This is a genomic window from Streptomyces sp. NPDC001502, from assembly GCF_042894785.1.
GTDB lineage: Bacteria > Actinomycetota > Actinomycetes > Streptomycetales > Streptomycetaceae > Streptomyces > Streptomyces kutzneri.
On the sequence record NZ_JBIAVW010000009.1, the window covers coordinates 55,095 to 98,725 of the forward strand.

The 43,631-nt window shown below is 71.3% G+C and carries 45 protein-coding genes and 1 pseudogene (1 of these 46 only partly in view); 31 read left to right on the forward strand and 15 right to left on the reverse strand.

What is annotated here, in order from left to right; genetic code table 11:
- The 5 genes from ACFY0D_RS17465 to glmM all read left to right on the forward strand — a co-directional run.
- Positions 1 to 303: the 3' portion of an ABC-F family ATP-binding cassette domain-containing protein gene (locus ACFY0D_RS17465; RefSeq protein ID WP_390799120.1), read on the forward strand. The gene continues 1,326 nt to the left of window position 1, outside the view; the window shows 303 of its 1,629 coding nt (coding positions 1,327-1,629); its start codon lies beyond the left edge, outside the window; it ends in the stop codon at positions 301 to 303.
- Positions 304 to 372: 69 nt separating this feature from the next.
- Complete coding sequence (locus tag ACFY0D_RS17470; protein WP_390799121.1) at positions 373 to 1,683, forward strand: glycosyltransferase family 87 protein; 1,311 nt, start codon at positions 373 to 375, stop codon at positions 1,681 to 1,683.
- Positions 1,684 to 1,915: 232 nt separating this feature from the next.
- Positions 1,916 to 2,359, forward strand: coding sequence for a 50S ribosomal protein L13 (gene rplM, locus ACFY0D_RS17475; protein ID WP_008739660.1), 444 nt, complete (start codon positions 1,916 to 1,918; stop codon positions 2,357 to 2,359).
- A gap of 42 nt (positions 2,360 to 2,401) precedes the next feature.
- On the forward strand, positions 2,402 to 2,923 hold the full coding sequence (gene rpsI, locus ACFY0D_RS17480; RefSeq protein WP_150258789.1) for a 30S ribosomal protein S9: 522 nt from the start codon (positions 2,402 to 2,404) through the stop codon (positions 2,921 to 2,923).
- A gap of 135 nt (positions 2,924 to 3,058) precedes the next feature.
- Positions 3,059 to 4,417, forward strand: coding sequence for a phosphoglucosamine mutase (glmM, locus tag ACFY0D_RS17485; RefSeq protein ID WP_384828586.1), 1,359 nt, complete (start codon positions 3,059 to 3,061; stop codon positions 4,415 to 4,417).
- Positions 4,418 to 4,431: 14 nt separating this feature from the next.
- On the opposite strand, the gene ACFY0D_RS17490 is transcribed toward glmM, so the two are convergent.
- Positions 4,432 to 5,394: a DUF389 domain-containing protein gene (locus tag ACFY0D_RS17490; RefSeq protein WP_390799122.1), complete on the reverse strand. Its 963-nt coding sequence runs from the start codon at positions 5,392 to 5,394 to the stop codon at positions 4,432 to 4,434.
- A 23-nt stretch (positions 5,395 to 5,417) separates the two neighbouring features.
- Positions 5,418 to 6,467 (reverse strand): type I pantothenate kinase, encoded by a 1,050-nt coding sequence (coaA, locus tag ACFY0D_RS17495; RefSeq protein WP_301367595.1) that lies wholly within the window; start codon positions 6,465 to 6,467, stop codon positions 5,418 to 5,420.
- A gap of 299 nt (positions 6,468 to 6,766) precedes the next feature.
- Here coaA and ACFY0D_RS17500 point away from each other — a divergent pair, with 299 nt between their 5' ends.
- The 8 genes from ACFY0D_RS17500 (at position 6,767) to ACFY0D_RS17535 (ending at position 14,748) form a co-directional block, all read left to right on the forward strand.
- Complete coding sequence (locus tag ACFY0D_RS17500; RefSeq protein ID WP_390799123.1) at positions 6,767 to 7,528, forward strand: hypothetical protein; 762 nt, start codon at positions 6,767 to 6,769, stop codon at positions 7,526 to 7,528.
- Positions 7,529 to 7,636: 108 nt separating this feature from the next.
- Entirely contained in the window at positions 7,637 to 9,484 is a 1,848-nt protein-coding gene (glmS, locus tag ACFY0D_RS17505) for a glutamine--fructose-6-phosphate transaminase (isomerizing) (RefSeq protein WP_390799124.1), read from the forward strand.
- Between the two features lie 29 nt (positions 9,485 to 9,513).
- The gene (locus tag ACFY0D_RS17510; protein ID WP_189733332.1) at positions 9,514 to 9,882 is read left to right on the forward strand and encodes a holo-ACP synthase; all 369 of its coding nucleotides are present in this window, start codon (positions 9,514 to 9,516) and stop codon (positions 9,880 to 9,882) included.
- 9 nt (positions 9,883 to 9,891) lie between these two features.
- Complete coding sequence (locus tag ACFY0D_RS17515; protein ID WP_390799125.1) at positions 9,892 to 11,292, forward strand: NAD(P)H-hydrate dehydratase; 1,401 nt, start codon at positions 9,892 to 9,894, stop codon at positions 11,290 to 11,292.
- Positions 11,293 to 11,589: 297 nt separating this feature from the next.
- The gene (alr, locus tag ACFY0D_RS17520; protein WP_390799126.1) at positions 11,590 to 12,726 is read left to right on the forward strand and encodes an alanine racemase; all 1,137 of its coding nucleotides are present in this window, start codon (positions 11,590 to 11,592) and stop codon (positions 12,724 to 12,726) included.
- On the forward strand, positions 12,671 to 13,930 hold the full coding sequence (locus ACFY0D_RS17525; protein ID WP_390799127.1) for an alpha/beta fold hydrolase: 1,260 nt from the start codon (positions 12,671 to 12,673) through the stop codon (positions 13,928 to 13,930). Before alr ends, ACFY0D_RS17525 begins: the two co-directional genes overlap by 56 nt.
- A complete protein-coding gene (gene tsaE / locus ACFY0D_RS17530) occupies positions 13,881 to 14,447 on the forward strand; it encodes a tRNA (adenosine(37)-N6)-threonylcarbamoyltransferase complex ATPase subunit type 1 TsaE (RefSeq protein WP_351158424.1) in 567 nt (188 codons plus the stop codon). The genes ACFY0D_RS17525 and tsaE overlap by 50 nt, the downstream gene beginning before the upstream one ends.
- A gap of 115 nt (positions 14,448 to 14,562) precedes the next feature.
- Positions 14,563 to 14,748 (forward strand): hypothetical protein, encoded by a 186-nt coding sequence (locus tag ACFY0D_RS17535; RefSeq protein WP_390799128.1) that lies wholly within the window; start codon positions 14,563 to 14,565, stop codon positions 14,746 to 14,748.
- Between the two features lie 44 nt (positions 14,749 to 14,792).
- Here the strand turns inward: ACFY0D_RS17535 and ACFY0D_RS17540 are convergent, their stop codons facing one another.
- A complete protein-coding gene (locus ACFY0D_RS17540; protein ID WP_390799129.1) occupies positions 14,793 to 15,347 on the reverse strand; it encodes a hypothetical protein in 555 nt (184 codons plus the stop codon).
- 119 nt (positions 15,348 to 15,466) lie between these two features.
- Here ACFY0D_RS17540 and tsaB point away from each other — a divergent pair, with 119 nt between their 5' ends.
- Genes tsaB through ACFY0D_RS17560 form a run of 4 tightly spaced genes read left to right on the forward strand, consistent with a single transcriptional unit; the run spans position 15,467 to position 18,012 of the window.
- On the forward strand, positions 15,467 to 16,129 hold the full coding sequence (gene tsaB, locus ACFY0D_RS17545; protein WP_390799130.1) for a tRNA (adenosine(37)-N6)-threonylcarbamoyltransferase complex dimerization subunit type 1 TsaB: 663 nt from the start codon (positions 15,467 to 15,469) through the stop codon (positions 16,127 to 16,129).
- 20 nt (positions 16,130 to 16,149) lie between these two features.
- Complete coding sequence (gene rimI / locus ACFY0D_RS17550) at positions 16,150 to 16,629, forward strand: ribosomal protein S18-alanine N-acetyltransferase (RefSeq protein ID WP_202203724.1); 480 nt, start codon at positions 16,150 to 16,152, stop codon at positions 16,627 to 16,629.
- Positions 16,622 to 17,743 (forward strand): tRNA (adenosine(37)-N6)-threonylcarbamoyltransferase complex transferase subunit TsaD, encoded by a 1,122-nt coding sequence (gene tsaD, locus ACFY0D_RS17555; protein WP_390799131.1) that lies wholly within the window; start codon positions 16,622 to 16,624, stop codon positions 17,741 to 17,743. The genes rimI and tsaD overlap by 8 nt, the downstream gene beginning before the upstream one ends.
- Positions 17,740 to 18,012, forward strand: a complete 273-nt coding sequence (locus ACFY0D_RS17560; RefSeq protein ID WP_390799132.1) for a hypothetical protein — start codon at positions 17,740 to 17,742, stop codon at positions 18,010 to 18,012. The genes tsaD and ACFY0D_RS17560 overlap by 4 nt, the downstream gene beginning before the upstream one ends.
- Here the strand turns inward: ACFY0D_RS17560 and ACFY0D_RS17565 are convergent.
- On the reverse strand, positions 18,009 to 19,199 hold the full coding sequence (locus ACFY0D_RS17565; protein ID WP_390799133.1) for a methyltransferase domain-containing protein: 1,191 nt from the start codon (positions 19,197 to 19,199) through the stop codon (positions 18,009 to 18,011). The two genes, ACFY0D_RS17560 and ACFY0D_RS17565, sit on opposite strands and share 4 nt — an antisense overlap.
- Positions 19,200 to 19,423: 224 nt before the next feature.
- Here ACFY0D_RS17565 and ACFY0D_RS17570 point away from each other — a divergent pair, with 224 nt between their 5' ends.
- The gene (locus ACFY0D_RS17570) at positions 19,424 to 20,284 is read left to right on the forward strand and encodes a polysaccharide deacetylase family protein (RefSeq protein ID WP_390799134.1); all 861 of its coding nucleotides are present in this window, start codon (positions 19,424 to 19,426) and stop codon (positions 20,282 to 20,284) included.
- Positions 20,281 to 21,162, forward strand: coding sequence for a polysaccharide deacetylase family protein (locus ACFY0D_RS17575; protein ID WP_390799135.1), 882 nt, complete (start codon positions 20,281 to 20,283; stop codon positions 21,160 to 21,162). Before ACFY0D_RS17570 ends, ACFY0D_RS17575 begins: the two co-directional genes overlap by 4 nt.
- A gap of 558 nt (positions 21,163 to 21,720) precedes the next feature.
- Here ACFY0D_RS17575 and ACFY0D_RS17580 read toward each other — a convergent pair.
- Complete coding sequence (locus ACFY0D_RS17580) at positions 21,721 to 21,927, reverse strand: hypothetical protein (protein WP_390799136.1); 207 nt, start codon at positions 21,925 to 21,927, stop codon at positions 21,721 to 21,723.
- Entirely contained in the window at positions 21,920 to 22,126 is a 207-nt protein-coding gene (locus tag ACFY0D_RS17585; RefSeq protein ID WP_390799137.1) for a hypothetical protein, read from the reverse strand. The genes ACFY0D_RS17580 and ACFY0D_RS17585 overlap by 8 nt, the downstream gene beginning before the upstream one ends.
- Before the next feature lie 117 nt (positions 22,127 to 22,243).
- On the opposite strand from ACFY0D_RS17585, the gene ACFY0D_RS17590 reads away from it, so the two are divergent.
- Positions 22,244 to 23,002, forward strand: a complete 759-nt coding sequence (locus tag ACFY0D_RS17590; protein WP_390799138.1) for a GntR family transcriptional regulator — start codon at positions 22,244 to 22,246, stop codon at positions 23,000 to 23,002.
- Here the strand turns inward: ACFY0D_RS17590 and ACFY0D_RS17595 are convergent.
- Complete coding sequence (locus ACFY0D_RS17595) at positions 22,999 to 24,351, reverse strand: tetratricopeptide repeat protein (protein ID WP_390799139.1); 1,353 nt, start codon at positions 24,349 to 24,351, stop codon at positions 22,999 to 23,001. The two genes, ACFY0D_RS17590 and ACFY0D_RS17595, sit on opposite strands and share 4 nt — an antisense overlap.
- A 59-nt stretch (positions 24,352 to 24,410) precedes the next feature.
- On the opposite strand from ACFY0D_RS17595, the pseudogene ACFY0D_RS17600 reads away from it, so the two are divergent.
- The 3 genes and pseudogenes from ACFY0D_RS17600 to ACFY0D_RS17610 form a co-directional block, all read left to right on the forward strand.
- Positions 24,411 to 24,569, forward strand: a pseudogene (locus ACFY0D_RS17600) (DUF6924 domain-containing protein); the annotation flags it as partial.
- Positions 24,570 to 24,624: 55 nt separating this feature from the next.
- Positions 24,625 to 24,849: a DUF6924 domain-containing protein gene (locus ACFY0D_RS17605; RefSeq protein WP_390799140.1), complete on the forward strand. Its 225-nt coding sequence runs from the start codon at positions 24,625 to 24,627 to the stop codon at positions 24,847 to 24,849.
- 112 nt (positions 24,850 to 24,961) lie between these two features.
- Entirely contained in the window at positions 24,962 to 25,246 is a 285-nt protein-coding gene (locus tag ACFY0D_RS17610) for a hypothetical protein (RefSeq protein WP_033219443.1), read from the forward strand.
- Between the two features lie 419 nt (positions 25,247 to 25,665).
- Here the strand turns inward: ACFY0D_RS17610 and ACFY0D_RS17615 are convergent, their stop codons facing one another.
- Positions 25,666 to 27,060, reverse strand: coding sequence for an FtsW/RodA/SpoVE family cell cycle protein (locus ACFY0D_RS17615; protein ID WP_390799141.1), 1,395 nt, complete (start codon positions 27,058 to 27,060; stop codon positions 25,666 to 25,668).
- A 300-nt stretch (positions 27,061 to 27,360) separates the two neighbouring features.
- On the reverse strand, positions 27,361 to 27,864 hold the full coding sequence (locus tag ACFY0D_RS17620; RefSeq protein WP_390799142.1) for a hypothetical protein: 504 nt from the start codon (positions 27,862 to 27,864) through the stop codon (positions 27,361 to 27,363).
- A 500-nt stretch (positions 27,865 to 28,364) separates the two neighbouring features.
- Between ACFY0D_RS17620 and groES the strand changes: the two genes are divergently transcribed.
- Both groES and groL read left to right on the forward strand, forming a co-directional pair.
- A complete protein-coding gene (gene groES / locus ACFY0D_RS17625; protein ID WP_030011064.1) occupies positions 28,365 to 28,673 on the forward strand; it encodes a co-chaperone GroES in 309 nt (102 codons plus the stop codon).
- A gap of 112 nt (positions 28,674 to 28,785) precedes the next feature.
- Entirely contained in the window at positions 28,786 to 30,417 is a 1,632-nt protein-coding gene (groL, locus tag ACFY0D_RS17630; protein ID WP_390799143.1) for a chaperonin GroEL, read from the forward strand.
- 78 nt (positions 30,418 to 30,495) lie between these two features.
- Here the strand turns inward: groL and ACFY0D_RS17635 are convergent, their stop codons facing one another.
- The 3 genes from ACFY0D_RS17635 to ACFY0D_RS17645 all read right to left on the reverse strand — a co-directional run bounded on the left by ACFY0D_RS17635 (position 30,496) and on the right by ACFY0D_RS17645 (position 32,794).
- The gene (locus ACFY0D_RS17635) at positions 30,496 to 31,191 is read right to left on the reverse strand and encodes an ester cyclase (RefSeq protein WP_390799144.1); all 696 of its coding nucleotides are present in this window, start codon (positions 31,189 to 31,191) and stop codon (positions 30,496 to 30,498) included.
- 111 nt (positions 31,192 to 31,302) lie between these two features.
- Positions 31,303 to 32,076 carry an SDR family NAD(P)-dependent oxidoreductase gene (locus tag ACFY0D_RS17640; RefSeq protein ID WP_390799145.1) on the reverse strand — a complete coding sequence of 258 codons (774 nt, stop codon included), beginning with the start codon at positions 32,074 to 32,076 and terminating at the stop codon, positions 31,303 to 31,305.
- Between the two features lie 31 nt (positions 32,077 to 32,107).
- Positions 32,108 to 32,794: an MOSC domain-containing protein gene (locus tag ACFY0D_RS17645; protein ID WP_390799146.1), complete on the reverse strand. Its 687-nt coding sequence runs from the start codon at positions 32,792 to 32,794 to the stop codon at positions 32,108 to 32,110.
- Between the two features lie 88 nt (positions 32,795 to 32,882).
- Between ACFY0D_RS17645 and ACFY0D_RS17650 the strand changes: the two genes are divergently transcribed.
- Positions 32,883 to 33,782 (forward strand): LysR family transcriptional regulator, encoded by a 900-nt coding sequence (locus ACFY0D_RS17650; protein WP_351159886.1) that lies wholly within the window; start codon positions 32,883 to 32,885, stop codon positions 33,780 to 33,782.
- Between the two features lie 180 nt (positions 33,783 to 33,962).
- On the opposite strand, the gene ACFY0D_RS17655 is transcribed toward ACFY0D_RS17650, so the two are convergent.
- Positions 33,963 to 34,289 (reverse strand): WhiB family transcriptional regulator, encoded by a 327-nt coding sequence (locus ACFY0D_RS17655; protein WP_030011164.1) that lies wholly within the window; start codon positions 34,287 to 34,289, stop codon positions 33,963 to 33,965.
- A gap of 380 nt (positions 34,290 to 34,669) precedes the next feature.
- Here ACFY0D_RS17655 and ACFY0D_RS17660 point away from each other — a divergent pair, with 380 nt between their 5' ends.
- The 4 genes from ACFY0D_RS17660 (at position 34,670) to ACFY0D_RS17675 (ending at position 39,292) form a co-directional block, all read left to right on the forward strand.
- Positions 34,670 to 35,281: a response regulator transcription factor gene (locus tag ACFY0D_RS17660; RefSeq protein ID WP_003948568.1), complete on the forward strand. Its 612-nt coding sequence runs from the start codon at positions 34,670 to 34,672 to the stop codon at positions 35,279 to 35,281.
- 360 nt (positions 35,282 to 35,641) lie between these two features.
- Positions 35,642 to 36,271, forward strand: coding sequence for a sigma-70 family RNA polymerase sigma factor (locus tag ACFY0D_RS17665; RefSeq protein WP_030389108.1), 630 nt, complete (start codon positions 35,642 to 35,644; stop codon positions 36,269 to 36,271).
- 253 nt (positions 36,272 to 36,524) lie between these two features.
- Positions 36,525 to 38,024, forward strand: a complete 1,500-nt coding sequence (gene guaB / locus ACFY0D_RS17670; protein WP_202200121.1) for an IMP dehydrogenase — start codon at positions 36,525 to 36,527, stop codon at positions 38,022 to 38,024.
- A gap of 143 nt (positions 38,025 to 38,167) precedes the next feature.
- Positions 38,168 to 39,292: a GuaB3 family IMP dehydrogenase-related protein gene (locus ACFY0D_RS17675; RefSeq protein ID WP_189733282.1), complete on the forward strand. Its 1,125-nt coding sequence runs from the start codon at positions 38,168 to 38,170 to the stop codon at positions 39,290 to 39,292.
- A 78-nt stretch (positions 39,293 to 39,370) separates the two neighbouring features.
- Here ACFY0D_RS17675 and ACFY0D_RS17680 read toward each other — a convergent pair whose 3' ends face one another.
- Positions 39,371 to 39,841 (reverse strand): hypothetical protein, encoded by a 471-nt coding sequence (locus tag ACFY0D_RS17680; protein WP_390799147.1) that lies wholly within the window; start codon positions 39,839 to 39,841, stop codon positions 39,371 to 39,373.
- Positions 39,842 to 39,957: 116 nt separating this feature from the next.
- Entirely contained in the window at positions 39,958 to 41,187 is a 1,230-nt protein-coding gene (locus tag ACFY0D_RS17685; protein WP_351159899.1) for a nucleotide sugar dehydrogenase, read from the reverse strand.
- 229 nt (positions 41,188 to 41,416) lie between these two features.
- On the opposite strand from ACFY0D_RS17685, the gene ACFY0D_RS17690 reads away from it, so the two are divergent.
- Complete coding sequence (locus ACFY0D_RS17690) at positions 41,417 to 43,123, forward strand: glycerol-3-phosphate dehydrogenase/oxidase (protein ID WP_390799148.1); 1,707 nt, start codon at positions 41,417 to 41,419, stop codon at positions 43,121 to 43,123.
- Positions 43,124 to 43,631 lie beyond the last annotated feature (508 nt).

A 43,631-nucleotide genomic window follows, 5' to 3' on the forward strand; every position in this document is an offset into this window, starting at 1 on the left:
CAGGGCGACCAGCCGTTCGAGAAGCTCTCGGGCGGGCAGCAGGCGCGCTTCCAGATCCTGCTGCTGGAGCTGGCGGGCACCACGGCGCTGCTGCTGGACGAGCCGACGGACAACCTGGACCTGGAGTCGGCGGAGGCCCTGCAGGACGGACTGGAGGCGTACGACGGCACTGTGCTGTGCGTCACGCACGACCGGTGGTTCGCGCGCACATTTGACCGTTACCTGGTCTTCGGTTCGGACGGTGTTGTGCGGGAGACTCAGGAACCCGTCTGGGACGAACGTAGAGTCGAACGCAAGCGCTAGGGGGAGACCGTGGCCCCCTCGGTCGAGTGAGGGGCAGGCGTCGTGGGGCTGCGGCCTAGCATCTGGCTGATGAAGTGGGAGAACGAGGGCGTCAGGACCCGGGGTGCCGGGGACGGGGGCGCCGGGGACGGGGGAACGGGGGGCGGGGGGACCGGGAACAGGCTGATCGGCTGGCTGCTGCAGCCGGCCGCCCGGTCCTGGCAGGTGGTCTCCCTCGCGGTGCTCCTCGGGATCGCCGTCTCCACGAGCCTGCGGGCGAACTGGGGCTCCGACAACGCGTTCGTGGTCAAGGCCGCGGAGACGCTGCTGGCGGGCGGGTCCCCGTACGAGGACAAGCGCTTCCTCTACCTGCCCAGTGCCGTGATCATGGCGGTTCCCGAGGCGCTGCTGCCGCGTGAGGTGCTGCGGTGGCTGCTGCCGATCGGGATGTCGGGGCTGCTGGGCGCCGGGTGGCTGGCCGCGCTGCGGATATTCGCGGTGCCGCTGCGCTCGCGCTTCGCTGTCGGCGGTTTCGCGGTGTTCGCCCTCGCCTACAAGCCGTACATCAACCTCGTGCTGATCGGCAATTGGACCGCCATCTCGGCGGCCGCCCTGCCGGTGGCGCTGCTGCTCGCGCAGCGGCGCTCGTGGGGGTCGGCCGGGCTGGTGGTGGGGCTCGCGATCGCGTGCAAGCCGATGCTCGTGCCTCTCGGGCTGCTCTTCCTGGTCGCCCGGCGCTGGCGCGGGCTGACCGCGGCCGTGCTGGTGCCGCTGGGGTTCTCGCTGGCCGGTGCGCTGGTGATGCCGAGCCCGTCGCTGTTCTTCACCAAGACCCTGCCCTTCCTGCTCCAGGGGCAGGACTCGTACGCGCTGCCGTGGGACGCCTCGCCGATCGCCGTGCTGCCGCGGCTGGGGGTGCCGGTGCCGCTTGCGGTGCTGGTGGCCTTCGCGGGGGCCGCGGCGGGCCTGTGGGCGGCCTGGGTGCGGTGGCGGCGGGAGGACACCGACGGGGGCGAGCTGCGCCTGGTGGAGACGGCCTGCATGGTGATGCTCGCCGCATTTCTGGTGTCGCGGCCGTCCTTCGACCACTACCTGCTGGTGGTCCTGCCGCTGCTGATGGCGTCGGTGGTGCGGACGGACGCGGCGGCGCGTTCGCCCTGGTTCTGGGCGGCGCTGGGGCCTCAGGTGGCGGGCATTCCGTGGCCGTCCGAGCTGGAGGCCAAGCGGCGCGCCTTCAAGGACTGCGCCACCCTGTGCGGGCTCGTGATCGTGCTGGCGCGTCGTGCACTGCGCTCCGGGCGGGTTACTCTGGAGCCCGTAACAACTGCGGGGTCCCAACCCAGGACCGAACCGGAGTGCGCCGCGACGTCAGCAGAATCGGCATCGCGGACCGCGTTTTGACCCGTACGGGTCTGCTTGGGTATCCTGCTGGTTTGTTATGCGTATTGGCTTTCTCATTCTCACGTGAAAGGGCCTTGCGCCGGTCCACCGGACCGATGACCAGCAGTTCGCGCGGGTTGCGTCCCCGTTGTGAACGAGGGCTGTCGTGATCGTCCGTGGTGACCCTGTCAGGACCTTCCCGTTGGGGCTTGCGCCCTTGGGATACCACCACTGAAGAAGCGAAGGCATACGCGTGCGTACGTTCAGCCCCAAGCCCGGCGACATCTCGCGCCAGTGGCTCGTCATCGACGCCCAGGACGTTGTCCTCGGCCGTCTGGCGACCCAGGCCGCTGCCCTCCTGCGGGGTAAGCACAAGCCGACTTACGCCCCCCACATGGACATGGGCGACTTCGTCATCATCGTCAACGCCGACAAGGTTCACCTGTCCGGCAACAAGGCGTCGCAGAAGATGGCGTACCGCCACTCCGGCTACCCGGGTGGTCTCCGCTCGGTGCGCTACGACGACCTCCTGGCGAACAACCCGGAGAAGGCCGTCGAGAAGGCCATCAAGGGCATGCTCCCCAAGAACACCCTGGGCCGTCAGATGCTCTCGAAGCTGAAGGTCTACTCGGGCGACCAGCACCCCCACGCTGCCCAGCAGCCGGTGCCGTTCGAGATCACCCAGGTCGCGCAGTAGTTCCGGCCACCCCCTAAGACGTAGAAAATTCTGAGGAGCATCGTGGCCGAGACCACCGCCGAGACGACCCCCGTCGACGAGTTCGAGGGCAACGTCGAGGAGTACACCAGCGAGTCTGAGGTCGTCGTCGAGGGCGACTACACCTCCGAGTCCCTTGCCGGTCGCTTCGGCGACCCCCAGCCGGCCGCCGGCCTGGGCCGTCGCAAGAACGCCATCGCCCGCGTCCGGATCGTTCCGGGCACCGGCAAGTGGAAGATCAACGGTCGCACCCTTGAGGACTACTTCCCCAACAAGGTGCACCAGCAGGAAGTCAACGAGCCCTTCAAGCTCCTTGAGCTTGACGGCCGCTACGACGTCATCGCCCGCATCTCGGGTGGCGGCGTCTCCGGCCAGGCCGGCGCCCTGCGCCTCGGTGTGGCCCGTGCGCTGAACGAGGCGGACGTGGACAACAACCGCCCGGCGCTGAAGAAGGCCGGCTTCCTTTCCCGCGACGACCGTGCGGTCGAGCGCAAGAAGGCCGGTCTCAAGAAGGCCCGTAAGGCTCCGCAGTACAGCAAGCGTTAATCTGCGCCTGCTGTTCTGCAACGAAACCGCCCCGGCAGCACTCTCTGTGCTGCCGGGGCGGTTCGTTTACCGCCACAAGCGGCAAATACCTGTCACAAGCGGTCATACGCGAAGCGGAAACTCGGGAGGACAACAGTGGGACGACTCTTCGGGACGGACGGTGTACGCGGCGTTGCCAACGCGGATCTGACGGCGGAGCTCGCGCTCGGCCTCTCCGTGGCGGCTGCCCACGTACTGGCCGAGGCGGGCACCTTTGAGGGCCACCGGGCGACCGCGGTGGTCGGCCGGGACCCCCGCGCCTCCGGCGAATTCCTGGAGGCCGCGGTCGTGGCCGGCCTCGCGAGCGCGGGCGTGGACGTCCTGCGCGTCGGTGTGCTGCCCACCCCGGCGGTGGCGTATCTCACCGGTGCGCTGGGCGCCGACCTCGGCGTGATGCTCTCCGCCAGCCACAACGCCATGCCCGACAACGGCATCAAGTTCTTCGCGCGCGGCGGCCACAAGCTCGCCGACGAGCTGGAGGACCGCATCGAGTCGACCTACGAGCAGCACCGCACCGGCGCTCCCTGGGACCGGCCCACCGGCTCCGGCGTCGGCCGCGTCTCCGACTACACCGAGGGCTTCGACCGGTACGTCGCCCACCTCATCGGTGTCCTCCCGAACCGCCTCGACGGCCTGAAGGTCGTCCTCGACGAGGCCCACGGCGCGGCCGCGTACGTGTCGCCCGAGGCGTTCACCCGGGCCGGCGCGGAGATCGTCACGATCGGCGCGGAGCCCAACGGCCTCAACATCAACGACGGCTGCGGCTCCACCCACCTCGGCCTGCTCAAGGCGGCCGTGGTCGAGCACGGCGCCGACTTCGGCATCGCGCACGACGGCGACGCCGACCGCTGCCTGGCCGTGGACGGCTCCGGCGAGGAGATCGACGGCGACCAGATCCTCGCCGTGCTGGCCCTGGCCATGCGCGAGGCCGGCCAGCTCCGCGAGAACACCGTGGTCGGCACCGTGATGTCCAACCTGGGCTTCAAGCTGGCCATGGAGGCCGAGGGCATCCAGGTCGTGCAGACCGGCGTCGGCGACCGGTACGTGCTGGAGTCGATGAAGGAGCACGGCTACGCGCTCGGCGGCGAGCAGTCCGGCCACGTGATCATCCTCGACCACGCGACGACCGGCGACGGCACGCTGACCGGCCTGCTGCTGGCGGCGCGCGTCGCGGCCACCGGCAAGTCCCTCGCCGAGCTGGCGGGCGTCATGCAGCGGCTGCCGCAGGTGCTCATCAACGTTCCCGACGTGGACAAGTCCCGCGTCACCACCTCCGCCGAGCTGGCCGCGGCGGTCGCCGACGCCGAGCGCGAGCTGGGCACCACCGGGCGGGTGCTGCTGCGTCCCTCCGGTACGGAGCCGCTCGTACGGGTGATGGTCGAGGCCGCCGACATCGAGCAGGCCCGCTCGGTCGCCGGCCGCCTCGCGGACGTCGTGAAGTCCGCGCTGGGCTAGAAATCCGGACGGGCTCAGCCCGGCCCGTGTGGCGCACCCGGCTTCCGGAGCATCCGGCTCTGCTGGGTGCGCCACAGCAGTTTCCAGCAGATGAGGGTGACCGTTCCGGCGAGGATGATGCCGCCCAGGTTCAGCGCCAGCTGCGCGCCCGATCCCCACATCTGGGCGAAGTCGCCGTAGCTGAGGGCCACCGCCGCGTTCGCGCCCGCCGGGACGGTGGTGACGGAGATCGCCACGCCCACCAGCGCACCGGCCTTCGCCGAGGTCAGCGACAGCATGCCGGCCACACCGGCGAGCAGTGCCACGACGAAGGAGAACGGGTCGGGCTGCCAGATGAAGCTGGTGTTCGGCCGGGGGTTCTCCAGCATTCCCTCCTGGAACAGGCCGAGCGCGGTCATCCCCAGACTGAAGACCGTCGTCGCCACGATCGCCGCCGTGAAGCCGACGAACAGCGCGAGGAGCGAGCGCCCGGCGAGCCGGCGCTCGCGCTGCACCAGGCCCGTGCAGATGCCGGCGAGCGGGCCGAACTCCGGGCCGACCGCCATGGCGCCCACGATCAGGATCGCGTTGTCCAGGACCACACCACAGGCCGCGATCATCGTCGCCACGATCATGAAGGCGCAGTAGGTGATGGTGAGGGTGGACTCCTCGTGCGTCGATTCGGCGAGCTGCTCCCAGATCACCGCGTCGGCCGCCTCGCCCGGCGCCTCCTCCTCGGCCTCGTCGGCGCGTCTGGAGATCGACAGGTCGATGTGCTCGACGGCGATCGAGCCGCTCTCGCCGATGCCGAGCGAGCGCATCTCCTGCAGCAGTTCGTCGGCCGCCTCGCGGGCGACGTCGCACAGGACGAGATCGCCCTCGGGGTCGCGGGCGGCGCCGGTCAGCACGACCAGATGGGCGGTCCCGACCGTCCGGTCGATCAGCGCCACCACCCGTTCGGTGAGGTGATGTGGGGTGATCATCCGCAGATGCAGCATTTTCGCACCCTAGCGACTGCCCGCTAGAGCTTGCGGAGGCTCAGCTTCTGCACCTTGTGGTCGGGTCCCTTGCGGACGACGAGGGTGGCCCGGCCGCGGGTGGGCGCCACGTTCTCCAGCAGGTTGGGCCGGTTGATGGTCCGCCACATCGTCTGCGCGTACTCCATGGCCTCCTCCTCGGAGACCTGCGTGTACTTGCGGAAGTAGGAGAAGGGATTCTGGAACGCGGTCGCGCGCAGCTTCCGGAAGCGGTTCAGGTACCAGCGCTCGATGTCCTCGGGGCGTGCGTCCACGTACACGCTGAAGTCGAAGTAGTCGGCGAGCGCGACGCGGGTACGGCCGTCCGTGCCGGGGAGGGCCGGCTGGAGCACGTTGAGGCCCTCGACGATGAGGATGTCCGGGCGGCGGACGACGAGTTCCTCGCCGGGGACGATGTCGTAGATCAGGTGCGAGTAGACCGGGGCCCGCACCTCGTCCTTGCCGGCCTTGATGTCGGCGACGAAGCGGGTGAGCGCGCGGCGGTCGTAGGACTCCGGGAACCCCTTGCGGGAGGTCAGCCCACGCCGCTGGAGCTCCTTCATCGGGTACAGGAATCCGTCGGTGGTGACCAGCTCCACGCGCGGGTGCTCGGGCCAGCGGGCCAGCAGCGCCTGCAGCAGGCGCGCCACGGTGGACTTGCCGACGGCGACCGAACCGGCGACCCCTATGACGAAGGGGGTGCCCTGCTGGGCGCCGTGCCCGTTGCCCGCGTCACCGAGGAAGGTGTTGAGGGTGCCCCGCAGGTTGCTGGTGGCGCCGACGTAGAGGTTGAGGAGCCGGGACAGCGGCAGGTAGACGTCGCGGACCTCGTCGAGGTCGATGACGTCACCGAGGCCGCGCAGCCGCTCCACCTCGTCGGCGGTCAGCGGCAGCGGGGTCCGCTCCCGCAGGGCGCTCCACTCGGCGCGGGTGAGGTCGACGTAGGGCGAGGCCTCGGGGCCCCGGCGGTGTGCGGGGCGGGTGGGGTGCCCGTCCCGGCCGGTGCGCTCCGTTGCGTTGTCCGGCGTGTTGCTTCGTGGCGGCGAAGTGATCACACCGCCATTGTCGGGGCTGCGGGGCGGTTGTGGGTGGTGTGGTCGGTCACGTGCGGAGCGGGAGGGGTTGATACCGGGCAGGGCCCGGCCGGTGTGGCCCCGGTTGTACGCCGGGTGGTTTCGATTGGAAATTCTTGGGGTCTCGTCCGGGTCACGATCGGCCGGGAACGCGGCCTGGGGCGACGGGGTGATCCACCGGCCCGTACATTGTTGATCACCGCAGTCATGCCTACGCCCCGCTCCGAGGGGCGCGGTTCGGGCTGCCCTGCCGCTGTTGCACTCCATGGGGGAGATCTTTCGTGCGTACCGCCCTTGTCCGTCGTACCGTCCTGACCGCGTCCGCGGTGTCCCTGGCCCTGCTGGCCACCGCCTGCGGCTCCGACAAGGCCGACACCAAGGCCGACGCCAAGCCGTCGGCGCCCGCCTCGTCGTCGGCCCCGGCCGCCGCGGGCGCCAAGGCGAAGACGGACGCCGAGCTGTCCGCCCTGATCCTGACCAAGGCCGATCTGGCGGACTACCTGGTCGTCGCCGTCCCGAAGAACGAGGTGGAGATCAGCGAGGCCGCGAAGGGCGACAAGGCCGAGTGCCAGCCCGTGGTCAGGACGCAGGGCACGGCCACGGTCGGTACGGCCGCCGGTGTGGCGCGGATGAAGGCCGTCGCCAAGCCCAAGGAGGGCGCAAGCGCCGAGGACGCTGCCGCCGCGGGGATGAAGGCCCTCGCCGGCACCCGGACCTCGGTCACCCTCGCCTCGTACGAGGGCAAGGGCGCGGAGGAGGCCTTCGCGGCCGTGAAGACCGCGGCCACCGCGTGCGCCGGCGGTTTCTCGCTGACGATGGAGGGCGAGGTCACCAAGATCGACAAGGTGGCGTCCTCCGCGGCCACCGGGGGCGACGAGGCGATCGCCCTGACGCTGGAGGCCGACGTGGAGGGCACGAAGGTCACGACCGAGACCGTCGTCGTCCGCAAGGGCAACGTGCTGGCCACCCACACCGCGTCGGCCCTGGGCGTCGCGGAGAAGCCGACCGCCATCGTCGCCGCGCAGGTCAAGAAGCTCGGCTGAGCCCCGCCCGACCCCACGTCAAACCCGCTCCGGCGCACGCGCCGGGGCGGGTTTTTCGTCCTGTTCCGCTACGGGGCAGACGGACAACTACGGCGTACGCTGCGGCCTATGTGCGGAATTGTGGGTTACGTGGGAGCGCAGTCGGCGCTCGATGTGGTCATCGCCGGACTCAAGCGGCTGGAGTACCGCGGCTACGACTCGGCCGGGGTCGCCGTGCTCGCGGACGGCAGCCTGGCGGCCGTCAAGAAGGCCGGGAAGCTCGTCAATCTGGAGAAGGAGCTGGTCGGGCACCCGCTGCCGACCGGTTCCACGGGGCTCGGGCACACCCGGTGGGCGACCCACGGCGGGCCCACGGACGCCAACGCCCACCCGCACCTCGACAACTCGGGGCGCGTCGCCGTCGTGCACAACGGCATCATCGAGAACTTCGCCGCGCTCCGGGCCGAGCTGGCCGAGCGCGGACACCGGCTGGAGTCCGAGACGGACACCGAGGTCGTGGCGCACCTGCTGGCGGAGCAGTTCTCGGCCACCGGCGATCTCGCGGAAGCCATGCGGCAGGTGTGCCGGCGCCTGGAAGGCGCCTTCACCCTGGTCGCCGTACACGCCGACGAGCCGGACGTGGTGGTCGGCGCGCGCCGGAACTCGCCCCTGGTGGTGGGCGTCGGAGAGGGTGAGAACTTCCTCGCCTCGGACGTGGCCGCGTTCATCGCCCACACGCGGTCCGCGATCGAGCTGGGGCAGGACCAGGTCGTCGAGCTCCGCCGCGAGGGCGTCTCGGTGACCAACTTCGACGGTTCGGCCGCGACCGTGCGGGCGTACCACGTCGACTGGGACGCCTCGGCGGCCGAGAAGGGCGGATACGACTACTTCATGCTCAAGGAGATCGCCGAGCAGCCGAAGGCCGTCGCCGACACCCTCCTGGGCAGGATCGACGCGAGCGGCTCGCTGACCCTGGACGAGGTGCGCATCCCCGTCGCGGTGCTCAGGGAGGTCGACAAGGTCGTGATCGTCGCGTGCGGTACGGCGTACCACGCGGGCATGATCGCGAAGCTGGCCATCGAGCACTGGACCCGCATCCCGTGCGAGACGGAGCTGGCGAGCGAGTTCCGCTACCGCGACCCGATCCTGGACCAGCGGACGCTGGTGGTCGCGATCTCGCAGTCCGGCGAGACCATGGACACCCTGATGGCGCTGCGGCACGCGCGCGAGCAGGGGGCCAAGGTGCTGGCCATCTGCAATACGAACGGGTCGACGATCCCGCGCGAATCGGATGCGGTCCTCTACACGCACGCCGGTCCCGAGGTGGCCGTCGCCTCCACCAAGGCCTTCCTGACGCAGCTGGTGGCCTGCTACCTGGTCGCGCTCTACCTCGGACAGGTCCGGGGCACGAAGTGGGGCGACGAGATCGAGGCCGTGATCCGGGAGCTGTCGGACATCGCCGCGGCGGTGGACACCGTCCTGGAGACGATGGAGCCGGTACGGGAACTCGCGCGCTCGCTCGCCGACAAGAACACCGTGCTGTTCCTGGGACGGCACGTCGGGTACCCGGTGGCGCTGGAGGGCGCGCTCAAGCTCAAGGAGCTGGCGTACATGCACGCCGAGGGCTTCGCGGCGGGCGAGCTCAAGCACGGGCCGATCGCACTGATCGAGAAGGACCTGCCGGTGGTGGTCGTCGTCCCGTCGCCGCGCGGCCGGTCGGTGCTCCACGACAAGATCGTGTCGAACATCCAGGAGATCCGGGCGCGCGGGGCGCGGACCATCGTGATCGCGGAGGAAGGCGACGAGGCGGTCGTCCCGTACGCCGACCACCTGATCCGGATCCCCGCGACGCCGACGCTGCTCCAGCCGCTGGTGGCGACGGTCCCGCTGCAGGTGTTCGCGTGCGAGCTGGCGACGGCGCGCGGCAACGAGGTGGACCAGCCGCGTAACCTCGCCAAGTCGGTGACGGTGGAGTAGTAGTCGGCCAGGCCAGTGGAGTTGTCGTTGTGATTATCGGCGTCGGGATCGACGTAGCGGAGATCGAGCGGTTCGGAGCGGCGCTGGAGCGCACCCCGAACCTGGCCGGGCGGCTGTTCGTCGACGCCGAGTTGACGCTGCCGAGCGGCGAGCGGCGCGGGATCGCCTCGCTCGCCGCGCGGTTCGCCGCCAAGGAGGCCCTGGCCAAGGCCCTCGGCGCGCCCGCCGGGCTGCTGTGGACCGACGCCGAGGTGTACGTCGAGGACAGCGGGCAGCCCCGGCTGCGCGTGTCCGGGACGGTCGAGGCGCGGGCGCTGGCGCTCGGGGTGAAGTCCTGGCACATCTCGCTCAGCCACGACGCCGGTGTCGCCTCCGCCGTGGTGATCGCAGAAGGGTAGGGGTAGTCCGTGCGCACTGCTTACAGCGTGAAGACCGTACGGGCCGCCGAGCGGGAGCTGATGGCCCGGCTCCCCGAGGGCGCCCTGATGCAGCGGGCGGCGGCCGGCCTGGCCGCCGCGTGCGCCGGGCTGCTGCGGCGGGCCCGCGGCGGGGTGTACGGGGCCCGGGTCGTCCTGCTCGTCGGCCCCGGGGACAACGGCGGCGACGCGCTGTACGCGGGCGCCCGGCTGGCCCGGCGCGGGGCCGGGGTGACGGCCGTGCCGATGGACCCCGAGCGGATGCACCCGGGCGGCCTGGCCGCGCTGCGGGCCGCCGGGGGACACCTCGCGCGGTCGGTCCCGCAGCGGGCGGACCTCGTCCTGGACGGGCTGCTCGGGATCGGCGGGCGGGGCGGGCTGCGCCCGGCGGCCGCGGAGCTGGTGGAGCGGATCCCGCCGGGGGTCCCCGTGGTCGCGGTGGACCTGCCGAGCGGGGTGGACGCGGACACCGGGGAGGTGGCGGGTCCGGCCGTGACGGCCGATGTGACGGTGACCTTCGGGGCGTACAAGCCCGGCCTGCTGATCGACCCCGGGGCCTCGCGCGCGGGCGTGGTGCACCTCGTCGGCATCGGACTGGAACTGCCGTCGCCGGAGGTGGAGGCCCTGCAGCACGCCGATGTGGCGGGACTGCTGCCGGAGCCGACGGCGACGAGCGACAAGTACCGGCGGGGCGTGGTCGGGATCGTCGCCGGGTCCGCGCAGTACCCGGGCGCGGCGGTGCTGGCCGTGGCGGGAGCGCTGCGGGGCGGCGCGGGCGCGGTGCGGTACGTGGGGCCGGCGGCGGAGGCGGTGCTCGCCCGCTACCCCGAGACGCTGATCGGGCCCGGCCGGGTGCAGGCGTGGGTGGTCGGCCCGGGGCTGGGCGAGGGGCGTGCCGGGGAGGTCGCGGAACTGCTGGCGGGGGACGCGGCGGTGCTGGTCGACGCGGACGGGCTGCGCGGGCTGGACGCGGCGGCGCTGCGGGCCCGGCGCGCCCCCACCCTGCTGACCCCGCACGCGGGGGAGGCGGCGGCGCTGCTGGGCGTGTCGCGGGAGTCGGTGGAGGCGGGCCGGCTGGACGCCGTACGGATGCTGGCGCAGCGGTATGGGGCGGCGGTGCTGCTCAAGGGCTCGACGACGCTGGTCGCCTCGGGCGGCGGAGCCGTTCGGGTGAATCCGACGGGCACCCCGTGGCTGGCCACCGCCGGCAGCGGGGACGTGCTGTCCGGGCTGGCGGGCTCCCTGCTGGCGGGCGGGCTGTCCGGGGCGGACGCGGGGGCGGTGGGCGCGTACCTCCACGGCCTGGCGGCCCGCCGCGTCGGGGGCCCGCTCCTGGCCCACCAGGTGGCCGAGGCCCTCCCGGGCGCCTGGCGCGACACCAGCCACCCCTGACGCCGCCGCGACCGCGCGCCTCACGGACCGGGGCTCCGCCCCCGGACCCCGCGCCTCGAACTCCCCCGGCCACCGCTGGGAGGCGCCCCCTGGCGGGGCTGGAGATTCAGCCCCGCCGGCGTTTGAGGCGCGGGGGCCGGGCAGAGACCGGGAAACGGCGGGGCGGCGAAACGGCGGGGCGGGGAGAGGCTCCGCGCAGCGGCCGCCGGCCCCGGCGCGCCGACCACCGGGCGACATTCGCCCCCGGTTCGCCCAGCCGCCGCAAGGCCCGGCGGGGATTCTGAGAGACTGGGGGCGATGAACGAGACAGCGACGCGCGTGTACGCCGAGATCGATCTTGACGCCGTACGGGAGAACGTGCGCGCACTGCGCGAGCGGGCGCCCAGGGCCGAGTTGATGGCCGTGGTCAAGGCGAATGCCTACGGGCACGGCGCCCTGGAGTGCGCCAAGGCCGCCCAGGAGGCCGGTGCCACGTGGCTCGGGACGGCCACGCCCGACGAGGCCCTCGCGCTCCGCGCCGCCGGGATCCAGGGGCGCCTCATGTGCTGGCTCTGGACGCCGGGCGGGCCCTGGCGCGAGGCCGTCGAGGCCGATATCGACGTCTCCGTCAGCGGCATGTGGGCCCTCGACGAGGTCCGCGAGGCCGCCCGCGCGGCGGGCCGCACCGCCCGCATCCAGCTCAAGGCCGACACCGGCCTCGGCCGCAACGGCTGCCAGCCCGCCGACTGGGAGGCCCTGGTCGGAGCGGCCGTCGCCGCCCAGGCCGAGGGGACCGTCCAGGTCACCGGCGTCTGGTCGCACTTCGCCTGCGCCGACGAGCCCGGCCACCCCTCGATCCAGCTCCAGCTGGCCGCCTTCCGCGACATGCTCGCGTACGCCGAGAAGGAGGGCGTCGAGCCCGAGGTCCGGCACATCGCCAATTCGCCGGCCACCCTGACCCTGCCCGAGTCCCACTTCGACCTGGTGCGCTGCGGGCTGGCCGTCTACGGGGTCTCGCCCGCCCCCGAGCTCGGCACCCCGGCCCAGCTGGGCCTGCGGCCCGCGATGACCCTCAAGGCCTCCCTCGCGCTGGTCAAGACGGTCCCCGCCGGGCACGGGGTGAGCTACGGCCACCACTACGTCACCGACGCCGAGACGACCCTCGCGCTGGTCCCGGCCGGTTACGCCGACGGCATCCCCCGGCAGGCCTCGGGCCTCGGCCCGGTGCTCGTCGCCGGCAAGGTCCGCCGGGTCGCCGGGCGCGTCGCGATGGACCAGTTCGTGGTCGACTTGGAGGGAGACCACGCCCGCGCGGGTGACGAGGCCGTCATCTTCGGGGACGCGGAGCGCGGTGAACCGACCGCCGAGGACTGGGCACGAGCGGCGCACACGATCGCGTATGAGATCGTCACCCGTATCGGTGCACGTGTGCCCCGGGTGTACCTGGGCGGCTGAGCGGAGTGAGGGCGGCGGCGTGAGCGAGAACTGGCGCAAGGCCGGCTGGGCCGGCGCCGCCATCGGCGTGATAGCCGCGGGCGCGGCGGCCGGTGTAGCGGTCGAACGGATCACCGTCGGGCGCGGCATGCGGATGAAGGCACGCCTCGCACTCGACGCGGCCGGGGACTACGGGTCCCTGCGCGGCGCCGAGGGAATCTGCCGGGCCGAGGACGCCACCGAGCTCTACTACGAGCTCGACGAGCTCCCCGACGACGGCAAGCGGCGGCGGCTGCGGCGCAAGGCCGAGCCCCCGGCCACCGTCGTCTTCTGCCACGGCTACTGCCTCGGCCAGGACTCCTGGCACTTCCAGCGCGCCGCCCTGCGCGGTGTGGTCCGCGCGGTCTACTGGGACCAGCGCAGCCACGGCCGCAGCGCCCGGGGCCTCGCGCAGGCGGACGGCGAGCCGGTGAGCATCGACCAGCTCGGCCGGGACCTGAAGGCCGTCATCGACGCGACCGCCCCCGAGGGGCCGCTGATCCTGGTGGGTCACTCGATGGGCGGAATGACCATCATGGGATTCGCCGAGCAGTACCCCGAGATCGTCCGCGACCGCGTCGTCGGCGTGGCCCTGGTCGGCACCTCCAGCGGCCGCCTCGACGAGGTGACGTACGGGCTCCCGGCCGCCGGCATGGGAGCCGTGCGCCGACTCCTGCCGGGCGTGCTCAAGGCGCTCGGCTCGCAGGTGGAGCTGGTGGAGAAGGGCCGCCGGGCCACCGCCGACCTCTTCGCCGGAATGATCAAGATGTACTCGTTCGGCTCCCGGGACGTGGATCCGGGCGTCGCGCGGTTCGCGGAGCGGCTGATCGAGGCCACGCCCATCGACGTGGTCGCCGAGTTCTACCCGGCCTTCCAGAGCCATGACAAGACCTCCGCGCTCCAGCTGTTCGCGGACCTGCCGGTCACGGTCATAGCCGGCGACAAGGACATGATCACCCCGCCCGCGCACAGCGTCGCCATCAAGGAGGCGCTCCCCGGCGCCGACCTCGTGGTCCTGGAGTCCACCGGGCACCTCATGATGCTGGAACGCCCGGAGACCGTGACGCGGCTGCTCACGGAGCTGCTGGCGCGCACCGGGGCGGCGGCCGTCCCCGCAGCGACTAACGTTGGCGGGCATGGAAGAAGTACCGCTGGAAGCACAGCGCAGCCAGGCACCGGCACCTGAGGCCGCGGCCGGCGCGGAGACCCGGATCACCATCGACTCCCCGGACGCGATGCAGGAATTGGGCCGCAGGATCGCCGCCCTGCTGCGCCCCGGCGACCTCGTCCTGCTGACCGGCGAGCTGGGCGCGGGCAAGACCACGCTCACCCGGGGCCTCGGCGAGGGCCTGGGCGTGCGCGGGGCCGTGACCTCGCCGACCTTCGTGATCGCCCGGGTGCACCCCTCGCTGACCGGCGGACCGGCGCTGGTGCACGTGGACGCGTACCGCCTGGGCGGCGGGCTGGACGAGATGGAGGACCTGGACCTCGACGTCTCGCTGCCGGAGTCCGTGGTCGTCGTGGAGTGGGGCGACGGCAAGGTGGAGGAGCTCTCCGACGACCGGCTGCACGTGGTCATCGCGCGGGCGGTCGGCCACGAGGAGGTCCTGGACGACGTACGGGAGGTCCTCGTGCGCGGGGTCGGGGCGCGCTGGAGTGCCGGGGCCGGGCTGGACGCCCTGGCCGGCGCCCTCTCGGAGTAAACGTACCGACAACTCGTCGGCAAGATATTGCGCTGTCGGCGGCCCTCGTGGTGACATGGTACCGAGAGTTTCTTAGGTATGCCTAAGTACGGTGTCCCGGGTCCAGGAGGCAGCCATGTCGGCACCAGCAGGAGCACATCGCGAACCCCGCCCGTCCACCGTCTCCATGTGGACGCTCCTCGCCGCCGGCGTGGCCGCCACCGCCGTCTCGACGCCGCCCGCGCGCGAGTACGCCACCACCCCGGGCGGGCCGGTCGGCACCGCACACGAAGAGGCCGCTCCGGAATCCGAAGCGGCCTAGGAGTGGTGCGGCCGCACCCGTTCGGGTGAAGCGCGGGCGATCCGTCAGGGAAGGACGACGACCTTCGAAGCGATCGTCGCGAAGGCCCACATCGCGTCGCCGTCGGCACGGGTCATGCGGATGCCGCCGGTCTTCTTGTTCGGGTCGGGCTCCGGCAGCGCGCCGTCCGTACGGGCGCTGAACCCGACCGCCACACCCTCCGTGCTGGCGAACCGCACGACGTGCTCGATCGGCACGCCGTCCGAGCCGGTGACCGAACCCGAGCGCGACCCGACCATGTAGGTGCCCGGCTTCGGGTGCACCGTGCTCGGCATCACCGTGAACGACTTCGGCGGCTGCGCGGGGTCGCCGACCAGCCAGACCCGCTTCTGGCCCACCGAGTACACGACGCGCACCCCGGTGCCGGAACCCTCGGGCACGGCCACCGGCTTCGCCGGGTCCTGCTTGGCGGCCGGGCTCGCGGCGGGGGCCGGCTCCTGCGCGGCGGCCTTCGGGGGATGCGCGGGCGCCGTGGCGGAAGCCTGGTAGCCGAGGAAACCGACGACGGCCACTGCCGCGGCGGTGAGCCCGGCCACGATTCCCGAGCTGCTGCGTGCCACCTTGCTCCACCTCTCCGCGCCGACTGATACCACGTCCGGTACCCCGTCGAAAGGTAGCAGTCGCCCTGCTCCGAGACCGGCCGCAAGGGGTGCGGCCGCCGGAGTCGTAGGCTGTTCGCGTGCTCTTGCTCGCCGTAGATACCGCCACGCCCGCCGTCACCGTCGCCCTGCACGACGGTGAGTCCGTCGTCGCCGAGTCGAACCAGGTCGACGCCCGCCGCCACGGGGAGCTCCTGCTGCCCTCCGTGGACAAGGTCCTCGCCGAGGCAGGGGTCACGCTCGAAGCCGTCACCGGCGTCGTCGTCGGTGTCGGCCCCGGCCCCTACACGGGGCTGCGCGTCGGCCTCGTCACCGCCTCCACCTTCGCCGCCGTGCTGGGCGTGCCCGTGCACGGCCTGTGCACGCTCGACGGCCTCGCGTACGCCGCCGGGGCCGCCGGCATCGAGGGCCCCTTCACCGTCGCCACCGACGCGCGGCGCAAGGAGGTCTACTGGGCCCGGTACGAGGACCCGCGCACGCGCGTCGGCGAGCCCGCCGTGGACCGCCCGGCCGACATCGCCGAGCAGGTCGCAGGCCTGCCCGCGGTCGGCCAGGGCGCACTCCTGTACCCCGAGGTGTTCCAGGACGCCCGGGACCCCGAGCACCAGTCGGCCGCCGCGCTGGCCTCGCTGGCCGCGGAACGACTGGCCGCGGGCCTGGAGTTCCTGCCTCCGACCCCGCTCTACCTGCGCCGGCCCGACGCCCAGGTGCCCAAGAACTACAAGGTGGTCACGCCGCAGTGACCCCCCACACGCTGCGCGAGATGCGCTGGTGGGACATCGGGCCCGTGCTGGAACTGGAGCACGAGCTGTTCCCCGAGGACGCCTGGTCCGCCGGGATGTTCTGGTCCGAACTCGCCCACGCACGCGGCCCGCAGGCCACGCGCCGCTACGTCGTCGCCGAGGACGCGGCGGGCCGGCTGGTCGGCTACGCCGGACTGGCCGCCGCCGGCGACCTGGCCGACGTACAGACCATCGCGGCCGCGCGCGACCAGTGGGGGACCGGGCTCGGCGCCCGGCTCCTGACCGACCTGCTGCGCGCCGCCACCGCGTTCGAGTGCGCCGAGGTGCTGCTGGAGGTACGGGTGGACAACACCCGCGCCCAGAAGCTCTACGAGCGCTTCGGCTTCGAGCCCATCGGCTTCCGGCGCGGCTACTACCAGCCCGGCAACGTCGACGCGCTCGTCATGCGACTGACCGACCCCGCACAAGCACGAACTGAGAGCAGTGAGAGCAATGGCTGACGAACCGCTCGTCCTCGGCATCGAGACCTCCTGCGACGAGACCGGCGTCGGCGTCGTCCGCGGCACCACCCTGCTCGCGGACGCGATCGCGTCGAGCGTCGACGAGCACGCCCGCTTCGGCGGCGTCGTGCCCGAGGTGGCCTCGCGGGCCCACCTGGAGGCGATGGTCCCCACCATCGAACGCGCCCTGAAGGAGGCCGGGGTCAGCGCCCGCGACCTCGACGGCATCGCCGTCACCGCGGGACCCGGCCTCGCCGGTGCGCTGCTCGTGGGCGTCTCGGCGGCCAAGGCCTACGCGTACGCGCTCGGCAAGCCGCTGTACGGGGTGAACCACCTGGCCTCCCACATCTGCGTGGACCAGCTGGAGCACGGGCCGCTGCCGGAGCCGACGATGGCGCTGCTGGTGTCCGGTGGGCACTCCTCGCTGCTGCTGGCCCCGGACATCACCTCCGACGTACGGCCGCTCGGCGCGACGATCGACGACGCGGCGGGCGAGGCCTTCGACAAGATCGCGCGCGTGCTCCAGCTGGGCTTCCCGGGCGGTCCGGTCATCGACCGGCTCGCGCGCGAGGGCGACCCGAAGGCGATCAACTTCCCGCGCGGGCTGACGGGGCCGCGCGACGCCGCGTACGACTTCTCCTTCTCCGGGCTCAAGACGGCCGTCGCCCGCTGGATCGAGGCGAAGCGCAAGGCGGGCGAGGACGTACCGGTGCGCGATGTGGCGGCGTCCTTCCAGGAGGCCGTGGTGGACGTGCTGACGCGCAAGGCGATCCGGGCGTGCAAGGACGAGGGCGTCGACCACCTGATGATCGGCGGCGGCGTCGCGGCCAATTCCCGGCTGCGCTCACTGGCGCAGGAGCGGTGCGACGCCGCGGGGATCGTGCTGCGCGTACCGCGGCCGAAGCTGTGCACGGACAACGGCGCGATGGTCGCGGCGCTGGGTGCGGAGATGGTCAAGCGGAACCGGCCCGCATCGGACTGGGACCTGTCGGCGGACTCCTCGCTGCCGGTGACGGACCCGCACGTGCCGGGTACCGCGCACACGCACGATCACGGCCACACCCACGATCACGACCACGTGCACGAACTGAGCAAGGACAACCTGTACTCGTGAGCACCGTCGCGCTGATGTGGGAGGCCCGGGCCGCCGACGGCCGGGGCAACGAGCTGCTGGAGTGGGCCCGCTCCCGGGTCCTCGCCCGGGAGCCGGTGCGCCGCGAGGTGTTCCGCGCCCCGCAGGACCGGGTCCTCGTGATCACCTGGTGGGAGGCCGCCGAGGGCGTGTCGGCCGACCTCCCCGAGCTGCCCGAACCCGCGGCCGACCTGATCACGCGGGCGGTGCACCGCTGGCGGTTCGAGTCGGTGGAGGTCGACGGGAACTAGGGGGTGTCGGCGGGGGCCGGTGCAGGGGCGCCGATGAGCATCGAGGGAGCTCCCGCCACCCGGGTCAGGAAGACGGTCGCGGAGTTCGGCCCCTGCGGTTTGACCTTCCTGCGCAGCTCCTCGGGCTCGATCGCCGAGCCGCGCTTCTTCACGGTCAGGATCCCGACCCCGCGCTCGCGCAGCAGCGCCTTCAGCTTCTTCAGGCCGAAGGGCAGCACGTCGGTGATCTCGTACGCCGTCGCGTACGGCGTCGCGCGCAGCTCGTCGGCGGTGATGTAGGCGATGGTCGGGTCGATCAGCCGGCCGTCCAGCTGCCCGGCGACCTCGGCGACGAGGTGGGCGCGGATGACGGCCCCGTCGGGCTCGTAGAGCCAGCGGCCGACCGGCCCGGCCGCCGGATCGGGCAGCGGGTCGGCGGTGTGCAGCCGGCGCGGTCCGGGGAGCAGGGTGGCGCGCACGGTCCCCGGCGCGGTCCCGAACCAGAGCACGGCCTCCTTGACGTCCCCCTGGTCGGAGATCCACTCGGCCTCGGCCTCCGCGGGCACGGCCTCGTGCGGGATCCCGGGGGCGATCTTGACGGCGGCGTACTTCGCCGCACGGGCCGTCTCCACCGCCCACGACAGCGGAGGCGAGTACGACTCCGGGTCGAAGATCCGGCCGCGTCCCCCGCGCCGGGCCGGGTCGATGAAGACGGCGTCGTAGCCGGCGGTGTCCACCTCCGTCACATCCGCCTCCCGGACCTCGATCAGGTCCGCCAGCCCCAGCGCCTCGGCGTTGGCCCGTGCGACGGCGACCGTGAGCGGGTCGTGGTCCACCGCGAGCACCCGGATGCCGAGCCGGGCCAGCGCGAGGGCGTCCCCGCCGATGCCGCAGCACAGGTCCGCGAGGCTGCGTACCCCGAGGGCGGCGAGCCGCTCGGCCCGGTACGAGGCCACGGACGCGCGGGTGGCCATCTCGCCTCCGCCGGGCGTGAAGTACATCCGGAAGGCGTCCTCGGCGCCGAACTTCGCCACCGCGCGCTGCCGCAGCCGGGCCTGCCCGAGCGCGGCGGAGACCAGGGCGGCGGGGTGCTCGCGGCGCAGCCGGGTGGCGACGGCCAGCTCCTGGGAGGGGTCGTAGTCGCGGAGCGAGTCCAGGAGGGCGCGGCCCTCGGGGGCGAGGAGGGCGGCGAAGTCTTCGGGGGTCACGGGTCCATTGTCGGCGACGGGCCGGCCCGGGGGCGGCGCGGGCGGGCGTCCCCGGACCGGACGGTGTGGGCCAGTCGAAGGAAGGTGGGACCGCGTTCGCGGTGTCTTCCGGGGAGCCCGTGTGTCGGGTGCCAGGATGCGCTGCTATGCAGCTAGTACGACAAAAAGGAAATAAGTCGCAACAAGGTCACCGGCACGCGGCAGGTCCGCGCGGCCGGTTCGGGGTGGCCGTCGCAGCCCTGCTCGTCGCCGCCCTCGGGACGGCGTGCGGCTCCGGGGGCTCCGGGCCGGACAAGGCCGCGAAGGCGAAGGCCGCGGAGGCGGGCGCGGCGGGCGCGCTCAGCGCCGCCGAGAAGGCCAAGGCGGCCCAGCAGGCGCGCGTCGTCGCGGCGAAGAAGTGGGGCCTGCGCAAGACCCCGCTCGCCGCCCCGCCGGCGCCGAAGGCGAAGCCCGAGATCACCACGCGCGAGGGCTTCGAGGTGGAGGACCAGGAGGAGTACCCGAACGTCTTCACCACGGTCCCGACCGAGGACAAGGTCGTCTTCCTGACGATCGACGACGGCTCGGAGAAGGACCCCGAGTTCCTGAAGATGATGCAGGAGCTCAAGATCCCGTACACGGCCTTCCTCAGCGACTACGTCGTACGGGACAACTACCCGTACTTCAAGCAGATGCAGGCCGCGGGCGTCACCCTGAACAACCACACGCTCAACCACCGCTACATGCCCGGCCTGTCGTACGAGCAGCAGCGCGAGGAGATCTGCGGCCAGCAGGACACGATCCAGAAGCAGTTCGGCAAGCGGCCGACCCTCTTCCGGCCGCCGTACGGCAACTACAACCAGGACACGCTGCGCGCGGCGAAGTCCTGCGGCATCAAGGCGGTCCCGCTGTGGAACGCGGAGGCGTTCACCAACCGGATGGACTACCGGGAATGGGACCGCGATCTGCACCCCGGTGACATCATCCTCACGCACTTCCGGGGCAAGGAGGACTGGAAGGGCACGATGCCTGACATGATCCGTCATGTCATGAAGACCGTCACGGACAAGGGGTACGCCGTGGCTCGCCTGGAGGACTATCTGTGAAGCACGCGCGCCGGTTGGTAGCCGGAACGCTGGCGGCCGGCGCGCTCGCGCTGTCCCTGACGGGGTGCGGGGACAGCGCGGCACCCACCGAACGACTGGCCGGCAAGACGGCGCAGCCGACACCGGAGGCCGGCAGCGCCACGCCGTCGACGGCGTCGCCGGCACCGGCGCCGGGGGGCGCCTCCGACGAGGCGTACAAGAAGTGGGGCCTGACGGCCCCCCTCCAGTACGCGCCCAAGCCGGCCCAGAAGCCGCAGATCCCGAAGCCGGGCACGGGCAAGGTCCCGGTGATAGACCGAATACCCGTCCCGGCGGACGACAAGGTCGTCTTCCTGACCTTCGACGACGGCGCGGAGAAGGACCCCGAGTTCCTGAAGATGGCGGCCGACCTCAAGCTGCCGATCAGCATGTTCCTCACGGACAGCGTGGCATCGTCGGACTACGGGCACTTCGAGAAGATCCGGGACAACGGCTCGGCGAGCACGATAAACAACCACACGCTGACGCACCCGAATCTGCGGACCCTCTCCTTCGAGGCGCAGAAGAAGGAGATATGCGGCCAGCAGGAACGCCTGGAGAAGCGCTTCGGCAAGCGCCCGCCGCTGTTCCGCCCGCCCTTCGGCAACTACAACGACGACACCCTCCGGGCCGCCTCGGAGTGCGGAGTCTCGTCCCTGGTGCTGTGGCGGGTCTCGATGCAGATCAACAACTTCCAGTACGCCGAGGGCTCCGCCCTCAAGCCGGGTGACATCATCCTCGCCCACTTCCGCGGCCCGGGTGAGCTCAAGGGCACGACGGAAACCCAGATGACGACGCGCATGCTCCAGCGCATCCAGGAACAGGGCTACCGGATCGGGCGGCTGGAGGACTACTTGTAGGGCGGGGGCTTCGGGGGCGGGGCCCGGCGGGGCGGCATCGGGCAGGTGTGACGGGGGCTTCGGGGGGCGGGGTCCACTCGGTCCGCATCAGGGTGGGGTATGGGGGTTCCCCGTCAGTCCCATCGTCCCTCCGGGTCGGGCCGGTCCCTCAAAAGGGCGCTCCTTCGTCGCGTCACTGCGTGAAGGCCTTCGGCCACCCTTGACCGACCGTCCCGCCCCGGAGAAACGAAAGACTGCCGAGAAGCCCCCAAAAGAACGAGCCGGTCCAAGGTATGAGGGGCGGGGAGAGCACAGCCCCAGGCGGATCCCGGTGGGCACCATCCCGAGACGGGGCCCATGAGAGATCCTCTCGGCGTCGGGGGAAGCGCGCCCGATCGCTACGCGCTCCTCACCTCTCAGCGTCTCCAGCCCGTCCTGGGCCGGACATAGGCCGCCCACGACCCGTCAGCGCTCCTCACTCACGCGTCCGACGACTGTCTGTGGCCGTTGCGAGGCATGCACGGCGGTCCTTCGGCCATTCCGTCCTGGAGCCGAGTCGCCGCGCGCACGACACCCTCGTCAGACAGCCTGCACGTTGGCGACCGACGTGGTGAATTCGCGGCCAGAGGGAGCACGGATGTACGCCAGCTCCATCCAGTACTCCGCTCCGGCGCACGAGACGTTCTCGTTGACCACGGCCATCAACTCGCCTTCGACTCCGGAGGCGATGTCTCTGACGCGGCGGCGCAGGAGTCGGTGAGGCACGTACTCGTACCGATCACTCATCCGCCACCCCGCAGGTGTCGAGGAAGCGTTCCCACCCGACCAGCGCCCGGTCCAACAGATCCGAACAGGGCTCACCGATGCCCGCCACCCTCGCCGACGGGGCGTCATCCACATCAGCACCGGACACATGCGGCATACCCATCACCCTCACCTGCGAGACCACACCCAGGGCAAGCTCTCTAGAGATGTATTCACTCAAGCCGATGCTAGGTCGCCTCGTCAAGTCATCTCTAGAGATGTAACCGGGAGGTGGGTTCGTGCAGCGGCAAACCTCTGGCCCTAGGGTGTCTAGAGAGGCGAAGGAGTGATCGGTTTCATGAGCAGCCAGGGCGGCACCCGTCAGCCGAAGTACCAGCGGATCGCTGATGCGCTGAGGGCGGCCATCCAAGCGGGCGAATACGGCCCGGGGGATCGGCTGCCCGGCGAGAACGACCTCATGGCCGCCTACGAGGTCGCGCGGATGACCGCACGTCAGGCCCTCGGCGTTCTGCAGAACGAAGGGCTCGTGGAGGCCCGGAAGGGGGCCGGTGTCTTCGTTCGGGCGTTCAAGCCCCTGCGGCGGCGCGGCATCCAGCGGCTGACGCACGAGCAGTGGGGCGCGGGCCGCTCGATCTGGTCCGACGAGTCCGAGGACCGGGAGCTGGTCGTCGATCAGATCGACGTGCGCGAGGAAGCGGCGGACGTTCGCATCTCCGACGCCCTTGGGATTCCTGCGGACGCGCGCGTGTGGGCGCGCAGCCGCCGCTTCGTGCTCGATGGCAAGCCCGTGCTGTTCGCGATGTCGTACCTGCCGTCGGACGTCGTCGCGGACTCGGCCATCACGCAGGTCGACACCGGCCCCGGTGGGGCGTACGCGCGGCTGGCCGAACTGGGGCATGCGCCCGTGCATTTCCGGGAGGAGATCCGGTCCCGGATGCCTTCGGCAGACGAGGCCGAGCAGCTCTCGCTCTCCATGGGTACTCCCGTCATCCACATCGTCCGCACCGCGTTCGCCCAAGGTGGGCGGGTCGTCGAGGTCAACGAGATGACGCTGGACTCCGCCTCCTACGTGCTGGAGTACGACTTCGACGCCTAGAAGGGGGGACAGTCGCTGTAGCCGATCGGCTGCGGTGGCGGGACCTGGGGGCGGGGGGTTCGGAGGAGGGTCACCGCCTCCTCCGCGCGGCCCAGATCGATCAGCAGCGGGGCGAGAACCCTTGTCTGCTCCAGGCGGTCCGTGTCCAGGAGGGCGACGGCCTCTTCCGGGCGTCCGGCTTCGACCAAGAGGTGGGCAAGCCATTGCTGCGCGTACGGATCTCTGCCCTCGGGGTGGGCCGAGGCCTCCGCCAGCGCCTCGTCGAGCCGGCCGCAAGCGGCCATGAGCGGCCCCCGCAGCCGGAACAGCTCCCACTCCTCCTGGCCCCGCCGGGCCTTGAGCGCGTCGAGGTGGGCGAGGCCCTCCTCGGCGCGCCCCTCGGCGGCGAACAGCTCGCACAGCGCGTCGACGATCCAGTCCTCGGCGCTCCCCAGCGCCCGCAGGACCTCGATGCCCTCGGCGCCCCGCCCGTGCCGGGCCAGCAGCTGCGCCAGTAGGTACGACGTGTGCCAGCGGTCCTCCTCCCCGTGACTGCGGTACGCGTCGACCGCGCCCGCCACGTCGCCGCGCGCCTCCAGCGCCTCCGCCAGCTGCCGGGCCGCTTCCCACGGACCCTCGCCGGCCACGTACGCGCGCAGCTCGTCGAGCCGGTCGTGCCGGACCAGCAGTTCGGCCAGAGGGTCACGGTTGTTGACGACGGTGAAGTCGTACGCGCGCAGCACCGCGAGGGCTTCGTCCGTACGTCCCTGCTGCTCACGCACGGATGCCAAGAGGCTCACCACGTTGAACGGCTCCACCGACGCTCCGGGGCACTGCGGAGTTCCGCACCGCGGGCACACCTTCCCCGGGGCCAGGCGGGCCTCCAGCAGCTCCGCGACCTCGTCGCCGCGGCCCAGCCCGAGGCCCACGTCGACCAGCGCCTCGGCGACGAGCCGGTCGGTGAGGTGCGGTACGAGCAGCTCGTAGGCCTCCTCGCCCTGCCCGTGCCGGGCCAGCAGCAGGGCCAGGTCCCGCAGGGCGACCCGCTCCCCGTCCCGCTCGAAGGGGCGGACGAGCGCGATGGCCTCCTCGCCCCGGCCACCGGCGTCCAGCAGCCGCGCGGCCTCTTCGACCGCCGGCCACCAGCCGGTGCCGACGTACGGGGCCAGTACCGCGACGGCCTCGTCCAACTCACTCCGGCCGGCCAGCAGACGCGCCCAGGCGCGGGCGCAGAACCAGTCGCCGTCCTCCGCCGAGGCCAGCCCGCGCACCACCTCGATGTGCCCGAGGGCGAGGAGGCGGTCGACGAGGTCCGGTGGCACGCACTCGTCGTGCCAGGCGGCCCTGCGGTGGAGTACGGCGGCGTCCATGACCGCACCCTAGGTGATGGTATTTCGCGTCAGACCATCGATCCCGGGGAGTCAGATCCATGAGGCCACCACTGCCGCCCGTCGCCGAGCGCGACGCATTCGAAGCCTTGATCATCAGGACCGACTATGCCGACGAGCAGGGATGGCAGGCGGTGATCGCGGCTCTGATACAGCCGTGGGGAGAGCGGGACATGTACGTGGTCGACGACCCTGCCTGGTCCGGGGCGACCGTCGACGAGGTGCTGCAAGCCGTCTCCGCCGACGAGGAACTGAGTGTCTTCCTTCCTCGCCGACCACGTGACGATGCGATCGGCCCCCCACGCGCTGCTGGCGGTGACCACCATCCCCGAGGAGGAGTACGAAGAGTCCCGCGAGTTCCGCATGACCCCGGCCGGGGTCCACGACATCCACGCGAACCTGTCGATCGCCAACATGGACTTCGAGGACTACGCGGCCGCGGCCCACGAGGACCCCGAGAAGGTGTTCTCGTCGTTCTGAGCCCGTTCGCGCGTCCCTTCCGGTGACAACCGGGCGCCGCATGCGCCAAGTACGCGCCGGTCCGGGTACGCCCTCTTCGCAACGACGCCGACCACCGTTGAGGAGATCGACCATGTACGCAGCTGTCCGACGGTATGAAGGCGTGACGGACCCGGCCGAGGCCGGGCGCATCGTTGACGAGGGGTTCGTGCCGATCATGCGCCAGGTCGCCGGATTCGTGGCGTACTTCTGGGTCGACGCCGGAGGCGGGGTGATGGTGTCCACCAGCGTCTTCCGGGATCGTGCGGGCGCCGACGAGTCGATCGAGAGGGCGGCGCACTTCGTACGCGACAACCTGGCCCAGTACCTGCCCAACCCGCCGCAGGTCACAGCCGGCGAGGTCGTCGCCTCCGCCTAGCCGTCGGACCGAGGCCGTGGGCGGCCTGTGCCCGACCCAGGACGGGCTGGAGACGCTGAGGAACGAGGAACGAGGAGCGCGTAGCGATCGGGCGCGCTTCCCCCGAACCGGTCCGACCTCCTGTGGGCCCCGTCTCTCGGTCGTACGTCTCGCGCCCGACAGGGCGGGGCATCTCCGACCGCCCCGCCCCTCGTACCTTCGACCGGCTCGTTCCTTTGGGGGCTTCTCGGCAGTCTTTCGTTTCTCCGGGGCGGGACGGTCGGTCAAGGGTGGCCGAAGGCCATCGCGAAGCGACGCGACGAAGGAGCGCCCTTGAGGGACCGGCCCGACACGGAGGGACGATGGGACTGACGGGAAACCCCCATACCCATCCCTGATGCCGGTCGAGGGGCTCCCGATACCGCCGAAGCCCCGTCCCCCTACACGCGCACCACCGGGGTGATCGTCGTTTCCACCGGGCCGTGGGTGTCCGCCTCGCGTTGGCGTTCCGCGCTGTCGCTGATGCGGAGGAGCAGGGCGATCATGATCCAGTTGGCCAGGAGGGACGAGCCGCCCTTGGCCAGGAAGGGGAGGGCCTTGCCCGTCAGGGGGATCAGGCCCGTCACGCCGCCCGCGACCACGAAAACCTGCAGGGCCAGCGCCGCCGCCAGGCCCACCGCGAGCAGCTTGCCGAAGGGGTCGCGCGCGCCGAGTGCCATCCGCAGCCCCCGCTGCACGAGGAGCGCGTAGAGGATCAGTACGGCCATGACCCCGGCCAGGCCCAGCTCCTCGCCCACCGTGGTCAGGATGAAGTCGCTGCGCCCGGCGAACGCGATCAGCTCGGGGTGCCCCATGCCGAGGCCCGTGCCGGAGACGCCGCCCGTGCCGAAGCTGAACAGCGCCTGCGCCGACTGGTCCGAGGTGATTCCGGCCGGCCGGTTCTCCCAGTAGAACGACAGCGGGTTGAGCCACGCGGCCACGCGTGCCTTGACGTGCGGCTCCGTCGAGCCGACCACGAAGGCGCCCGCCGAGGCCATGAGCAGGCCGCAGACGATCCAGCTGGTGCGTTCGGTGGCGACGTACAGCATCACCACGAACACCCCGAAGAAGATGAGCGAGGTGCCGAGGTCGCGTTCGAAGACCAGGACCAGCATCGAGACGATCCACACCGTGACGATCGGGCCGAGCTGGCGCATCGGGGGCAGCCGCATGCCCAGGAACCTGCGGCCCGTCAGGGCCAGCGAGTCCCGGTGGATGACCAGGTAGCCGGCGAAGAAGATCGCGATCATGATCTTCACGAACTCGCCGGGCTGCAGCGAGAAGCCGAAGAGTTTGATCCAGCGCTTCGCGCCGTAGGTGTCCGCGCCGAAGAAGGCGGGCGCGATCAGCAGCACCAGCGCGACGGCCATGTTGATGTAGATGAACCGCTGCAGCAGCCGGTGGTCGCGCAGCAGCGCCAGTACCAGCAGGCAGGCGGCGACCCCGACCACCGTCCACATCAGCTGGCCGGGGGCGTTCGCGTCCGAGTTGTAGCGCTCGATGTAGCCCTGGTCGAGGCGGTGCAGCAGCACCAGTCCGAGGCCGGTCAGCAGCATGGCGATCGGGAAGATCAGAGGGTCGGCGTAGGCCGCGAAACGGCGTACGCCCAGGTGCCCCACCAGGGACAGCAGGGTCATGCTGATGGTGAAGTCGACGAATTTGGGCGGCAGCTCGCCGTTCATGGCGAGGCCTGCGGCGGCGTGGCCGAAGACGGCGATGGCGATGACGAAGACCAGGAGCAGCGCCTCGGTGCGGCGGCGGGCGACCGCCGACGTCAGGGGTTTCAGTCCACGCACGGGATGCCGCCACCGTCCTTGGGGGCGGACGGCGAGGGCGGCGAGGGCGGGAAGGACGGCGGGGGTGCCGCCTGGGGTGAGGACGTGGCGCCCGGCGCGCCGGGGTCAGCGGAAGCGTTGGGTCCGATCTGATCGGCAATGAGGCGCTTTATCTTCATATCATCTACGACGTTGATGCCCTCCCCATGGTTCCTTCCGGAACGTTCGATGGGAAGTGTCGTGAATTGCACCTTCCCGCCGGACGGGCTGTGCGGGGTAGTCGTACCGCCGAGCAGCGCCCCGCTGAGCGCCCCGCAGGCGTCACGCGGACGGCAGGGGTCCCCACGAGTCGGGGTCGGCGGCGGGCTCCGGCGGGCGGTTCCGGCGACGTCTGCGGCGGTCGACGGCGTCCCGGGTGGCCGCGGTCAGCGCCCAGGCCGGGAACGCGAAGACGAGCAGCCCCACGCCCATCGGCGCGAGCGAGGTGGCCAGGTCCGTCTGCACGGCCTGGTCGGCTGACGGCCCGCTGACGCGGGCGGCCACCGGCGCCTTCGGCCGGCCGTCGAACGCGCCGTCGATCTCGATCCCCGAGAGGGTGAACGATCCGTCGGAGGCGGTGAAGTCCCCCGCGCACGACATCCTCCGGTCCCCTTCGGAATCGAAGTCGCCCCACGTGCAGACCTCCGCGCTGAACGTGCCTTCCACCCCCGTCAGTTGGGTGATCAGCCGCGGTACCGTCGCGCAGTACATGAAGATCCCGGCTGCGATGCCGATCGAGATCGGGAAGGCGTGGATCCAGCGCACGCCGGAGTTCGTCCTGGTCATATCGGGGACAGTAGTGAGGCCGAACGGACGTACGTGCGGTTTTTCGGCCGGTGATCGCCTGCGATCGCCGAGGGCCGCAGGCACCACCGCAGGCATCACTGCAGGCGCCACCACCGTCACCACCGCCACCGCGCTGCAGGGACGTCGCCTTCCGGCCATCGAGAACGCGAAGATCCTGATCGTCAGGCCCGGCGCGGTCGAGACGGTGTCGCACCGACGCGGCTCCGCGTTTCTCCTGGTCAGATCGCGGAGAGGGGTGATCCGCCATGTCCGCGCGCCCCGGTGGCCGACGTTCCGGTTCCTCTTCGCGCAACGCCCGGCGGTCGGGAATTGGCACTCCGCTTGACCGAGTGCTAATCGCCGGAATAGTCTCGCACCTGGCACTCACCCCCGGTGAGTGCCAACACAGCGACAGGCAGATCCGGCACCCGCGACGACGGATCGACCTGGTCGCCACCTCAGACAGTTAACCCCGGATCTCCGAAGGGGGAGGTCGGATCGTGACGACCGCCAGCTCCAAGGTTGCCATCAAGCCGCTTGAGGACCGCATTGTGGTCCAGCCGCTCGACGCCGAGCAGACCACGGCCTCCGGCCTGGTCATCCCGGACACTGCGAAGGAGAAGCCCCAGGAGGGCGTCGTCCTCGCGGTGGGCCCGGGTCGCTTCGAGGACGGCCAGCGTCTCCCGCTGGACGTCACCGTCGGCGACATCGTGCTCTACAGCAAGTACGGCGGCACCGAAGTGAAGTACAGCGGCGAGGAGTACCTCGTCCTCTCGGCTCGCGACGTGCTCGCGATCGTCGAGAAGTAATTCTCTTCATCAGTACTGCTTTGAGCTGCGCCCCTGGTCACCCCGCTGATTGCCGGGCGGCGAGGGGCGCAGCTCGTTAAACCCGAGTTTTCGAGAGGGCTGAACCGCTCCCATGGCGAAGATCCTGAAGTTCGACGAGGACGCCCGTCGCGCCCTCGAGCGCGGCGTCAACAAGCTTGCCGACACGGTCAAGGTGACGATCGGCCCCAAGGGCCGCAACGTCGTCATCGACAAGAAGTTCGGCGCCCCCACCATCACCAACGACGGTGTCACCATCGCTCGCGAGGTCGAGCTGGACGACCCGTACGAGAACCTGGGCGCGCAGCTCGTGAAGGAGGTGGCGACCAAGACCAACGACATCGCGGGTGACGGCACCACCACCGCCACCGTGCTGGCCCAGGCGCTGGTCCGCGAGGGTCTGCGCAACGTCGCCGCGGGTGCTTCCCCGGCCGCCCTGAAGAAGGGCATCGACGCCGCGGTCAAGGCCGTGTCCGAGGAGCTCCTCGCGACCGCCCGCCCGATCGAGGACAAGTCCGACATCGCCGCCGTGGCCGCGCTCTCCGCGCAGGACCAGCAGGTCGGCGAGCTCATCGCCGAGGCGATGGACAAGGTCGGCAAGGACGGTGTCATCACCGTCGAGGAGTCCAACACCTTCGGCCTGGAGCTGGAGTTCACCGAGGGCATGGCCTTCGACAAGGGCTACCTCTCGCCGTACATGGTCTCCGACCAGGAGCGTATGGAGGCCGTCCTCGACGACCCGTACATCCTGATCAACCAGGGCAAGATCTCCTCGATCCAGGACCTCCTGCCGCTGCTGGAGAAGGTCATCCAGGCCGGCGCCTCCAAGCCGCTGCTGATCATCGCCGAGGACGTCGAGGGCGAGGCGCTCTCCACCCTCGTCGTCAACAAGATCCGCGGCACCTTCAACGCGGTCGCCGTCAAGGCCCCCGGCTTCGGTGACCGTCGCAAGGCGATGCTCCAGGACATGGCCACCCTCACCGGTGCCACCGTCATCGCCGAGGAGGTCGGCCTCAAGCTCGACCAGGCCGGTCTGGACGTACTGGGCTCCGCCCGCCGCGTGACCATCTCCAAGGACGACACCACCATCGTCGACGGTGGCGGCAGCCACGACGAGGTCCTCGGCCGCGTCAACCAGATCAAGGCCGAGATCGAGTCGACCGACTCGGACTGGGACCGCGAGAAGCTGCAGGAGCGCCTGGCGAAGCTCGCCGGTGGCGTCTGCGTCATCAAGGTCGGCGCCGCCACCGAGGTGGAGCTCAAGGAGAAGAAGCACCGTCTTGAGGACGCCATCTCGGCGACCCGCGCCGCGGTCGAGGAGGGCATCGTCTCCGGCGGTGGCTCCGCGCTCGTCCACGCCGTGAAGGTCCTGGAGGGCAACCTCGGCCTGTCGGGCGACGAGGCCACCGGTGTCGCGGTCGTGCGCCGCGCCGCCGTCGAGCCGCTGCGCTGGATCGCCGAGAACGCCGGTCTCGAGGGTTACGTCATCACCGCGAAGGTCGCCGAGCTCGACAAGGGCCAGGGCTTCAACGCCGCCACCGGCGAGTACGGTGACCTGGTCAAGGCCGGCGTCATCGACCCGGTGAAGGTCACCCGTTCCGCGCTGGAGAACGCCGCTTCCATCGCCTCCCTGCTGCTCACGACCGAGACCCTGGTCGTCGAGAAGCCGGCGGACGACGAGGGCGACGCCGGTCACGGCCACGGCGGTCACGGCCACAGCCACTGATCGCGCGCACCACGCCTGGAAGGCCCCGTTCCGCAGCCGCGGAACGGGGCCTTCCCGTTGCCTTCCCCGTGATGGGGCTCAAGTTCCGTACGGGGAACCCGTTCCGCCCATCTGCTGCTGCAGAGCTCCGGGGTTGTAGTGCCACCAACCCTCGATGATCTCTCCCTCCACGCACCGGAACGTGGTGCTCCCGGACATGTAGTACGTCTTCCCGGTCGGTGCGACTCCCATGAACTGGCCCTTGTGGGTGCCGGTCCAGTTCCACACCGTCGTGACCATGTCGCCCTCGGCCAGCTGGGCCGTCGGCTCGAAGGTCATGTCGAAGGCCGCGCGCCACGCCTCCATGTCCGACCGCATGGAGTCGCGTCCGACGACGGTGGACTCCGTCCTGCTGGCGTCGTGGTTGATGTAGTTCGTCGCGAAGCAGTCGTCGAGGACGCTCATGTTCCCCGCCATGGCCGCTTCTTCGAGCACCCGGTTGGCGAGCTGCTTGTTGAGGTGCTCGTCGCGGACCACGTCGAGGTTCATGAACTTCGGCATGCCTTCGCAGAGAGCCACCATCTCCTGGAACATCCGGTCCGTCTCGGGGAGGTGGGAGTTCTTCATGGCCTCTTCGTACGAGGCGAACTCCACCATGTCCACGTAGTGGTTCCGGGCCTCGCGGTCCTGGCCGATCATCGTGTGCGTGGCGGTGCGCCTGCCGCTGCTCTGCTCCGCCCAGCGGTCGATGAGCGCGTTCATCTCGTCGAACCGCCTGGTTTCATAATCGATCACTTGTACGAATGTCATCGCGTCGCCTCCCGCGCTGGATGGGACAGGTCCAGTTTAGGGAGATTTCACCCGATTGGCCGCTTGTGACGGGGTCCCTCAGGGCACCCTCCAGGGTTACTGGGGGCCGTACTTGCGGCCCGTACGCGAGGACACCCCGCCCAGCAGTCCGCGCGGCGTCAGCTTCACCACGCCCATCAGCGCCTTGTACCGCGGGTCCGGGATCGACACCGTCTTCCCGCGGGCCAGGTCGGCCAGGGCCGTGGCCACCAGCTTGTCGGCGTCCAGCCACATCCAGCCGGGGATGTTGTCCGTGCCCATGCCGGCCCGCTGGTGGAACTCCGTCCGGACGAAGCCGGGGCACAGTGCCATCAGCCGCACCCCGGACCCGCCCAGGTCCCTCGCCGCACCCTGGGTGAACTGCACGACCCAGGCCTTGCTCGCCCCGTACGTGCCGCGCGGTACGAAGGCGGCGACCGAGGCCACGTTGATCACGCCGCCGCGGCCGCGCGAGCGCATCGATTCCGTGGCCGCCGAGGTCAGCCGCAGGACCGCCTCGATGTGCACCTTCAGCATGGTCAGCTCGTCGGCCATGGAGACTTCGAGGTAGCGGCCCTTGTTGCCGAAGCCCGCGTTGTTGACCAGCAGGTCCACCGGGTGGGTGCGGTCGCCGAGGCGCTGCTCGACCGCCGCGATGCCCTCCTCCGTGGAGAGGTCGGCGGCCAGCACGTCGGCCTCGATGCCGTGCCGGTCGTGCAGCTCGGTGGCCTGCTCGCCGAGCCGCTTCGTGTCCCGTGCCACCAGCACCAGATTGTGTCCCTGGGCGGCCAGCCGCCGGGCGAAGGCGGCGCCGATGCCCGCCGTGGATCCCGTAATCAACGCAGTCGTCATAGGCGCAACCTAGCTTCCCGGGGTGACGGCGTTACCTCACCCCGGCCCCTGCCCCGTACTTCTCCACGTACAGGCGAACCCGCTCACGGGCCTCCGGCGCCAGCGCCTCGCCCGCGGCCAGGGTGAGCGGCAGCAGGGCCCGCTCGGTGGTGAAGGCGCGGAACCACAGCTGCACCGTCACGTCGTGGTCCGGCCGGTGGATGATCCGGATCGGGTCGCCGGGGGAGACCGAACCCTCCTCGATCACCCGTAGATACGCACCCGGCCGGGCCTCCCGGGTGAACCGCTTGACCCAGCCGGCCTCGCCCATGGCCCCCTGGAAGGTCCGGCACGGGATGCGGGCCGAGGCCACTTCCAGGACCACGTCGGCGCCGACCCGCCAGCGGTCGCCGATCCGCGCGGTGTTCAGGTCGATGCCGGAGGTGGTGAGGTTCTCGCCGAAGAGGCCGCCGGGCAGCTCGCGGCCCAGCTCGCGCTCCCACAGGTCCAGGTCCTCGCGGGCGTACGCGTAGACGGCCTGGTGGTCGCCGCCGTGGTAGCGCCGGTCGCAGACGGCGTCACCCTCCAGGCCGCCGCCGAGGCCGGTGGACCTGGGGCCCGGGGCGGCGACGTGGACCGGTCCGGGGACGGGGCGCTTGCCGATGCCCGTCATCCCGCCCTCCGCGTCCGTGTAGTCGGCGGCCGTTGCGCGGCCGAGGTTCACAGAGATCAATTGCATGGAGCCCATGGGACCACGCTAACCGAGCCACCCCAAAGCGACATCGGGATATTCGCGCAGGAATCAAAGTAGGGCTTATGCTCGAAGGGTGATCGAAGCACGCCATCTCCGGGTTCTGCGCGCCGTCGCCGGGACCGGGTCCTTCTCCGCCGCCGCCCGCGAGCTCGGCTGCACCCAGCCCGCCGTCTCCCAGCAGATGAAGGCGCTGGAGCAGTCGGCCGGCACCCCGCTGCTCATCCGCACCGGCCGCGAGATGCGGCTGACCCAGGCGGGCGAGGCCCTGGTCCGCCATGCCGCGGGGATCCTGGCCGGGCTGACCGCCGCCGAGGAGGAGGTCGCGGCCATCGCGGGCCTGCGCGCGGGCCGGGTCCGGCTCGTGTCCTTCCCCAGTGGCAGCTCCACGCTGGTGCCGACCGCGCTCGCGGCGATGCGCGCCGAGCACCCCGGAACCCGTATCTCGCTGGTCGAGGCGGAGCCGCCGCGTTCCGTGGAGATGCTGCGCGAGGGCGACTGCGACCTGGCGCTGGCCTTCCGTTACGGCGGGGCGTCCCATTCCGCCGCGGAGTGGGACGACCTCGTCGTGCGGCCGCTGCTGACCGACCGGCTCGTCGGGCTGGTCCCGGAAGGGCACCGGCTGGCCGGGGCGGAGCGCGTGGGCATGGCGGAGCTGGCGGACGAACCCTGGATCGCGGGCTGTCCGCGCTGCCGCCGCCATCTGGTGGACGTGTGCGAGGGCGCGGGCTTCACCCCGCGCATCGACTTCGCCACCGACGACTACCCGGCGGTGGTCGGCCTGGTCGGCGCGGGGCTGGGCGTGGCAGTGCTGCCGGAGCTCGCGGTGGAGTCCGTACGGGCCAAGGGCGTGAGCACGGTGGCGGTGGAGCCGGCCGTCGAGCGGGAGGTCGTGGCGCTGACCCTGCCCGACCTGGCCCGGGTGCCGGCCGTGGCCGCGACCCTGGCCGAGCTGGAGCGGGCGGCCGCGCGCTGACCTGCGGCCGCGCACTGCCCCGTGTCCGCGCGCTGACCCGTGTCCGCCCCCGGCGGCGGCCGGGGGCGCACACTTCGCAGGGCCGGGTACGGCCGAACGGGTGAAACGCGGGCCGGGCAGCGACACGCCCGGGCGTGCTGGTGATTCGAAGAAACGTTCCTTCGGACGCTTCGTCGGCTCTCAGTTCGGCGCGATCGGTCCGATCGCACTCGATGCGGGGATCAGGCGATGCCGGGCGCGGCCCATCAGTTCCTCGCGCTCGTCCTCGGTGAGGCCGCCCCACACCCCGTAGGGCTCTCGGACGGCGAGTGCGTGCGCGGCGCATTCCGAACGCACCGGGCATCTCATGCAGACCTCTTTAGCCGAGGCCTCGCGCGCGCTCCTGGCCGCGCCCCGCTCGCCTTCCGGGTGGAAGAAGAGGGAGCTGTCGACCCCGCGGCAGGCGGCTAGCAGCTGCCAGTCCCAGAGGTCGGCGTTCGGGCCGGGGAGGCGGGAGAAATCTGCCATTGGTAGTCCCTCTTGGTGCCGGTACTGAGGCGGATACGGTCCATGTCTCCACACCTACTGTCGGAGTAGATGTAAATATGACTCATTGGGAATCTAGCCTCAGACACGTGCCAAACGGAAGGAAAGCCGCCAAATAGGGCATAGCTCCAGATGGAGGACAAGCGGCTCGTGGCTCCTGCGCCGTGATCGCTTCCTCACGTAGAGTGCTGAAGGTGTCCGTCCGACCCGTAACTCTTTCGAGTGACCATCGTTGAGAGTGCGAAGGCGGTTGAACCAATAAGTTCTCGGACAGGTGTCCGGGAGCATCGACCGCACAGGTGACGATACGTACCAGCCTGGAGGCTCAAGGTGACGCGCATCAGCAGCTGCGGAGGGCGGTCATGACATCCGTCCTCGTCTGCGACGACTCCCCGCTTGCCCGAGAGGCGCTCCGCCGCGCGGTTGCCACCGTGCCCGGCGTCGAGCGTGTGACGACGGCTGCCAACGGCGAGGAAGTCCTCCGCCGCTGGGGCGCCGACCGCTCCGACCTGATTCTGATGGATGTACGGATGCCCGGGCTGGGCGGTGTGGAGACGGTCCGTCGGCTGCTCTCGGCCGACCCCGGCGCCCGCATCATCATGCTGACGGTCGCGGAGGACCTGGACGGCGTGGCCCTCGCGGTCGCCGCCGGCGCCCGTGGGTACCTGCACAAGGACGCCTCGCGCGCCGAACTGCGGGCCACGGTCACCCAGGCCCTCGCCGACCCGACCTGGCGACTGGCCCCGCGCCGGCTCCGCTCGGCCGAGATGGGCGCCGCGCCCACGCTCACCGCGCGCGAGATCCAGGTGCTGGAGGGCATGAGTCACGGCCGGTCCAACGCGGAGATCGGGCGCGAGCTCTTCCTCTCCGAGGACACGGTCAAGACGCACGCCCGCCGGCTGTTCAAGAAGCTCGGCGCCTCGGACCGGGCACACGCCGTGGCACTCGGATTCCGCTGGGGTCTGGTCCGCTGACCTCCCGGTCGTGGCCGGGCCCGGCCCGGCCCGCCGCAGGCCGCGGATCGTCGAGAGCGGTCCCGTCCGCCACCCGCGGACGGGGCGGCGCGCCGCCCTCGACGGCTCTTGTTGTCGAGGGCATCCCTGCCCCCGCCGTACCCGGTGCGCACCCGGGGGTTGGCGGGGCACAATCCGGGGGACGTCTCGCTTCGTGCGCGATGCCGCATCCTTGAGGGTGTGGAGTCTCTCGGGGACTATTCGGCCGAGCGGGAGGGGAGGGCGCAGATGATGAGTTCCGGCGCACCTGCTCATAACGCTTCGATGCACAACAAGGGCCATGGCGACGCGGATGCTCCGGCGCCAAGGCACCATGGATTGATGCGCGACGACGAGGCCCTGGGGTCACCCGCGGCCACAGGCCCGACCGGCGCCGCCAAAGGCGGCAGTGCCGGGGGCGTCAGCGCGCTCGTGCGCAGGGCGGTGGAGGGTGACGAGCAGGCCACGCACGACCTGCTCGCCTTCGTGCACCCCCTCGCGATCCGCTACTGCCGCACCCGGCTCTCGCGATTGCCGGGTGACGCTCGTCACTTCGTGGAAGACCTGGCGCAGGAGGTCTGCGTCGCCGTCCTGATGGCGCTGCCGCGCTACCGGGACACCGGGCGCCCCTTCGAGGCCTTCGTCTTCGCGATCGCCGCGCACAAGGTCGCCGACCTGCAGCGGGCCGCCATGCGGCACCCCGGCAGCACGGCCGTGCCCTCCGACGAGATGCCGGAGCGGCCCGACGACTCGCTGGGCCCGGAGGAGCGCGCGCTGCTCAGCAGCGACGCCGCCTGGGCCAAGAAGCTGCTCGCCAACCTTCCGGAGAACCAGCGCGAGCTCCTCGTGTTGCGGGTGGCCGTCGGGCTGACCGCGGAGGAGACCGGGCAGATGCTCGGCATGTCCCCGGGGGCCGTGCGCGTGGCCCAGCACCGCGCGCTCAGCCGGCTGCGGGCGCTCGCCGAGCAGTAGGGCACAGGCGGCCCGTGCGGGCCCTCGCGGTCCCACCGCCGTCCGTGTGCGGGGCCGGCAGGTCCGTGCGCGTCCGAACCGGTCCGTACGGGTCCGCACAGATCCACGCCGGTAGCTCCGCGTGGGCCTCGGTCGCGGGCTGCAGTCGTAGGAAACGACGAAACTTCTGCTTGACCTTGGTCGTGGAATGAGACGCGTCGGGATCCCGTTAGCATGGACATCCGCGCTGAGCAAGACCATTTGGGAAGGTGTCATGACCGCCGACGGAGTGCCCGACAAATTCGCCACGCTCGGACTGACCTACGACGACGTGCTGCTGCTGCCGGGCGCGTCGGACATGTCGCCTGACGCGATCGACACCTCCTCCCTCATCTCGCGCAACGTGCGCGTGAACGTTCCGCTGCTGTCCGCCGCCATGGACAAGGTCACCGAGGCCCGCATGGCCATCGCCATGGCCCGTCAGGGCGGCGTCGGCGTGCTGCACCGCAACCTCTCCATCGCCGACCAGGCCAACCAGGTCGACCTGGTCAAGCGCTCCGAGTCCGGCATGGTCACCGACCCGATCACGGTGCACCCCGACGCGACGCTGCGCGAGGCCGACCAGCTCTGCGCGAAGTTCCGCATCTCCGGCGTCCCGGTCACCGACCCCGCCGGCAAGCTCCTCGGCATCGTCACCAACCGCGACATGGCCTTCGAGTCGGACCGCAGCCGCCAGGTGCGCGAGGTCATGACCCCGATGCCGCTGGTCACGGGCAAGGTCGGCATCTCGGGCGTGGACGCCATGGAGCTGCTGCGCCGCCACAAGATCGAGAAGCTTCCGCTGGTCGACGACGCGGGCATCCTCAAGGGCCTCATCACGGTCAAGGACTTCGTCAAGGCCGAGAAGTACCCGAACGCCGCCAAGGACAAGGGCGGCCGGCTCCTCGTGGGCGCGGCCGTCGGCGTCGCCGGTGACGCGTACGAGCGCGCCCAGGCCCTGATCGAGGCGGGTGCCGACTTCATCGTCGTCGACACCGCCCACGGTCACTCCCGCCTGGTCGGCGACATGGTCGCCAAGATCAAGTCGAATTCCACCGTCGACGTCATCGGCGGCAACGTCGCCACGCGTGACGGCGCCCAGGCGCTGATCGACGCCGGCTGCGACGGCATCAAGGTCGGCGTCGGCCCCGGCTCCATCTGCACCACCCGCGTCGTCGCCGGCATCGGTGTCCCGCAGGTCACCGCGATCTACGAGGCCTCCCTCGCCGCCAAGGCGGCCGGTGTCCCGGTCATCGGCGACGGCGGCCTGCAGTACTCCGGCGACATCGCCAAGGCCCTGGTCGCGGGCGCCGACACGGTGATGCTCGGCTCGCTGCTCGCGGGCTGCGAGGAGTCCCCGGGCGAGCTGCTCTTCATCAACGGCAAGCAGTTCAAGTCGTACCGCGGCATGGGTTCGCTCGGCGCGATGCAGTCCCGTGGCGAGCAGAAGTCCTTCTCCAAGGACCGCTACTTCCAGGAGGGCGTGGGCGGCGACGACAAGCTCATCCCCGAGGGCATCGAGGGCCAGGTCCCGTACCGCGGCCCGCTCTCCGCGGTCGTGCACCAGCTCGTCGGCGGCCTGCGCCAGTCGATGTTCTACGTCGGCGGCCGCACGGTCCCCGAGCTGCAGGACCGCGGCCGGTTCGTCCGGATCACCTCGGCGGGCCTCAAGGAGAGCCACCCGCACGACATCCAGATGACGGTCGAAGCACCGAACTACTCCCGCAAGGGCTGAACGGTATGAGCTGAGGGGGCGGGTCCATCGGGCCCGCCCCCTTCGCCGTGCCCGCGCGGGCGTCCGTACAGCGGTCACCGGAACGCGGGCCCCCGGCATTCGGGGATACTGGACGGGCAGACCCAGAGGAAAGGCCACCACACGTGACTGAGATCGAGATCGGGCGCGGCAAGCGCGGCCGCAGGGCGTACGCGTTCGACGACATCGCCATCGTCCCGAGCCGGCGTACCCGGGACCCGAAGGAGGTCTCGATCGCCTGGCAGATCGACGCGTACCGCTTCGAGCTCCCCTTCCTGGCCGCCCCCATGGACTCGGTCGTCTCCCCGCAGACCGCCATCCGCATCGGCGAGCTCGGCGGCCTCGGCGTGCTGAACCTCGAAGGCCTGTGGACCCGGTACGAGGACCCGCAGCCGCTGCTCGACGAGATCACGGAGCTGGACGAGGACGCGGCCACCCGCCGCCTCCAGGAGATCTACTCCGCGCCGATCCAGGCGGACCTGATCCGGCAGCGCATCAAGGAGGTGCGCGACTCCGGTGTCGTCACCGCCGCCGCGCTGTCCCCGCAGCGCACGGCCGAGTTCTCCAAGGCCGTCGTCGACGCGGGTGTGGACATCTTCGTGATCCGCGGCACCACGGTGTCGGCGGAGCACGTCTCGGGCGCTGCAGAGCCGCTGAACCTCAAGCAGTTCATCTACGAGCTCGACGTCCCGGTCATCGTCGGCGGCTGCGCCACCTACACGGCGGCCCTGCACCTGATGCGCACCGGCGCGGCCGGTGTCCTCGTCGGCTTCGGCGGCGGCGCCGCGCACACCACGCGCAACGTGCTCGGTATCCAGGTCCCGATGGCGACCGCCGTCGCGGACGTGGCCGCGGCCCGCCGCGACTACATGGACGAGTCCGGCGGCCGCTACGTGCACGTCATCGCCGACGGCGGCGTGGGCTGGTCCGGCGACATCCCGAAGGCCGTCGCCTGTGGCGCGGACGCCGTGATGATGGGCTCCCCGCTGGCCCGTGCCACCGACGCGCCCGGCAAGGGCAACCACTGGGGCATGGAGGCCGTCCACGAGGACGTGCCGCGCGGCAAGAAGGTCGACCTCGGCACCGTGGGTACCACCGAGGAGATCCTCACCGGTCCCTCGCACACCCCGGACGGCTCGATGAACATCTTCGGCGCGCTGCGCCGCTCGATGGCCACCACCGGCTACAGCGAGCTCAAGGAGTTCCAGCGGGTCGAGGTCACGATCGCGGACTCGCAGCACAGCCGCTGATTGCCTTGCCTCGCAGTACGCCGGAGGGCCGGCACCCCGCTCGGGGTGCCGGCCCTCCGGCATGTGCGGGGCCGCCGGTCAGGCGGCGGCCTTGCGGGCCGTCTGGAAGGCGGCGTACGCGCCGATCGCGAAGAAGAGGATCGAGATCGGGTCGAACGTGCCCACGTAGGACTGGTGGACCTTGGCGATCTCGGTCGTGAGCAGCTCGGGCACCGGGACCCCGTAGTTCTCGGAGATGGCGATCGCCTCGGCCAGGACGTAGCCCGCGTAGACGCCGGCCAGCGTCAGGAGGGCGCTCACCGGCGGGAGGATCGGGTTGCGGCCGCCGAGGCGGACGGCGACCAGGGCGACGAGGAATCCGACACCGGCCGCCAGGTAGCCGATCTGGAAATCGATCGCGCTCAGGATGCCCCCGTAGGCGGCGCCCGCGGCCAGGGCGGTGACGGCCGCCCCGAGGATCGCCAGGCCGACGTTGCCGCCGCGCGCCGGGGCCGGGGCGGGAGCCGCCGTGTAGGAGTCGGGCGCGGGCGGCGTGAAGTTCTGGCTCATGGAAAATCCCCCCAGGGATGCGCACGCACACCTGTCCGTAGAGACGTATGTGCGAGATAAGTGACGCCGCAGGCTAGCAGCAGCCCCGGACTTCTGGTGGGGGGATTTCCCGGAGCTCAGAGGCGGTGGGCGGCGCCCACCGGGCTGGCGCCGCGGGTGTCCAGGAGCAGCTGGGCCTTCACGGCGAGGCCCTGCAGGTCGTAGGTGCGGTGGTGCTGGAGCAGGATGGTCAGGTCCGCGTTCGCGGCGGCCTCGTAGAGCGACTCGGCGCGGGGGACCGGCTGGTCCCGGACCCGCCAGCCCGTGATGTACGGGTCGTGGTAGCTGATCAGCGCGCCCAGGTCGAGGAGGCGGCTGGCGATCTCGCGGGCCGGGGAGCCCTCCTGGTCGGCCAGGTCGGGCTTGTAGGTGACGCCGAGGAGCAGGACGCGGGCCCCGCGGGCGGATTTGCCGTGCTCGTTCAGCAGGGTGGCCGAGCGCTGGATGACGTACTGCGGCATCCGGTCGTTGATCTCCTGCGCCAGGCCGACCATGCGCAGCGGGTGGCCGGGGGTGCGCGTGGTGTGGGGGAGGTAGTTCGGGTCGAGGGGGACGCCGTGGCCCCCGACTCCCGGGCCGGGGCGGAAGGCCTGGAATCCGTACGGCTTGGTCTCGGCGCAGCGGATGACGTCCCACAGGTCGACGCCGAGGTCGTGGCAGAGCACCGCCATCTCGTTCATGAGGGCGATGTTGACGTGGCGGTAGTTCGTTTCGAGGAGCTGTACGGTCTCGGCCTCGCGCAGGCCGCGGGCGCGGACCACCTTCTCGGTGAGGCGGGCGTAGAAGGCGTGCGCGGACTCCGTGCAGGCGGGGGTGAGGCCGCCGATCACCTTGGGGGTGTTGGAGATGCCGTGGGTGCGGTTGCCCGGGTCGAGGCGGCTGGGGGAGTAGGCCAGGTGGAAGTCGCGGCCCGCCCGCAGCCCGGAGCCGGCTTCGAGGATCGGGCGGAGGTAGTCCTCGGTGACGCCCGGGTGGGCGGCGGATTCGAGGATCACGGTGGTGTGGGGGCGCAGCCGGGCGGCGAGCGCGCGGCCGGCCTCGCCGACGGCGGAGAGGTCCAGTGCGCGATCGGCGCCGAGCTGGGTGGGGGCGCAGATGACGGCCGTGCGGACCCGGCCGAGCTCGGCGGGGTTCGTGGTGACCCGGAAGCCGGCCGCCGACATGCGGCGGATCTCGGCGGCGGTGAGGGTGGAGTCCGTGACCGGACCGCTGTCGTAGCCGACCGTCTCGATTCCGGCGGCGACGGCCGCCTGGGCGAGTGGGAGGCCGAGATGGCCGAGTCCGATGACGGCGAGATCTGCGGGCATGGGGGTGCCGTCCCTTCCCTGACATGAGGGGGCTGCCGCGCAAGTTCTCCGGGGGGCAGGGGAGCTGGCGCAATGTCAGACTAGGCTTATATATGACAGATATGTCGCATTCTGGAGTGAACGCCACCGTTGTGTTGTCCACAGGCGGTGGCTGATGTGGGTGCGGGCGGTCAGAATCGTGGAACGGGGCATGTGAGCGGGATCTCATCCGCACCAACGGGAGGCAGCCGTGAGGACAGCGACACTGGGGCCGGTGCAGCGGGACGAGGCCCTCACCCGGATGGCCGAGCGGGAACTGGACGTGCTGGTGGTGGGCGCGGGCGTGGTGGGCGCCGGCACCGCGCTCGACGCCGTGACGCGCGGCCTGTCGACCGGCCTGGTGGAGGCGCGGGACTGGGCCTCGGGCACCTCCAGCCGCTCCAGCAAGCTGATCCACGGCGGCCTGCGGTATTTGGAGATGCTCGACTTCGCCCTCGTGCGCGAGGCGCTGAAGGAGCGCGGGCTGCTGCTGGAGCGCCTCGCCCCGCACCTGGTGAAGCCGGTGCCCTTCCTGTACCCGCTGCAGCACAAGGGCTGGGAGCGGCTCTACGCCGGGGCGGGCGTCGCGCTGTACGACGCGATGTCGGTCTCCAGCGGCCACGGGCGCGGCCTCCCCGTGCACCGGCACCTGTCGCGGGGGCGCGCGCTGCGGGTGGCACCGGCGCTCCGCAAGGACGCACTGGTGGGGGCCCTGCAGTACTACGACGCCCAGATGGACGACGCGCGCTACGTCGCCACGCTCGTGCGGACGGCCGCCGCGTACGGGGCGCACTGCGCCAATCGGGCGAGGGTCGTCGGCTTCCTGCGTGAGGGCGAACGGGTGGTCGGCGCGTTGGTGCGGGATGTGGAGGGCGGAGGCGAGTACCAGATCCGCGCGAAGCAGGTCGTGAATGCGACGGGGGTGTGGACGGACGACACCCAGGCGCTGATCGGGGAGCGCGGCCAGTTCCATGTCCGGGCCTCGAAGGGCATCCATCTGGTCGTACCGAAGGACCGGATCCATTCGAGCACCGGACTGATCCTGCGGACCGAGAAGTCGGTGCTGTTCGTCATCCCGTGGGGCCGCCACTGGATCGTGGGGACCACGGACACCGACTGGGACCTGGACAAGGCGCACCCGGCGGCGTCGAGCGCGGACATCGACTACCTGCTGGAGCACGTGAACTCGGTGCTGGCCGTGCCGCTCACGCGCGATGACGTCCAGGGGGTGTACGCGGGCCTGCGGCCGCTGCTGGCCGGGGAGTCGGACGCGACGAGCAAGCTGTCGCGCGAGCACACGGTCGCGCACCCGGTGCCGGGGCTGGTGGTGGTCGCCGGGGGCAAGTACACGACGTACCGGGTCATGGCGAAGGACGCGGTCGACGAGGCCGTGCACGGCCTGGACCAGCGGGTTGCGGAGTGCGTGACGGAGGACGTGCCGCTGGTGGGGGCGGAGGGATACCGGGCGCTGTGGAACGGGCGGGCTCGGATCGCGGCCCGGACGGGGCTTCATGTGGTGCGGGTGGAGCACCTGTTGAACCGCTTCGGGTCGCTGACGGAGGAACTGCTGGACCTGATGGCCGCCGATCCGGGACTGCGCGAGCCGGTGTCCGGGGCGGACGACTACCTGCGGGCGGAGATCGTGTACGCGGCCTCGCACGAGGGGGCCCGCCATCTGGACGACGTACTGACGCGGCGGACACGGATCTCGATCGAGACCTTCGACCGGGGGACGCGGTCGGCGCGGGAGTGCGCGGAGTTGGTGGCACCGGTGCTGGGGTGGGACAAGCAGCAGATCGAGAAGGAAGTGGAGCACTACGAGAAGCGGGTCCAGGCGGAGCGGGAATCGCAGCGCCAGCCGGATGACCAGACGGCGGACGCGGCGCGGCTGGGCGCGCCCGACATCGTTCCGTTGTAACTCCGGGATGTGGAGGGGGGAACCGCGGACCCGGGGCGCCCGTCCGTTGCGGAGTGAGGAAGAATGAGGGTTCTGCCGGGGCGGGTTATCACGGGCCCCGGCCGCCGGGTCGCTCAGCCGCTGGGGCAGGCGGAGCAGCGGCACGATCGCAGAGGGGACGCATGTCGAAGCCGGAGCACACCGAGTCGCCTGCCGGGTCGCCTGCGGCGAAGCCCAGCAGTGAGAAGTCTGGGGCTGGCGCCGCGGCTTCGGCTGTGGGGTCGCCTGCGGCGAAGCCCGGCAGTGGGAAGCCTGCGGCTGCGCCCGCGAAGGCCGAGCCCGTCGCGGACGCTGCGCCTGCGGCGAAGTCGGCCGCGGGCACGCCGGCGGGCGCTGCGCCTGCGGATGCGAAGCCTGTGCTGAGCGAGCGTGCCGGGTCGCCTGCGGCGAAGCCCGGCAGTGGGAAGCCTGCGGCTGCGCCCGCGAAGGCCGAGCCCGTCGCGGACGCTGCGCCTGCGGCGAAGTCGGC

Coding starts and splice junctions, on each gene's coding strand:
- ACFY0D_RS17470 (WP_390799121.1), top strand. CDS start 373: ATGAAGTGGGAGAACGAGGGCGTCAGGACCCGGGGTGCCGGGGACGGG.
- ACFY0D_RS17490 (WP_390799122.1), bottom strand. CDS start 5,394: ATGCTGCATCTGCGGATGATCACCCCACATCACCTCACCGAACGGGTG.
- glmS (WP_390799124.1), top strand. CDS start 7,637: ATGTGCGGAATTGTGGGTTACGTGGGAGCGCAGTCGGCGCTCGATGTG.
- alr (WP_390799126.1), top strand. CDS start 11,590: ATGAACGAGACAGCGACGCGCGTGTACGCCGAGATCGATCTTGACGCC.
- ACFY0D_RS17525 (WP_390799127.1), top strand. CDS start 12,671: ATGAGATCGTCACCCGTATCGGTGCACGTGTGCCCCGGGTGTACCTGG.
- tsaE (WP_351158424.1), top strand. CDS start 13,881: ATGGAAGAAGTACCGCTGGAAGCACAGCGCAGCCAGGCACCGGCACCT.
- ACFY0D_RS17535 (WP_390799128.1), top strand. CDS start 14,563: ATGTCGGCACCAGCAGGAGCACATCGCGAACCCCGCCCGTCCACCGTC.
- rimI (WP_202203724.1), top strand. CDS start 16,150: ATGCGCTGGTGGGACATCGGGCCCGTGCTGGAACTGGAGCACGAGCTG.
- tsaD (WP_390799131.1), top strand. CDS start 16,622: ATGGCTGACGAACCGCTCGTCCTCGGCATCGAGACCTCCTGCGACGAG.
- ACFY0D_RS17580 (WP_390799136.1), bottom strand. CDS start 21,927: ATGAGTGATCGGTACGAGTACGTGCCTCACCGACTCCTGCGCCGCCGC.
- ACFY0D_RS17590 (WP_390799138.1), top strand. CDS start 22,244: ATGAGCAGCCAGGGCGGCACCCGTCAGCCGAAGTACCAGCGGATCGCT.
- ACFY0D_RS17595 (WP_390799139.1), bottom strand. CDS start 24,351: ATGGACGCCGCCGTACTCCACCGCAGGGCCGCCTGGCACGACGAGTGC.
- ACFY0D_RS17610 (WP_033219443.1), top strand. CDS start 24,962: ATGTACGCAGCTGTCCGACGGTATGAAGGCGTGACGGACCCGGCCGAG.
- ACFY0D_RS17620 (WP_390799142.1), bottom strand. CDS start 27,864: ATGACCAGGACGAACTCCGGCGTGCGCTGGATCCACGCCTTCCCGATC.
- groL (WP_390799143.1), top strand. CDS start 28,786: ATGGCGAAGATCCTGAAGTTCGACGAGGACGCCCGTCGCGCCCTCGAG.
- ACFY0D_RS17640 (WP_390799145.1), bottom strand. CDS start 32,076: ATGACGACTGCGTTGATTACGGGATCCACGGCGGGCATCGGCGCCGCC.
- ACFY0D_RS17645 (WP_390799146.1), bottom strand. CDS start 32,794: ATGCAATTGATCTCTGTGAACCTCGGCCGCGCAACGGCCGCCGACTAC.
- ACFY0D_RS17655 (WP_030011164.1), bottom strand. CDS start 34,289: ATGGCAGATTTCTCCCGCCTCCCCGGCCCGAACGCCGACCTCTGGGAC.
- ACFY0D_RS17660 (WP_003948568.1), top strand. CDS start 34,670: ATGACATCCGTCCTCGTCTGCGACGACTCCCCGCTTGCCCGAGAGGCG.
- ACFY0D_RS17665 (WP_030389108.1), top strand. CDS start 35,642: ATGCGCGACGACGAGGCCCTGGGGTCACCCGCGGCCACAGGCCCGACC.
- guaB (WP_202200121.1), top strand. CDS start 36,525: ATGACCGCCGACGGAGTGCCCGACAAATTCGCCACGCTCGGACTGACC.
- ACFY0D_RS17680 (WP_390799147.1), bottom strand. CDS start 39,841: ATGAGCCAGAACTTCACGCCGCCCGCGCCCGACTCCTACACGGCGGCT.
- ACFY0D_RS17685 (WP_351159899.1), bottom strand. CDS start 41,187: ATGCCCGCAGATCTCGCCGTCATCGGACTCGGCCATCTCGGCCTCCCA.